Genomic DNA, 48098 nt, shown 5'->3' with positions numbered 1-48098 from the left:
GTCCTCACCGAGGCTCCGGACGGCGTCTTCGACCTGGTCATCTGCGCGGAGACGCTCTACTACGCGGGCCGCGGCCGGCGGCTGCGCCTGGTCCTGTCGCGGCTGCGCTCGTTCATGGCCCCGGGCGCGGTCCTGGTCCTGGTGCACGAATGGCCGGAGGCGCGCCGCCTCTACCGCCACCTCGACGCCGACCCGTCGCTGCGCAAGGTGGGCGAGCACCCGTACGACGACCCGGCGCGCCCGTACGCCGTCACCGTGTACGAACATGTGGGGACCGCCGCCCGCGCGCCAGCTCCTGCAGGCGGGCGAGCACGGAGCCGGAAGCCGTCGGCGTGTGGCCCCGGGGCGCGGCTCGCGCGGACGGTGGCGTTGTCGGCCGCGCTCGCCGCCGGAACGGCCGCCGCCTGCCGGCCGGTGGCGGCCGAGCTGCCCCTGCCCGCGGCCTTCACCGCCCAGGCGCTGCAGGACACCTACGACCGGTACGCCTGGCAGGGCCGCCGGTTCCTGGCGTTGAGCCGCGAGGGCGACGGCCAGGCGATCGAGGTCGTGGGAGATCTGGCCCGCGCGCGCAGGGTCATCGTCTACGTGCCGGGCTCGGGGCAGAGCCTGGCCGCGTTCGACGACTCCCCGGAGAGTCCCGGGCGAGCGGCCCACGCGCTCCACGACGAGGCCGCGACCCTGGGTCCGGGGACCGCGGTGATCGGCTGGCTGGGTTACGACACACCGAGCCTCGCCCACCCGGAGATCGTCACCGTCTGGCCTGCCGACAGGGGCGCCGGACGGCTGCGGCCCCTCATCGACCGGCTGCCGCGGCACCTGCGGATCAGCCTCGTCTGCCACAGCTACGGCTCGGTGGTGTGCGCCCGCGCCGTCGCGGGGGGTTCGCCGGTGCGCGACCTCATCGTCGTCGGCAGCCCGGGCCTGGGCGTCGGGAAGGCGTCGGACCTACGTACGCCGGCGCGGATCTGGGCGATGCTCGGCCGCAACGACGACGTCCTGCGCGCCGGCCTGCTCATCGGGCCGTTCGGGTTCGGCGCCGACCCCGTACAAGCGGGGTTCGGCGCGCGAGTCGTCGACGGCGGCGACACCCGCCACCACGGCTACCTGCGGCCCGGCAGCCGCACCCTGACGGAGATCACCCACATCGCGGTGAGGGGGACCCGGCGGGCGGCGTGACCGGGCCCGCCAGAACGCCGTCGCCCGCGCACCCCGGTCCGTGGACGGGGCATGATGGATGCGCGGCGGGCGGCGGCCGCGGGGGTGCGGTGAAGGAATGATCGTCAAGGCTTGGATGAGCCGTCCCTGGGCGGGCGACGCCGCGACCGCCGCTGTGGTGCTGGCGGCGGAACTGCTCGGTTATCCCTATGCGGGGGTGGGCCCCAAGGTGGTGCTGATCGCGGTGGGGGCCGCGGGGCTCATGGTGGTGCGGCGGCGTTACCCCTTCGTCGTGGCCGGGCTCGTCGGCGTCCTCTACGTGGTGGGCGTCCAGCCGCCCACGTACGACGCGCCGGTCAGCGCCATGCTCATCGCCCCCTGTACGCGGTGGGCCGGCACAGCTCGCCGCCGGTTTCGATCGTCACGGCGGCGCTGGCCGTGGCCGGCGGCCTGGTCGTCCTCCACCCGACGTTCGCGCTCGCCCCGCTGGCGACGGCCCTGCCCCTCGCGCTCGCCCCGGCGTCCGCGGTGGCGGCCGGGTACGCCGTGCGTCTGCGCGCGGAGCTGTCCCAGCGGCGCGCCCAGCAGATCGCCGAGAACGCGGTACGCGAGGAACGCCGGCGCATCGCCCGCGAACTGCACGACGTGATCGCCCACCACGTCAGCGTGGTCGGCCTCTACATGGGCGTGGCCAGGCGGACGATCCCTGCCGACCCCGACCGCGCCCGCTCGGCCTTGCGCACGGGCGAGGAGACCGCGCGCCAGGCGATGACGGAGATGCGCCGCCTGCTGGACGTGCTGCGTACCGACGGCGAGCCGATCGAGAACCAGGCGGGCGTCGGGGTGGCGCGGCTGCCAGAGCTGGTCGAGGCGTCGGGCAACGCGACGCTGGAGGTGCAGGGCCAGGCCGTCGGCCTGCCGACGACCGTCGACCACGCGCTCTACCGCATCGCCCAGGAGGCGCTCACCAACTCGCGCAAGCACGCGGCGGGGGCCCGGTCACGGGTGCGGCTGGCGTACCTGCCCGAACTGGTCGAGCTGGAGATCAACGATGAGGGGCGGTCGCGGTCCGGCGCCGTGAGGCCCGGGTTCGGGCTGGCGGGGATGGCCGAGCGGGTGTCATTGTGCGGCGGCGAGATCCGTGCCGGGCCCTCGCCTGGGGGAGGCTTCACCGTACACGCCCGCATCCCGCTGCCGGAGACGATGTGATCAGAGTACTGCTCGTGGACGACCACGCGGTGGTCCGCGTCGGGCTGCGCCTGCTGCTCGACACCACGCCCGACCTGACCACGGTGGGGGAGGCGGCCGGCGGGCACGACGCGGTACGCCTCAGCCACGACCTGCGTCCCGACGTCGTACTGATGGACCTGCACCTGCCGGACCTCGACGGGGTGGCCGCCACCGAGCGGATCGTGTGCGAGCTGCCGGAGGTCAGGGTGCTGGCGTTGAGCACGTTCGACCTGGAGGAGCACGTGGTCGCGGCGCTGCGGGCAGGGGCGTCCGGCTTCCTGCCCAAGGACGTGTCGCCGGAGGAACTGATCGAGGGCATCAGGATCGTGCACCGGGGCGAGGCGACGGTGGCGCCCCGGCTGCTGCTCGGCCTCATCGGCACGTTCGTGCGCCCGGCCCGCCCGCGTACGGCCGTGACGCCTGCCGAGTTGTCCGTGCTGAGCGCGCGCGAGGTGCAGGTGCTGGAACTGATCGCGCGGGGCCTGTCGAACGCGCAGATCGCCGAGGAGGTGAAGCTGTCGATGTCGACGGTGAAGAACCGGGTGAGCGACCTGTTCGCCAAGCTCGGCGTGCGCGACCGGGCCCAGGCGGTGATCGTCGCGTACGAGGCCGGGCTGGTCACGCCACGCGGCGGGCGTCCATAGGCCGGGCGGGTCACCGATGCGAGGCGTCCCCTGCCCGCCGCAAGCGCGGCGTCCCGGCGTACGACGCGGCAACGCCGGCCCTACCGGCGCATGTCACGCGCCTCCAGGAGCCGCCCTCAGGCGGGCCTTTCGCCGAGTATGTGGGCGAGGCGGAAGGAGCTGTTGTCGGCCTTGTACTCGAACACCCCGATCGGTGCCCTGGCTGGATCGCCCCTGTCGGTGAAGTCGATCGGATGATGGCACACGAATGCGGCCCTGTTCCTGATCGTCTGGCTGAGCCAACCAACGATCATCCTTTGCTGAGCCTGGTCAGGCGTCTGCGTTGGGCGCGCGGCCGGGCCAATCCAGTTGTACGGCCTGCTTGACGAAGACGATTGCGTCGATCGTGTCGAGCTGGTCCTGGGCGAGCGGGAAATAGGCGAAATCACGGGAATCGCGCTGGGCGGCCCCTTTGACGGCCTCGGTCAGGCGGCGGGCGTCGATGAGGGCGTGCTCCCACGGGAGCGTGGACAGGACTCCCTCGACTGTGCCGGGGTGCGGAACGTCGTCGCCGACCACGCCGAAGGCCGAGGCCAGGAAGGCGTACCGGTCGCCCAGCCGGGTCGCCGTGATCGCGCCCGCGCTCCACCACTCCAGCACCTGGTCGCCGAACGACATGAAGCTCTTGTCGCGCCGCAGGTGGAGGTTGCTGGCGAAGACCAGGGCGGGGCCGTGCTCGGCGACGGCGCCCAGGTTGGCCGCCATCATCGCGTCCCGCAGGGCCGACAGGCGGGTCCACCGCGCCGGGGACGCGTCGGCCAGCCAGTGGTGGTAGCGGAGCAGGCCGGTGGCGGTGCGCCCGTACAGTTCCGCCCGCTCCCGCTCCTTCGCGCTCAGCCGCGGCGCCTGCGTGTCGAGCAGCGCCACCAGCTCGTCGGCGATCAGCCGCAGCCGCTGGGCGTCGGCCGACCGGCCGATCGACTGGGACGGATCCATGGCCGTGGCCTCGTTCGACCACCGCTCGTCCGGGCCGAGCAGCGCGTCGAGCGTCTCCCTGGTGCACGGCAACGGGCCGTCGAGGAGGGCGTGGAGGGCGGTGAGCGGCTCACGCGGGCTGGCCGCCCAGTATTCCAGCGGGCCGTCGAACCCGAAGAACCTGACCTTCGCCTCATGCTCCTCGTTGTACGCCCGCATCCAGCGTACGAGCTCGCGGTTGGCCGGGAACACGCCGAAGTCGTGGCTGAAGCCGCGCTCCATGACGTCGTCGAGCGTGCCCGCACCCGTCGTGACGTAGTCGTCGACCAGGAGGCCGCCGAGGCAGTCGCTCTCGATGGCGAACGACCGGTAGCCCTCGTGCTCGACCAGATGCCGGAAGATCTCGTTGCGCACCTCGCCCAGCTCACCCACGAAGTGCCTGGCCTCGCCCAGGCCGAGGAGCAGAGGTTGGGCGGGAAGCGACCGGAGGAAGGCCGAGATACCCGCGCCGTCGACGGGCCGGGCGATGTCCTTGATGTCCATACGTTCAACGGTATCGTTGAACTTTCGGTGTAGACTTTCCCCGAAACACTCCAGCTACAGCTCGGTGGAGCTTCAATCGGTGGTGCATTCATGAGGCCGGTGGACCTGGCGCGCGAGCACGGCCTGTCCACCCAGGCGGTCAGAAACTACGAGGACGCCGGCATCCTGCCCGCCGCCGAGCGCACCGTCCACGGCTACCGCACCTATGCGCCGCTGCACGCCCACGCCCTGCGCGCGTTCGTCGCCCTCGTGCCGGGCCACGGCCACCCGACGGCCACGTCGATCATGCAGGCGGTCAACCGGGGCGCCGTCGACGACGCGCTGCGGCTCATCGACGACAGCCACGGCCAGCTCCTCGACGACCGCCGCACCCTCCAGGCTGTCGAGGCGGCGCTGCGCGACCTGGCGCCCGTGCCGCAGGAGCGCGGCGACACGTTCATCGGTCCCCTGGCCAGTAGGCTCGGCATCCGCCCCGCAACCCTGCGCAAATGGGAGAACGCCGGGCTGGTCCGGCCGCGCCGCGATCCGCGGACCGGCTACCGGGTCTACAGCGCGGCCGACGTACGGGACGCCCGGCTGGCCCACCAGCTGCGCCGGGGCGGCTACCTGCTGGAGCAGATCGCCCCACTGATCGCTCAGGTGCGCTCGGCCGGAGGCGTCGCCCCGCTGGAGTCGACCCTGCGCGAATGGCAGGCCCGGTTGTCCGCCCGGGGCCGGGCCATGCTGCAGGGCGCCGCCGAGCTGGACGCCTACCTCCGGGCCCGCGAACGCTGAGGCCGGCGGCGCTGAGACCTATGATGATCCGATGCGTCAGGCCGACCTGAAGCCCTACTGGAACACCAACGTCGCCCGGCACCCCGGCATCCTCCAGGCCGTCCCCGAGGGATGCGGCGATGCGCTGGACGTGGGCTGCGGCGACGGACTGCTCGTGCGGAAGCTGAGCGAGCGGGCGAAGCGTGTCACCGGCATCGACAACTCGCCGCCGATGATCGCCCGCGCCCGTGAACTCGCCGCCGGCCACCAGGAAGTCACCTTCGTCGAAGGTGACTTCCTCACCGCCGGCCTCCCCGCCGAGGGCTACGATTTCATCTGCTCGGTAACTGCGATCCACCACATGGACTTCGAGGCGGCCCTGACCCGCATGCGCCGGATGTTGCGCCCCGGCGGCACGCTCGTGGTGGTCGGCCTGGCCCGCGAGACGACCCCGTCGGAGTGGGCAGTGAAGATCGCGGCCGCCCCCGTCGTGCGGATCGCCAAAGTACTGCGTCGCGCGCACGGCCCGGAGGGCATGCCGGTCGCCGACCCGCAGATGGGCTACGGGCAGGTGCGGGCCGCGGCGAGGCGACTGCTGCCCGGCGTGCGCTACCGCCGGCACGTGCTCCGCCGATATTCGCTGACCTGGGCAAAACCCGGCCGCTAGCGGCGGCTGTACGGCACCGGCACCCGGACCTGAAATACGGTCGCATCGCCCGTCCCGGGTGGGTTAACGTTGCTGCCGTCACACGCCGGGCGACCCGCCCCGCGGGTCGGAAGACGGGAGACCGCTGATGGTCGCTCAACTCGTCGCGCTCTGCATCGATGCGGGCGACCCGCCCGGGCTCGCGCGGTTCTGGGCCGGGGTGCTGGGCCGGGAGATGGCCGGTGACCCGCGCGACGGCATCGTGCTCCTGCCGGACGAAGACACCGGGTTCCGCATCCGCTGCCTGCCGTCGCAGGAGAAGAAGACCGGCCAGAACCAGATCCACTTCGACCTGACGAGCACGTCCCCGGACCACCAGCGCGAGACGGTGGACAGGGTGCTCGCGCTGGGCGGGCGCCACATCGACATCGGGCAGCGCCCCGAGGAGGGTCACGTGGTGCTCGCCGACCCCGAAGGCAACGAGTTGTGCGTGATCGAGCCGGGCAACCGGTTCCTCGCCGACTGCGGATTCATCGGCGCGCTGTCGTGCGACGGCACGCGGGAGGTCGGCTGCTTCTGGAGCCAGGCGCTGGGTTGGCCGCTGGTCTGGGACCAGGATGAGGAGACGGCGATCCGCTCGCCGCACGGCGGCCCCAAGATCACGTGGGGCGGCCCTCCGGTGGCGCCGAAGACCGGCAGGAACAGGCTGCACTTCGACCTCGCCCCGCCCGCCCACGGGGACCAGCAGGCGGAGGTCGACCGTCTGACCAGCCTCGGAGCGACGCGCATCGGCGCCGGCCCGTGCGAGGCGGGCGGGGTGGCGATGGCCGATCCCGACGGCAACGAGTTCTGCGTGCTGACGCCCCGGTAGGTTCGCCGCGGACGGCGGCGGGAGAGACGTCCTTATCCGGGGACGGGCCGTCCCTGGCTCTGCCACGTCGTCCGCGGCATGGTGAAGGGGTGGACAGAACCGACCTGGCCGATTTCGTGCGACGTTGCCGTACCCGGCTCACCCCTGCCGACGTCGGTCTGGCGCAGGGCACGCGGCGCCGCACCCCGGGGCTGCGCCGCGAGGAGGTGGCGCAGCTGGCGGGCATGTCCACCGACCACTACACGCGGCTGGAGCAGGCGAGAGGTTCGCGCCCGTCCCGCCAGATGCTCGCCGCCGTCGCCCGCGCGCTGCGGCTGACCGGCGACGAGCGGGACCACCTGTTCCACCTGGCCGGCGAGGATCCACCGCGCGGGGACCGGCCGGCCACCGAACACGTCCGCCCCGGCCTGCTCCTCGTCCTCGACCGGCTGGTCGACACCCCCGCCCAGGTGCTGAGCGACCGCGGCGACATCCTCGCCCAGAACGCGATGGCCAAGGCACTGTACGGTGACGCGTCCGTCCTTCCGCAGGCGGACCGCAACGTCGCCTGGCGCTACTTCACCGACCCCGCCGCGCGGGCGCTCTTCCCCGCCGGGGACCACGACCGCACCGCCCGCGCGGCGGTCGGCGACCTGCGCGCCACCCTCGCCCGCCGCCCGGACGACGCGCGGCTGGCCCGGCTCGTACGCCGGCTGCGCGCCCGCAGCGAGGAGTTCTCGCAGCTGTGGGACGCCCACCAGGTCTCCGTACGCCGCAACGACGTCAAACGGTTCGTGCACCCGGTCGTCGGCCTGCTGGAACTGGAGTGCGAGGTGCTGGCCAACCCGGAGCACGACCAGCGCCTGATCATCTACACCGCCCGGCCGGGCAGCGACTCGTACGAACGGCTGGAACTGCTGCGGGTCGTCGGACTGCAGGACCTGACCCGGTGAACATGACATGATCACCGATCATGAGATGGCACACGATACCGGCGCTCGTCCTCGGACTGACCGTCATGCCCGCCCCCGCACACGCCACCGCGGTCGACGTGGTGGGGGCCGTGAAACGACTCCAGAGCCAGCGGGCCGCAATGAAGATCCACCAGAGGGCCAAGGCAGGATGGCCACAGGATCCGCGGGCGGAGGCGTTACCCACCGAACACTGCAATCGACGGGCCGACGCGCCCGTGGTGACCGGCCTGGCCAGGCTCGGCCCCGGCGGCGTGGTGGCCGCCGACGTCAGGCGTAGCGCGAGCATCCGCACGTGCCCGCTGCGCTTCCTGAAGCAGGACGCGGCGAAAGGCGACCGGCGTGCCGCCGACCAGGTCAAGATCGCCTCGGCGGTGCACCGCGTACGCGCGGCCGGCGGCCGCCTCTACGTCTCCGGACCCGCGTACGGCGGTTCCGGATGGCGCGAACGCGGCACGGCGCCCGCCGGATCGGCACTCTACGGCGATCAGATCATCAACGCCTTCGACGTCGGCACCCTGACCTTCCTCCTCGGCACGGCGACCGTCGACCGGGCCGGCGGAGCCGTCCACGACGCCGACGACCGCCAGATCAGGAAGACCTGGTCCTACCGTGGCACGACCACCTTCGCCGCGCTGTTCCGCGCTTCCAAACCGTTCCGCCACATGCTCGGCGGCCGGCTCGACCCGCGCGTCGGCGAGATCTCCTTCATGTGGGGGATCAGCACCGACCGCACGGGCAGGCCGATCACGGTGCAGACCGTCTGGCGGACGGGCTCCGGGCACCGGCTCGAGGGAGCCTCCGTCTCCACCCGGTACAGCTGGGGCGTGAAGGCCGCCATCTCCGCTCCCGCCGCCACCGGAACCGGGCGGGACCCCTACGGCGACGACCTGGTCGACGCCTACCGCACGCGATGAGGGCGGCGGTACGGCATAACCGCCCGGTCTGAGGGGATGGCGCCCAGGAGGCGACGTGACAGGAGGCGGTCGTGGACTGGACGCTGGACGAGGCATTCGAGACGCCTGACGGGGCCGTGCGCTGGGCGGTCATGGGTCGCGGCGACCCGGTGGTGCTCGTGCACGGCACCCCGTACTCCTCCTTCTTGTGGCGGGATGTCGCACCGGCGCTCGCCCTGACCCGCAGGGTCTTCGTCTTCGACCATCTCGGGTTCGGGCGGTCGGACCGCCACGAAGGCCAGGACCTCAGCCTGGTGGCACATGCCAGGACCTTCAGGCGGCTGCTGGACCACTGGGACCTGTCGCGCCCCAGCGTGGTCGCCCACGACATCGGCGGGGCGGTCGCGCTGCGGGCGCTGCTGCTGGAAGGAGCGGACTACGGTGACCTCACCCTCTTCGACGCGGTGAGCGGCGGCCAGTGGGAAAGAGGGCTTTTCCAGCTCATCCTCCAGCAGACGGAGGTCTTCCGGCAGCTGCCCGGCTACGCCCACGAGGCGCTGGTGGCCGCGCACCTGCGCCACGCCACCCATGCCGGCTTGCGGCCAGGAGTGCTCGACGCCTTCCTGGAGCCGTGGCGGGGCGCTGAGGGGCAGGCCGCGTTCTACCGCCAGTACAGCCAGATCAGGCAGGCGGACACGGCCGGGTACGAGCAGCTGCTGGGCGGCATCTCGGTGCCGGTGCGCCTCCTGTGGGGCCGTGAGGACCGTATCCTTCCCCCGGAGCACGCCCGCTGGCTGCACGAGAAGATCCCGCACGCCGAGCTCCACTGGATCGAGGGAGCCGGCCATCTCCTCCAGGAGGACGCGCCGGCCCGCCTGACGGCCCATCTCACCGAGGCGTTCGCGTCGTCCGCACGCCCCGCGAGCCGACCGCGCGGGGGCCGGGCTACCCCGAGGTCATGAGGTCGTCGCGGACGACGGACAGGGCGACCTCCCGGTGCGCGTCGTGTTCGGCGAGGCGCGCCACGAGAGACTTCCGCACGTCGTGGTAGGTGTCGGAGCCGAGCGGCAGCCGCGGAGGCGTCTCACCGCCGTCCACCAGGTCGATCACCTGCGCGGATGATCTTCTCCGGGTCGTTGTCCAGGCGGAAGGTGCCGTCCGCGAGGGCTCGCCTGGTGTCACCCGCCGGTGTCCGGTCGTACTCGGGCATGAGCGGCGGCTCGTGCGCGAGGGGCCGGGCACCGAGACCGAACGCCTCGACATCCTGCGCCGGCACGAGGCCAGAGTGCAGCAGCAGGTGGCCGACCTGCAGGAGGCGCTCGGCGTGATCCAGCAGAAGGTCGCCCTGTACGCCGGCCATCTCGCTGCCGGTACCGCCGCACCCTGTGGCGCGACGGCCCTGACTGCACCCCGCCCCGCCGGACCTCCTGACCGGCGACGCCCGGACCGGAATCATCCGCTCACGTCGCCCGCGCGGCGATGGCCGGCCGCCCGGCACGCCGGCCGCCCCTGAACCACTTGTAGGAGCCGGGCACGCGAGCCTCACGGCGGATCCTGCGCACCGCGAGGTTGCAGGTCATCTCCTTGTACGCCGCGGCCATGCGGCCGTCGAAGTAGACGTTCATCGCGCTGTCGTCCTTGCGGGCGAACTGCCGCACGCCGCCACGCCTGCCGAGACTGACGCACGACCCCGTGAAGGCCAGGGTGATCGCCACCGGATCGGTGCCGGCGATGCGGCTCATCACGGTGTTGGCGGCCTGCGCCCCGAGCGGCCCGGCGGCGTAGCAGCTCATCCGCAGCGGCCGGCCCGACGGCGAAGCGGCGTCCCCGGCCGCGACGATGCGGCCGTCGCCGACGCTGGTCAGCGTTTCGTCGGTGAGCAGCCGGCCCAGCGCGTCGGTACGCAGCCCGCTCGCCGCCGCCAGTTGCGGCACACCGAAACCGGCCGCCCAGACCGTCAGTGCGCTCGCCCCCGTCCCGCCGCCGGCGAAGACGACCTCGTCCGGCCCGACCTCGCTCACCGCGGTCTCCTCCAGCACCGTGACGCCGTGCCGGGACAGCCACCTGGCCACGGACCGGCGGCCCGGCTCGCTCAGCGACGGCGCCAGGGTCCTGCCGCAGACCAGCGTGACCCTGCGTCCCCGCTCGGCCAGCTCGGCGGCCGTCTCGATGCCGGTCAGCCCACCGCCGACCACGGTGACCGGGGCGCCGAGGGGCACGTCGTCCAGACGGGCGCGCAGCCGCCGCGCGGCCTCCAGCTCCGCGATGTCGAACGCGAACTCGGCCGCGCCGGGCACCGACGACGGTATGGCCCCGGTGCTGCCGACCGCGTAGATGACGTAGTCGTACTCGATCGCGCCGCCCGAGGCCAGCCGCACCTCGCGGGCCACGGTGTCGATGTGCTCCGCGCTGTCGACGACCAGCCGGATGTCCGCACCGAGCAGCGTGCCGTAGCCGGCCGTGGCCTCGCCGGTGCCGGCGACGAACTGGTGCAGTCTGATGCGTTCCACGAACTCGGGGCGGGGATTGACCATGGTGACGTCGACGTCGGAACGCATCCGCAGGTGGTTGGCCGCGAGCGTGCCGGCGTAGCCGCCTCCGATGACGACGACCTTGTGACGTGCGTGAAATCCGGACATGGCGACGATTCCCTTCTCGGTCTCGGCAGGTGTTCGGGACACGCGGCCCGGATGGGGCCGGCGATGATCGCTCCCTCACCGGTCCGACAACGCGACACCGCGGAATGTGAGGCGACGCGCCGGCCTCACAGTTCGGCGCGCTGTCTTGTCGGACAGGTAGGACGGCGAGGGAGCCGGCACCACAGAATGGATGGTCAGAAGATGACGCAAGCGCTGGAAGCGCCGCTGTTCATGCGGCGCGACGGGATGGACCCGGTCGAGGAACTGGCCCTGGCCCGCGACCGCGAGGGTGTGGTGCGGGTGGACACGCCGTTCGGCCTGCCCGCGTACCTCGTCTGCCGCCACGAGGACGTCCGGCAGGTGCTGTCGGACCCCGTCCGGTTCAGCAGCGCCCGCACACCGTTCCCGGAAATCGGGCAAATGGACGCCGAGGAGCGGGCCAAGATGCAGGCCGGGCAGCTGATCGGGCTCGACCCGCCCGAGCACACCCGCCTGCGCCGGATGCTCACGCCGGAGTTCACGGTACGCCGGATGCGCCGGCTGGAGCCGCGGATCACCGAGATCGTCCAGGAGGCGCTGGACGATCTGGAGCGGGCGGGAAAGCCGGCCGATCTGGTGAAGCACTTCGCGTTGCCGGTGCCGTCGCTGGTGATCTGCGAGCTGCTGGGTGTGCCGTACGCCGACCGCGCCGAGTTCCACGCCCGTTCCGTGCGCCTGCTGGACACGTCCTTGCCGGCGGAGCAGCGACTCGCGGCGCAGCGGGAGGATCACGCCTACATGGCGGGCCTGGCCGCCCGCGCGCGGGCGAACCCGGGCGAGGACCTGCTCGGCATGCTGGTGCGTGAGCACGGCGACGAGCTCAGCGCCGACGAGCTCACCGGTATCGCGAAGCTGCTGCTGCTGGCCGGGCACGAGACGACTGCGAACATGCTCGGCCTGGGCACCCTGGCCCTGCTGCGGCACCCGGACCAGGTCGCCATGATCCGCGACGACCCCGCGCGGATCGAGCCCGCCGTCGAGGAGCTGATGCGCTGGCTGTCCATCGTGAACGGGCTGCCGCCGCGCACCACCATGGCGGAGGTGGAGATCGCCGGGCAGGTCATTCCCGCCGGCTCGCTCGTGATCCTCTCGATTCCCGCCGCCAACCGCGACCCCGCCCTGACCGGCGATCCCGAGACCCTCGACATCACCAGGGAAGCCGCCGGTCATGTCGGCTTCGGCCACGGCGTGCACCACTGCCTCGGGGCGCCGCTGGCGCGGATGGAGATGCGCATCGCCTTCCCCGCACTGCTGCGGCGTTTCCCCGGCCTCGCCCTGGCCGATCCGCACGAGCGGGTGGACTACCGGGTCTTCAGCATCGTGTACGGCCTGCACGCGCTGCGGGTGACCTGGTAGGCCTCCACCTGTGCTCCCGGCTCCGAGCCTCCGGCATGCCGCTGCCCGCGATCCGGGAGTACGCGGCGCTGGTCCGCCAAGGAGCACAGACGTTTGCGGACCGGTACGTGCCTGACCGGGCAGCACCCGCCGCTCGGCTGAAGGCGGTCCGTGCCCCGGGAACGGACGTCCTGGCCCAAGGGTGGCTCAGATGTCCTTGAGGAACACGATGGCGTCGGTCTGGTCGGTGCTGTCCGGGTCGAGGGGGAAGTATGTGTGGTCGGCCGGGACGCGGGGCGTCGGCTTCCGGTCGAGGACCGTGGCGAGGCGGACGGGATCGACGACCGCGCGAGCATCGGGGAGGGCCGACAGCAGCCCTTCGAGGGTGTCAGGCTTGGGGACGTCGGAGCCGCGGGTGCCGAAGGTGGTGGCCGCGAAGGCGTACTGGTCGCCGAGGCGGGTGCCGATGATGGCCCCGGCGCTCCACCACTCCAGTGTCCGGCCCGCCAGAGGGCCCCAGCCCTCCGGCAACAGCCAGCTGCTCTTGTCCTTCCGCAGGTGGCTGTTCTGGGCGAAGACGAGGGTGGGGCCGCGACGGGCCTCGCGGGCCACAATGGCGTCGAGGTTGTCGGCCATCATCGCATCGCGCAGGCACATCAGCGTGCCGACGCGGGTGGTCGCGGCGTCGGCCATGCCGGCGTGGTAGCGCAAGAGCCCGGCGGCGGTGCGGGCGTACAGGTCGGCGCGCCACCAGCCGTCAGGGGAGATGGCGGCCGTCAGGTGAGGAGTGTGCGCGGTGAGCAGCGCGCGCAGATCATCGGCGATCAGGCGTAGCGCTCCGGCCTCAGGCGTGCGGCCGACGGACTGGGTGGGATCCGTGATGACGGCCGGGTTGGTCCAGCGCCCGTCGGGGCCGAGCAGTTCGCCGAGGGTCTCGCGACTCCAGGCCAGGTCGAGGTGGGCGGAGAGACAGTCGTGCAGCGCGGTCAATGCCGGCCGGGGGCTGGCGGCGCCGGTCATCTCCAGAGGGCCGTCGAAGCCGTAGAAGCGAAGCCGCTCGTGCGGCGGACGCTGCTCGTTGTGGGCGCGCATCCAGCGCAGGAGCTCGCGGTTGGCGGGTGAGGCGCCGAGGCCATGGCTGAAGCCGCGGCTCATCGCGTCGTCGAGGGTGCCGATGCCGTCGGCGACGTACGCGTCCGCGGCCAGGGCCGCCAGGCAGTCGCTCTCGATGACGATGGAGCGGTAGCCCCTGTGTTCGACGAGGTGTCGGAAGAGTTCGTTGCGCAGTTCGGGGAAGGCTTCGACGCCGTGGGTGGGCTCGCCGAGACCTAGCAGGCGGGTGGCCGTGGGCAGGAGCGAGGCGAGGGCACCGCCGGTGAAGGGACGCACGGCATTCCGGATCGAGGCTGTCATTCCTTGAACTGTATCGTTGAACCTTCTGTGTAAGCTCCAACGCTATTTTCCGATGGTGACGGGAGCGTACCTTAAAACTGCGGGTGCCGAACAACCGGGACGACGGAAGCGGGCGCCCGCCCGTAATTGGGATGCCCGCGCCCGCCGGAGTGGTGTTTGATCGGGCGATGGCTGTCGAGATGGGCGGCCCGTCGGCCGACGGGCTCGGTGACGTGGTGCGGGCGTTGGAGAAATGGCAGGACGACACCGTGCCCGTGCAACTGCATCCGGGAGATGTGGGCTGGTACTGGCGCTTCGGCGCGGAGCGTACGGCGCAGGCCACGCGGACCTGGAGCCGGGCCGGGGAGATCCTCGCGGTCGGGCTGCTGGACGGTGCGGACCTGCTGCGGCTGGCGTTCGCGCCGCGGGCGCTGCGCGACGAGGAGCTCGCGCGGCAGGTGGCGCGCGACGTGTCGGGGCGTGGTGTGCTGCCCGAGGGCAAGGTCTCCCTCGAAGCGCCGATGAGTGCGCTGATCCGGGACGTGTTGTCCGAGGACGGCTGGGAGAGTGGCGAGCCGTGGACGCTGCTCCGGCGCGACCTCGGCGCCCCCGTGCCGGATCCCGGCGTCGACATCGAGGTGGTCGGGTCGGAGCAGGCGCGCGAGTGGGTCGCGGCCCTGCGGGCGTCGTTCGGCGGGTCGACGTCCACTGACGAGCGCTGGCACGCGATGGCGGCAGGCGTTCCGTATGCCGGCGCGCGGTGCCTGGCCGTACGCGACGAGCGGGGCGAGATGGTGGCGGTCGTGATCGTGTGGTCGGCGGGTGTGGGCAGAATGGGGCTGATCGAACCGATGGGAGTGCACCGGGAGCACCGCGGCCACGGCTACGGCCGGGCGATCACCATGGCCGGGGCACGCGCGCTGCGGGAGCTGGGTTCGTCCAGCGTGGTCGTGTACACGCCGAGCTCCAACGTCGGCGCCGTCGCCACCTACCGGTCGGCAGGGCTGGAGCAGGTGTCCGAGAGGCGAGACCTGTGCCGCGACGCGCGCCACGCCCCCTGAGAGGTCAGGCGAGCATCCGGACGATGCCCGTGAACAGGCCGGGCAGGCTGCGGGCCGCGGGCACCACCAGCCGGGCCGTGCCGGCGCGGCGCGCGGCCTGCACCAGCGCGCCCGTCAGCAGCCGGTGCGTGCGGGACAACCGCGACCACGCGCCGTCGTAATCCTCCGGCCGCTCCTCGACCAGGCACCTGACCAGCAGTTCGGCCGAGCGCACCGCCAGCGAGACACCCTCGCCGGTGAGCGCGTCCACATAGCCGGCCGCGTCCCCGACCAGCAGGACACGCCCCGCACGGCGGGAACGCGCGGCCTGGCGCAGCGGGCCCGCGCCGCGCACCACGGTGACGGCCGGGCCGCGCAGACGGCGGGTCAGGCCGGGGAAGCCGCGCAGGTGCTCGTCGTAGCCGCGCCGCACCGAGCTGAGTATCGCGACGCCGATCAGGTCGGCGGCGACGGGAGTGACGTACGCCTCGCCCGCGTTCGACCAGTGCACCTCGACGAAGTCGGTCCACGGCTCGATCCTGTAGTGCCGGCGCTGGCCGTACCTGCGGGGACCGCGCGCGGGCAGGTCGAGGCCGAGCGAGCGGCGCAGCGGCGAGTGCAGCCCGTCGGCGGCGACCAGCCAGCGGGCCCGCAGCCCGGCGGCCTCCACGCCGTCCCGGTCCTGCGAGACGTCCGTGATCCTGCCGGTGACGGTCTTGACGCCCAGCTCGGCGGCTCGCCGCGCGAGCGCGGAGTGCAGGTGCGTACGGCGTACGCCCAGGCCGGGCGCAGCGGAGAACGCGGCCCGCACCTCACGCCGGCCGTCGAGGTAGTGAATGCCGCGGAACTCGCGCCCCTCGACCTCCACCCCCATCGCCGCCAGCGCCGCCACACCGCCCGGCATGACGCCCTCGCCGCACGCCTTGTCCACGGGACAGGCCCGCGGCTCGACGACGACCGCCTCCATCCCCGCCAGCGCGGCGTGCACGGCCGTCGCCAGCCCCGCCGGGCCGCCGCCCGCGATCAGCACGTCGATCACGCGGTCACCGCTCCGAAGCGGACGCGAGAGCCGCGTTCTCGCAGCGGATGCGCACCACCATCAGCACGGCGTTGAGCACCGTGAACGCCAGCGCCGTCACCCAGGCCGTGTGCACCAGCGGCAGCGCGAGCCCTTCGACCGCCACAGCCACGTAGTTGGGATGCCGCAGCCACCCGAACCGGTACGGGCCGCGCGTCACCAGCGGCAGGCCCGGCACCACGATCACCTGCGTGTTCCAGCGCGGCCCGAGCGAGGCTATGCACCACCACCGCAACCCCTGGGCCGCCACGACCAGCGCCAGCATCGGCCAGCCGAGCGCGGGCAGGAAGGGCCGATCCGCCAGCGCGACCTCCAGCGGCGCGCAGACGAGCAGCCCGGTGTGCAGGGCCACCATCCACGGATAGTGGCCCTGCCCGCTGACGACGCCGCCGCGCGCCATGCTCCACGCGGCGTTGCGCCGGGCGACGACCAGCTCGGCCACGCGTTCCAGGCCGACCAGGAGGACGAGCACCAGGTACCAGATCATAAGGCAGCCACCAGCGTTCGGGTCATGGGCGCGGTCACCAGCGGATCAAAACGAGTTCCGAGCAGAAGCCCGGCCCCATGGCGATGATCAGGCCCCAGGTTCCAGGTTCGGGCCGCCGGGTGGCGAGGGTGTCGCCCAGCACGTGGAGGACCGAGGCCGAGGACAGGTTGCCGTTGGCCGCCAGCGAACGCCACGTCACGTCGAGCGCTCCCACGGGCAGGCTGAGCACGTCCGACACGGCTTCGAGCACCTTCGGCCCGCCGGGATGACACACCCACGCCGTCACCTCCTCCGCCGTCACGCCGTACTCGGCCAGGAAGCCGTGCACGTCGCCGGGCAGGTAGCGCCGCACGACCTCCGGGACGCTCGCGTCCAGCATCACCTGAAACCCGGTGTCGCGCACCCGCCATCCCATGACGTGCTCGGAGCCCGGATAAAGGTGGCTGCGCGTGGCCACCACGGTGGGGCCGGCAGTGGGACCGGCCGTTCCGCGCCCGCCGCCGCAGGCCACCACGGCCGCCGCGCCGTCGCCGAATAATGCGCTGGCGACCAGGTTCGCGGGGGAGGAGTCGCCCCGCTGCACCGTGAGCGAGCACAACTCCACCGACAGCAGCACGGCCACGTGCTCCGGCCAGCCCCGCAGGTAGTCGTGGACCCTGGCGATGCCCGCCGCCCCCGCCACGCAGCCCAGGCCGAAGACGGGCACCCGCTTGACGTCGGGCCGCAGGCCGAGCGCCGCCGCCAGCCGGGCGTCGATGGAGGGCGCGGCGATGCCCGTCACCGACGTGAACATGATCAGGTCGACTTCGGTCGGCTCCAGCCCGGCCGCGTCCAGGGCGGCCTTCACGCTCTCCAGCCCGAGGTCCACGGCGACCGAGATGAAGGCGTCGTTGGCGGCGCCGAAGCCGTTGAGCTTCTCGTACCGCTCGATGGGCAGGGCGAGATTGCGGTAGTCCACCCGGGCGCTGCGGTGCAGGCGGTCGAGGAGCCGCCGGTCGCCGTTCTCCGGCAGGCACACGCGGGCGGCCATGTCGGTGAGCTCGGACTGCGCGTACCGGTGAGGAGGGAAAGCACAACGGACTGCGGCGATACGGGTCATGCAGCTCTCCCTGGGCGGCCGGCAACTCCTGCTTCGCACGTTTCCCGTCCCACTGGTCATTTAAGCCACACCGGGCGCGGGATTCTCGGCGGCGGCCGCCCGGTCTACGATCGGCTTGTGAGGGACCGCGACCCCGCGGCCGCCGCCGTCGTGCGCGACGGGCCGTGGCGGCCCGCCCGCGGGCTGGTGCGCGCGTGCCATCCCGGCCCGACCGTGGCGGTGACCGCCCTGGTCACCGCGCTGGCCGTGGCCACGGGGCGCGACGCGGCGGGGTGCGTGCTGGCAGGGGCGGCCGTGCTGGCGGGGCAGCTCTCGATCGGCTGGTGCAACGACGCGCTCGACGCCCAGCGGGACGCGGCCGCCGGGCGTGCGGGCAAACCCGTCGCGGACGGCACCGTCAGCGCGCGTGCCGTCCGCATCGCCGCTCTCGTGGCGCTGGCCTGCTGCGTGCCGCTGTCGCTGGCCTCCGGCTGGCGGGCGGGCGCGCTGCACCTCGCCGGGGTGCTGGCGGCCTGGGGGTACGACCTCGGGCTGAAGGCGACACTCCTGTCATGGGCCCCGTACGCGGTCGGGTTCGGCGTGCTGCCGGCCTTCGTGACCCTGGGCCTGCCCGGCGAACCCTGGCCCGCGTGGTGGGCGGTCCTGGCCGCCGCGCTGCTCGGCGTGGGCGCTCATCTGGCCAACGTGCTGCCGGACATCGAGGGCGACCTGGACACCGGCGTACGCGGCTGGCCGCAGCGCATGGGCGCCTCCCGCGTTCGCCTTCTGATCCCCGTACCGCTGCTGGTTGCGACCCTCCTGCTCGTCCTCGGCCCCGAAGGCGCTCCCGGCGTTGCGGGCCTTGCGGCCGTGGCCGCCGCGTTCGTCCTCTCGGCCACGGGGGTGTCGGCGGCGTCCAGGTCCGCGCGGGTGCCGTTCGTCACCGCCGTCGCCGTGGCGGCGGTGGACGTGGTCCTCCTGATCGCCGAGGGCGCCTCCCTCACGGGGTGACCCGCGTCGCGGACCGGCCCGCGCGCAGGGATCCGCGCAGCCACCGCATCCCCACGGCCAGCGCGAGCGGGGCGGGCACCGTCCCGGCCCCGAGCCCCACCTCCACCAGCAGGTCGAACACCTCCTTGCGATGGGCGGCGGTCTCGATCGCCGCGTCGATGAAGCCGGGGGACTGGGCCAGCCGGGCCAGCACGTCCGTGGTCCGCAGATGCCGTCCGAGCGCCCGGCGCACCTTGCTCCGGTACAGCGCCAGCGGATCGTCCGGCGACTCCACCGCGGCCTCGGCCGCCAGCCGCCCGGACAGCAGCGCGTAGTAGATGCCCTCGCCGGTGAGCGGGTTGATCAGCCCCGCCGCGTCACCGGCGAGCAGGACCCGTCCAGCGCCGGGCGCCGGCCGACCGGTCGAGAGCGGCAGGTGGTGGGCACGAAGCTCACGGGGGTGCAGACCGGGCAGCAACTCGGCGAGCCGGCCGTGCAGCACCTGACGTCCGGGTGCCCCCGCCGCGCGCAGCCGGGGGAGCAGCATGCCGAAGCCGATGTTCGCGGTGCCGTCGCCGATGGGGAACGACCACGCGTAGGCCGGCCAGCCCGCCTTCTGCATGGCGATGAGCTGGACATCGTCATCCTCGGGCACGTCGGCGTAGCCGCGCACGGCGATGGCGGTGTGCTCCTCGGCGGCCGGCGCCAGGCCGATCAGGCGGCGCACGACCGAGCCGGCCCCGTCGGCCGCCACCACCGTACGGGCCCGCAGCCGGCCGTCGATCACCACCCCGGATCCGTCGGGGACGAGATCCCTGACACGGTGCCTGCGTACCTCGACGCCCCTGTCCCGCGCGGCGGCCACCAGCCGGGCGTCGAACACCCGGCGCGGCACCACGTGATTGGGCCGCGCGGCCTCGGCGGAGACCCGCACGCCGCCCGGCGAGACCACGGTCAGGCGCGGCGTGGGCCGGTAGTCGTCGATGAGCGCGGGCACCCCCAGCAGAGCCAGCTCGTCGCGCCCGTGGGCGGCGATGCCGTCGCCGCACGGCTTGTCACGGGGGAAGTCCGCCCTGTCGAGCAGGAGCACGCGCGCCCGCGGCCGTAGTTGCGCGGCGCGTAGCGCCGCCGCCGAGCCCGCTGGTCCCGCTCCTACGATCACCACATCCCACATGGGGTCCATGCGAGGTCTGTCCCACCCTGCGCACGACCAGAAACTCATCACTGTCCGCATTCCCGCGCCAGGAGCGGGAACCGGTCGCGACGCCGTCCGTCAGAGCGGCTTGAGGCGTGTCCTGAGCAGGCAGAACTCGTTGCCCTCCGGATCGGCGAGCACGTGCCAGGGCTCCTCCCCGGTCTGACCGACGTCGACCGGTACGGCTCCCGCGGCCAGCAGGCGTTCGAGCTCGGCATCCTGGTCGCGGTCGGTGGCGTTGACGTCGATGTGCAGCCGCAGCACCCCGGTCTGCGGTTCGTCGTCGCGGCTGAGGATGATCGTCGGCTGCGGGCCGCCGAACCCGTCGCGCGGCCCTATCTCGATGCCGTCCTCCTCACTTTGCAGCACTGTGAAGTCCAGGACCTCGCACCAGAAGCGCGCCAGCATCTCGGGGTCGTGGCACTTGAGCACGAGTTCACTGATACGGCATGCCATCGACGTACTCCACTCCCAGCGTGACAACTGCCGGGGGCGGCCGCGCGGATGTCACCGGCTCCCAGCAGTGAGGACTCCGCGCCACCGTACCCGGGGCGGGGGAGGCGAATCCCAGCCCTCGGCCGGCCCTGCGGGCGGCTCAGGCTCCGGCCGGCCGGTACGCCTCGTACCGCCGCAGCCACTCCGCGCGGATCAGCGGCGAATGCGCATCCTGTACGCAGAACTCGTTGCCCTCCGGATCCGCCATCACCGCCCAGGCGCAGTCGCCCTGGCCCACATCGACGCGGGTGGCCCCGGTCGAGGGCCTTCACCCAAGAACCTGGCCCACCGTCCGGGATCGCGGCAGTCCACGATCAGCGCACCGATGCGTGATCCCATGGCAGCACCGTAGGGGACCGCGTTCGCGGCCGTCGAACCCCCGAGGGGCCGTACGGCGTTCGGTACGCGGTCGTCCGGGAGCGTGGCACGATGAGCAACCGGGTGAAGCCTGTCGGCCGGTCGAGTGACCACTTACGAGCATGGGAGTCTGCATGACCACCGCTTCGACCATGGGCAGGCGCCGGCGGACGTTGTGGGGGTTGATGGCCGTCTCCGCGATCGGCATCGCCGCCTTCGCCGTGCCGCCGTACCTGAGTGGTGACCCGGCCAACAGCAACCTTGCCATCAATCCGGACGCGACGCTCCATTTCCTGTCGCTCGTGGTGCACGCCGTTCCGTCCGGCCTGGCGCTGCTCATCGGCCCCCTGCAGTTCCTCACGCCGCTGCGCGACCGCCATCCCCGTCTCCACCGGATCGCGGGCCGGGTCTACATGGTCTCGGTGGTGTGCGGCTCGCTTGCGGCGCTCTTCGCCGCGACGTTCTCGGTCAGCGGGTTCCCCGCCCAGGTCGCGTTCTACGTGCTCACGGCGGCCTGGCTGTACTCACTGGTCCAGGCCTACCGGTGCATCCGCCGCGGTGAGGCGCGGCTGCACCGGATCTGGATGATCCGCAACTACGCCCTGACGTTCGCCGCGGTCACCTTGCGCGTCTATCTGGTCATCGGCATGGTGCTGAGCAAGCAGTACACCTGGCTGACTTTCGAGGACGTCTACACCGCCAGCGTGTGGGCCTCCATCCTGATCAACGTGATCGTGGCCGAATACGTCATCGTCCAGGGCATCGTGGCGTCCACGGCCCGCCGGCGGCGGCGCGAGTCCGCGTCACCCGCGCCAGCCGTCACGCCCGGCCCGGCGGAGCGTGAGGGGTGACGCGGACTTGAGTCAATCAAGCTCTCATCGTCAACGGAGCGCGAGCTGCGCGGCCTGGTCAACGGACTGGCCCAGCACATCGCCGGTCGCGTGCGCGCACCCGACCGACCGTCGCGCCACCGGGCCCAAGCGCTGACATCCGCACGCCCCGATGGTGGCGTGCCCACGTCCCGCGTGTCACACTCACTGTTATAGAACTCTTCCATGAGTTATAGAACAAAAGGAGCACGGTATGCGAGACGTGGCGCTGCGGCGCGAGCCGGTCCCGCCGGACGGGACGATGGGCGGGCCCCGGGTCGGGGGCCGGTTCGGCGAGTACGGCGGCCGGTACGCGCCGGAGTCCCTGGTGGAAGCGTGCCGCGAGGTCGACGAGGCGTTCCGGGAGGCCTGGGCGGATCCCGGATTCCGCGACGCCCTGGCGGGGCTGCTCGCCGCGCACGCCGGGCGGCCCACCCCGCTCACTCCGGCCGAACGGCTGTCGGAGGCGCTGGGCGTGCGGCTGTACCTCAAGCGCGAGGACCTCGCCCACACCGGGTCCCACAAGATCAACAATGTGCTGGGCCAGGCCCTGCTGGCCACCCGGATGGGACGGCGCAGGCTGATCGCCGAGACCGGCGCGGGCCAGCATGGTGTGGCCACCGCGACCGCCGCCGCCCTGCTCGGGCTGGAGGCGACGGTGTTCATGGGGGAGCGCGACATCGAGCGGCAGGAGCTGAACGTCTTCCGCATGCGCATGCTGGGCGCCGAGGTGATCCCGGTGACCGCGGGCAGCCGTACGCTCAAGGACGCCACCAGCGAGGCCATGCGGCACTGGGTGGGCGCGACCGGTGACTCCCACTACTGCATCGGCTCGGTCATCGGGCCGGATCCCTACCCGTGGATGGTCAGGGAGTTCCAGCGGGTCATCGGCGACGAGGCCCGCGGGCAGTGCGCGGCCGAGCTGCGTACCGGCGTGCCCGACCACGTGGTCGCGTGCGTCGGCGGCGGTTCCAACGCGGCCGGCACCTTCGCCGGATTCGCCGACACCCCGGCGCGGCTGGTCGGCGTCGAGGCGGAGGGCGGCGCCGGCGCCGCCCGCGGTCGGCTCGGCGTCCTGCACGGCTGCCGCTCGCTTTTCCTGCAGGACGGCGACGGGCAGATCACGGAGGCGCACTCCATCGCCCCCGGGCTCGACTACCCGGGGGTCGGCCCCGAGCACGCCCACCTGCGCGACCTGGGCCGCGCCCGCTACGTCACGGTCACCGACGACGAGGCGATCAGCGCGGCGGTACGGCTGGCGCGGACCGAGGGCATCGTCCCGGCACTCGAATCGGCGCACGCGCTCGCCTGGGTGATCCGGGCGGCGGACGAGGGTGACCTGCCCGCCGGATCGGCGGTGCTCATGACGTTGTCCGGCCGCGGCGACAAGGACGTCTCGACCCTGAAGGAGCTGCTGTGACGAACCCGACCATGACCGCGGGCGCGGTCGAACGCCACCTGCGCGCCCGCAGGGACGCCGGCCGCGGCCTGCTCATGCCGTACGTCACCGGCGGTATCACGCCCGGCTGGACCGACTACCTACGGGCGTTCGCCGACGCCGGGGCCGACGCGATCGAGGTGGGCCTGCCCTTCTCCGACCCCACACTGGACGGCGTCACCATCCAGCAGGCCGGCCAGACGGCGCTGGTCCGGGGCGCGAGCACCCGACGCATCCTCGCCGACCTGTCCGGCATGGCGGACCTGGGCGTGCCGCTGGTGGCGAGCACCTACTACAACCTGGTGCTGCACGACGGCCCCGAGGCGTTCTGCGCCGCGCTGCGCCGGGCCGGCGTCGGCGGCCTGATCGTGCCCGACCTGCCGGTGCACGAGGCGGACGAGCTGACGGACGTGGCCGCCGCCGCCGGGATCGAGCCGGCCCTGCTGGCCTCGCCGGCGACGCCCCAGCCCCGGCTGGCGGAGATCGTGTCCCGCAGCCGCGGATTCGTCTATGCCGTGTCGCTGATGGGCACCACCGGCGAGCGCGCCGCCCTCGCCGTCTCCGCGGCGCAGCTCACCGAGCGGATCAGGCGCGTCACCGACCGGCCGGTCTTGCTAGGATTCGGCATCTCCACCCCGGACCAGGCACGCGAAGCCCGCCGTCACGCCGACGGCGTGGTGGTCGGCGCCGCGGTCATGCGGCGCGTGCTCGACGGGGCCGGGCCGGACGACCTCCGGGCCTTCCTCGCGACCCTGCGTAAAGCCCTCGACCAGGAGTGTGACCGACCACGATGACCGCCGACGCCGGGCACGAGGCGAGATATCGCGCCATCGCCGCCGACCTCGCCGCGAAGATCCGGTCAGGCGACTACGCCCCGGGGGAGGCGCTGCCGCCGCAGCGGGAGCTGAGCGCCTCCTACGGAGTGACCCTCATGACCCTGCGCCAGGCGTTGCGTCAGCTCAGCGACGAGAGGTTGATCGTGCAGCGGCCCGGCAAGGGCACGTTCGTCGCCCCGCCCCACCTGGCGTATCAGCTCGACTCACTCCGCAGCCTGGTCGACGACCTGCGCCAACAGGGTCACGACGTACGCACCGCGGTGGCCGGGCGGGCGGTGCGCCGGGCTCCCGCCCGGATAGCCGCGGAGCTGCGGCTGCGTCCCGGCGACACCGCCCTGCGGCTGGAGCGGGTCCGCGAGTTCGCCGGACGTCCCGCCGTGCACCAGGTGTCGTGGGTACGCCGGCCGGTGGCCGACCGGATCCGCGACCGCGACTTCACCGCCGTCAGCCTCTACACGGCACTCGCCGACGCGGGCGTGACGGTCGCCAGGGCGTCCGAGGTGGTCAGGCCCGGCCTGCTCGACGACGCCGCCGCCCGCCACCTTGACGAGCCCCAGGGCAGCCCGGTGCTGGTCAGCACCCGGATCACCTACACGCTCGACGCCACGCCCGTGGTGTCCGACCATGCCACCATCCTCGGCAGCATGATGGAGATCCGCACCGAACGCGCCGCCACCGGCCTCTCACTCACCTGGGGCGCCGCCACCGGCTGAGCTCAGATCGTACGCCGGAGCGCGCTCTCCACGGCGTCGGTCAGCGGGTCGCCCTCGGTTCGCGGATGCCGCGCGAGACCGAGCTCGACGTCCGGCAGGGCGGGCAGGGCGTCCGCGTCGTGACAGGCCATGCCCGGCTCGAGGTTGGCGGGCATGAGCGCCGCGACGCCCAGCCCGGCGCGTACGGCGGCGAGCACGCCGACCAGGCTGTTGCTCTCGAACGCCACCCGCCAGGGCCGGTCGGCGCGATCCATCGCTTCCAGCACCGACGTACGCCAGAAGCACGGGTTGGAGAACAGCACCACCGGCAGCGGTTGGGCGGCCGGGTCCACGCCCGTGCCGACGGCCCACACCAGCGGGCGGCGCACGGTCCAGCGCGGCGGTCCGGGAAGGGCCGGCACCTCGTTGAGCACCAGGTGCACCCGGCCGGTGTCGTACGCCTCCCGCATCGCGACGTCGGCGACGCTGAGCACCTCCAGCGTCGCGCCGGGGTGGAGCCGGGCCAGGTCGGCGAGGACCTGCGACAGCTGGGACGCGGCCAGGTCCTCGAGCAGCCCGACGCCGCAGTGGCCGGTGAGCGCGCGCCCGGTCTCGGTGAGCGCCTGCGCGGACAGCGAGAGGATACGTTCGGCGTACGGCAGGAGCTCCTCGCCGGCCCGGGTCGGCGAGACGCCCGACGGCGAACGGTGGAGCAGCGGGTGGCCGACGGCGCTCTCCAGCTTGCGCACCTGCTGGCTCAGCGCGGGCTGCGTGTGCCCGAGCGCGGTCGCGGCGCGGCTGATGCTGCCCGCCCGCACGGCGGTGACGAACGAGCGCAACAACGCGATCTCAAGATCCTTGGCCATAAGCATTCATTATGACAGCCCCAACGAATTAAGTACTTCCTATGGCGTGCCGGGCGTTCTAGCGTCACGCGGGTGACCGGATACCGACAGGTGCTCGCCGTCCCGGGGATGGCGTCGCTGCTGGGCGTCTCGATGCTCGGCCGCACCGCGATCACGGCTGCCGTGATGGCGTTGACGATGTACGTCGTGCTGGGCCTGGACATGAGCTACGCCGCAGCCGGGGGTGTCGCGGCGGCCCTGACCGCCGGGCTGGCGCTGGGCGGGCCGCTGCTCGGGCGCATGATCGACCGTCGTGGCCTGCGCGCCGTGCTGCCGGTGACCGTCGTCCTGCAGGCCGTGTTCTGGCTGAGCGTGCCGATCCTGCCGTACGGGCCCCTGCTGGGCGCCGCCTTCGCGGCGGGGCTGGCGATGGTGCCGGTCCTGCCGGTGACCAGGCAGGCGATCGCCGCGATGACGCCGGCGGGGCAGCGCAGGGCCGCGTTCGCGCTGGAGTCGGTGCAGGGCGAACTGTCGTACGTCGTGGGCCCGGCGGTGGTGATCCTTTGCGCCGCGAACATGTCCCCGGGCGTGGTGGCGTGGGGGATCGGCGCCGCGATCGTGGCGGGCGGAACCGGGATCGCCCTGCTCAACCCGCCGATGCGGGCCGGGAGCGAGCCGGACGCCGGCGGCCCGGCCGGACGGCCCCCGCGCCGGGAGTGGCTGGGCGCCGGCATGATCGCCGTACTGGCGATGGGGTTCGGCACCACGACGCTGCTCAGCGGCATCGACCTCGCCATCGTCGCCACGCTCGAAGAAGAGGGCCAGGTGTCCTGGGCCGCCGTGGTCATCGCCGTGCTCGGCGTGGCCTCCGTCGCCGGCGGGCTGACGTACGGGGCGCTGCCCCGGCCGCTGCCCACCTGGGTGCTGCTCGGCCTGCTCGGGCTCGTGACGATTCCCGCCGGGCTCGCCCATGACTGGCGCTGGTTGTGCGTGGCCGTGACCGTCGCCGGCTTCCTCACCGCGCCGACCCTGTCCACGATGGCCGACGCGGTGAGCCGGCTGGCGCCGGCCGGCGTGCAGGGTGAGGCGACAGGGTTGCAGTCGTCGGCGCAGAGCGCGGGTTTCGCGCTCGGGTCACCGATCGTCGGGCTGGCGATCGACGTCTCCGCCCCGGCGGGCGGCTTCGCGGCGGCCGGGCTGGCGGGGCTCGCCGCCGCGCTGACCGGCTGCTTGCTGTCCCGCCGTACGTCGCATCGGCCGCCCGACCCGGCTCGTCGTGAGCCGGCCGCAACCCGGTCAGACTGACCGCGGACACGGCCTCCCGCTCCGTGTGTCAGGCGGGGGCGCCAAGAACGCAGAACTCGTTGCCCTCCGGGTCGGCCAGCACCTTCCACGAGACATCGCCCTGGCCCACGTCGGCAGGCGTCGCACCGAGGCCCCGCAGCCGGGTCACCTCGGCCGCTTGGTCGCCGCCGGGGTAGGGCAGCACGTCGAGATGGACGCGGGTCCACACGTCGTGGTCGTTGGGCCGGCGGACGAACTCAAGATATGGCCCGACGTTGCCGGCGGAGCGCAGCCGCGCGTGATCGTCGCTCACCTCGAGGAGGGTCCAGTCGATCGCCTCGCCCCAGAACCGGGCCATAGCCCGCGGGTCGTCGCAGTCGACGACCACCGCGGCGACCGGCCCGGTGTCCCGGTAGCGCTCTCGAGGCTCCAGCACGCAGAACACGTTGCCCTCCGGGTCGGCCAGCACCGTCCACGGCACGTCGCCCTGGCCCACGTCGGCAGGCGTCGCACCGAGCTCCCTTAGGCGCGCGACCCATTCGGCCTGGTGGTCCGCGGAGGTGGTGGCAAGATCGAGGTGCACGCGGTATTTCACAGTCTCGGGGTCGGGAACGGCGACGAAATCGACGCACACGGCGGCCGGGTCCGGCCAGACGGACTTCACAGGCAGGACGTTGGTCACCCCAGGCCCTTCGCTGTCGATGTCCCAGCCGAGTGCCTCCGCCCAGAACCTGCCGAGCGCCGAGTCGTCCCGAGCCTTGACGTTCACCTGTACGAGTCGCAATGCCATGCCGCCCACACTATGACGGTTGAGCCGCGCCGCCGACGGGGCGGGCACGACCCGTCGTTAGGGTAGAGTCCCCCGTTGGCCGGACCGCGGGAGTGCATCGTGAGCGCCGACTCGAAGTGCGCCTCGGCTTCGTCGCGCGGCGCGAGCAGGGCGTGGCAACGCTCGCCGTGGACGGCCTCGACATCCACGTGCGCGGGCTGGACGCCATCGACGGCACCCCGGTGCTGGACATCAGGCCCGACATGACCGAGTTCGGTCCGCAGGGCGAGACCGTACAGCCGGCGTGGGCGACCGAACCGATGCGCGATCACTACTGAGGCAAGGAAGCTGACATGGCGCACGACGGGCGCATGACCTATTTTGCGCGAAATGTGTCCGGGAATGACCGTGTGACTCCGGTAGCAACCGAACTACGTTAGAGGTCGGTTCTGAGGAGAGTCCAATGCAGGTCACCTCTCGGCCGGCCGTTCGACTTTGATGAAAGCGCCCTGGAAGAGCGGGGCGAAAACCGGCTTTCCATTGAGGAACGCCGGAGCCGGGGCACCTGCCAGTGTGAATGCGTTGAGCACATCATTGATGGCCAGCCTACGTTGAGTTGTGTGTATTCCTGCAGGAGTCGACCAACGAGCTGGCTTTCCATTCGAGGAGGCCGTCATGGTTGACATCCCAAACTCCGAAGGCGCGCACCCAACGGACGCACTGGTCGTGGGCGCGGGCCCCACGGGGCTGCTGCTCGCCGGGGACCTCGCCGAAGCAGGCCTGTCGGTGACCGTTGTCGAGGCTCGCCCTCACAAGATCAGCAACCTGTCCCGCGCCCTGGTCGTGCACGCCCGTGTCCTGGAACAGTTCGACGCCCGCGGGATCGCGGACGAGGTGATCAAGCTGGGACACCCCATCGACCGGCTGGCGCTGTTCGAACGGGGTGAACTCAACCCCGCTCGGCTGCCCAGCCGCTACCCGTTCGTCCTGTTCCTGCCGCAATACGAAGTGGAGCGCGTACTGGAACGGCGGGCCCGCGAAGCCGGGGTCACCTTCGTCCACGACACCAAGGTCGTCGCCGTCGAGCAGGACGCGAACGGCGTCACGGCCCGCGCGGTCGCCGGCAAGGACGCGGATCCGGGCGGTCCGTCGACCACCTTCCGCGCTTCCTACCTGGTCGGGACCGACGGAGTGCACAGCACCATCCGCTCAGCGCTCGGACTGCCCTTCCCCGGCAAGTCCATTCTCAAGTCGTTGATCCTTGCCGACCTCAAGCTCGGCAGGAAACCGAATCGGCCTTTCACGGTCAACGCCGTGCCGGACGGATTCGCGCTGCTCACCGAGATGGGCGAGGACACGTACCGATTGACCGGCTGGAACCGGCACCATCAGCTGGACGACAAGGCACCACTCCATGCCGAGGAGATCAAGGAACTGCTGCGGCTCAACTTCGGCACCGACTACGGCATCACCGACATCCGCTGGAAGTCCCGCTTCCACAGCGACGAAAGGCAGGCCCCCGCCTACCGCGTCGGCCGGGTCTTCCTGGCCGGTGACGCCGCGCATGTGCACTCGCCCGCAGGAGCCATGGGCATGAACACCGGCCTGCAGGACGCCGCCAACCTCAGCTGGAAACTCGTGGCCGTACACCGCGACGGAGCCGACGACCACCTCCTGGACACCTACCAAACCGAACGGCACGCCGTCGGCAAGATCGTCCTGCGGATGAGCGGGACCCTCGTCCGCGCCGCGCTGCTCCACGGGACCACCGCCCGGCTGCTGCGCGCCACAGCGGGAACCATCCTCAGCAACGTGCGCCCGCTGGCCGACAAGGCGGCCTCCATGATCTCCGGCATCGGCATCTCCTACCAGGCCCCACGCGGCACACACAAGCTGGCCGGGAAACGCGCCCCGGACGTCCAGTTGGCAGAGGGACGCCTGAACGAGCTGCAACGCGGCGGCAACTTCGTGCTGATCACCCCCGCCGGCCGGAACACCGACGTGCCCCTTCCCGGCCACGTGGTCCAAGCACACTGGACCGACGACCGCCGTACCACCGCTCTCATCCGCCCCGACGGCTACTTCTGCTGGGCGACAGAGAAAATCGACGACGCGGACGCTCTCCGTGCCGCACTGACCACCTGGGCAGGCCCACTCCGCGAGCACGCGTGAGTATCACACGTCATACCGCTATCGGTGGGGAACGTTCTAGCGGGCCGAGCCCCTGTCAGGTGGGCGTGTCGTCGGGCAGTCGGTGATCGCGGCCGAGCGCGCCGACGTACCCGTAGAAGAGGAAGCGGATGAACCACTCCGCCGTCTGGCGCGGCGAGCAAGGCAGGCTCCGATCCAGCCACCACGCGATCACGCTCGGAAAAAGTTCTGTGGCGAACACCGGTATGAGCGGTATGGGCATGCGGACCTGGCCAGGGTCCGGCTCGGCGGTGTCGATCCGCTCCGGGATCCCCCCGCTCAGCGACTCACGTGCCCTGATCACGAACCGGCGGTCGCGCGGGTAGCCGAGCAGCGGCTGGTACATCCAGCGGTGTTCGGCTAAGTGCTCGAACAGCCGTTGCGCGCCCGCGATCCTCGAGTCCAACTCGGCGAGTTCGTCTCCGCCCGCCCAGCCCGGGCGCACAGTCGTCGTGTTCCACGGCTCCGGGCAGCGCGGGCTCCAGCTCAGCCACCCCCACCTCACGTTCCGCCCCGACTAAGAGGTGCCGCTCGGCGCGGTCGTGGACCACGTCGTCGGCCGGCCGGACGTGGACGCCGAGCGGATCGTACGGAGTGAGCTGTGGCGGCTACCTGGCTCCCCGGTGGCAGCACATGACCGGCGCGTCAGAGCGCTGGTGGCCAACTCGCCGATGCGCGCGTCACTCGGGCGCGCGGCCCGCGCAGGCCGGGGTCCTCGGCGTGGCGGGCGATGTGCTCGATCACGACCCGTACGGTGTCATCCGCCGGTCGCCCGCCGATGAAGAACGACGCCCGCGAGATCCCGTGGAACAGGCGGAGCCGGACGACCCGCTGCGCCGGTCGTTCGCCGGTGGCCTGAGCGACCTCATCGACGCGTTGCGGCGGCTCGACGGGGCGGACGAGGAAGACGTGATGGTCGAGCTGTCGACCATCGTCGGCGCGATGATGTTGTCGCGGGCCTGCGCCGGCGACGACCTGTCGGACCGGGTTCTCACCGCGGTCCGTGACCACCTGTTGGACGGCCCGCGGCAGTGATCTCAAGCTTCTCCTAAGGCTGCGCTGCCCATTGGCGGAGCTTGTCGGGATTGCGTATCGCCCAGATGTGCTTGATCCGGTCGCCCACCACCTCGAACGCCAGCACCGACACGACCCGGCCGTCCTGCAGGGCGATCAGCCCGGGCTGGCCGTTGACCGTACGTTCCAGGAAGGTCATGGTGCGGAACCTGTCCTCGAGGAGGGTCAGGGAGCGCACGACGTGATCGGCGCCCCTGATCGGGTGCAGCGCGGTGCTGACCAGGCCGCCGCCGTCGCCGGTCGCGGTGACGCCGGGGTCGAGGAGGGCGATGAGGGCGTCGATGTCGCGCGCCTCCCACGCCAGTTTGAAGGTTCTGACGACCCGGGCCTGCCGGGACGGCGGTGTCGCGGGTGTGTGCGCGGTGCGGATGCGGCGGCGGGCCGAGGAGGCCAGCTGGCGGCAGGCCGCGGGGCTGCGGCCGACGATTTCGGCCACTTCGGCGAAGGGATAGCGGAAGACGTCGTGCAGGACGAACGCGACGCGCTCGGCCGGCGTCATGGACTCGAGCACGACCAGGAAGGCCATGTTGACCGACTCGTCGAGGGTGACGCGGTCGGCCGGGTCGACGGCGATGCCGTCCGACTGCCCGCCGGACCATTCGGTGGGATCGGGGAGCGGCTCGGGAATCCATTCGCCCACATAGGTCTCGCGGCGGGCCCGTGCCGAGGTGAGGAGGTTGAGGCAGATGCGGCCGGCGACCTTGGTCAGCCAGGCACCGGGGGAGTCGATGGCGTCCTGTTGCTGCCGGGACATGGTGTACCAGCGGGCGTAGGTCTCTTGCACGACGTCTTCGGCGTCGGACAGGGAGCCGAGGAGCCGGTAGGCGAGGTTCATGAGTTGCCGTCGTTCGCTCATGATGACGTCCAGACCCGGGTCGGGTCTGGCGCCTGCCGGTTCGGGTTGGCTGCGCATGGTGGTGTCGGCTCCCTTGGTTCGCCTTCTGTTCTTGTTCTTCTCTTAGCGGTTCGACAGGACAGCGCGGTGAACTGTGAGGTCGTCACGGTCAAGGACGGTGCGTTGTCGCACACCTGTGCCGAGCACGTCACGATGGCTCAGGGCCGGCGGTCGTGAAAGGTGCGGCGCAGGTCGTTCACCCAGCCTGGTTCGGCACACCCGCCGGCTGGCAACCGATCGGCCGGCGCGGGGATCGCTCGTTTCACCACGCGCGGACTGACGCGTCAACGACGGGCGGGCACCGGGAGGGAGCCTGAGCTCCCGAGCCGCGAAGCGCACACGGACTCACCGACCTGTGGCGACACGGTCTTTCCCGGAGCCCGACCCGGCCGAACTCAAGCGGAGGGCACAACCGGGGACCGCAGGCCGAGCCATTGCTCGACACCCCAGTCCTGGAACCGCTCCACCTCGGTGAACCCCAGTTTAGCCGCGAGGCGTATCGAGCCGACGTTGGCGGTCTGGGTGGTGAGCACCACCGACTCGCCGGGAAGGACCTCGTCCAACCAGCCGAGTGCCGCGGCGCACGCCTCGGCGGCGTACCCGAATCCCCACGCTCGCGGCAGGAACAGGTAACCAAGATCGACTCTCCCAACGGCAGCCGGGTGGCGGTGCTCCGTTGCCCTCCTGAGCTGGACCAGGCCGATCATCGCCCCTTCGAGCTCGACGACGAAACTCCCGGGCGGCCGCTCGGGCACCCCGGGCATCTCGCGCTCAAGCTCGTCACGCGGCCGGGGGCCGCCGAGGTAGGTATGCACCTCTGGCGACGCCAGCAGTTCGATGAATTCCGTACGGTCCCGGGCCTCGGAGTCACGGAGCACGAGACGCTCGGTACTGATCGGGACAGGCGGCCAGGCGACGGGTCCGAGCTCGGTCATGGGGGCAACCTATCGCGGGTTCGAGAGCGTGATCAGAAAGGGAGCGCCTGGGACCGAGAGGCTTCGGCGGCCTCACTGCGGCCGGACGACGATCGATTCGGCGGAGAGCGTGAACTCGATGGTGATGTGCGGGTTGTCCGGCTGCGGGATCTGCAGCCCACGCTTGAACTCCGCGGTGCGGCGGAGGCCGAGCTGGGGACAGGATCCGGCGACCGCCTGTGTCGCAGATGATCCACCTTCTGTGTCACATCTTTCGGCCCGCCGTTTCTCCTGCAGGGTGCACTCCGGTGAGCGCAAGGGTGAGCAGTCGGTCGGCCTGGGCCGCGCCGTCGGGTTCCCGCTCAACGGCCAGGCAGATGGCGTTGACAAGTTTGAGCAGGTCCGCGATCGAGACATCGGGCCGTGCGGCGTTCGCCCGGCATGCGCGGGCCAGCAAGTCCGCTCCGGCATTGGTGATCACCGTGTGGCAGGTGGCACCCAGGGTCGGATCGCCGTCGTGGGCTCCCCGCATCAGCGAGGCGGCCAGGCCCCGGTTGGACACGGCGTGCCTGGCGACGGCTCCCAGCCAGGTCGCCAACGCCTGTCCGGGGTCGGGGCCGGCGGCCAGGTCGGCGGCAGTGGCGCACAGGGCCTCGACCTTGTCCCGGAAGACGGCCTCCAGCAGTCGCTGCCGGGAGGGGAAGTGGCGGTGCAGCGTGGCCGAGCCGACGTCGGCGCGCCGGGCGATCTCCTCCAGGGACGCCTCGGCTCCGTGCTCGGCGATGGCCTCGGCGGCCACGGCCAGGATGCGGTCGTAGTTGCGGCGTGCGTCCGCGCGCATCGGACGCGTGGGCGAGGTCGTACGACTGTCGGGCGGCATGTGTTCTCCGGCTGGCGGCGGTGAGGGCGCCGGTCAGCGGTCGCCACCTGCGGCGTGCTCCCGGCGGTCGAGAGCGGCCCGCAGTTGGGCGAGCCACTCCCGGCCCCTTTCGCGCCCGTCGGGGAGTTGGTCGTCGCGGTCCCACCGCCAGGAGACCACGAGGGCGAGGCTGAGGATCCGGCAGTCGGCGAGCAGTTCGGAGTCGGCGCCCGGGTAATGCGCGGCGACGTCCTCCGGAGCATGCGCGAGATCGAACTCGACGGGTCCGTGGCAGGCGGTCTCCAGGTCGATGAAGAGCGGTCCGTCCGCGGTGGCGAGCAGGTTGCCGGGGTGCGGTTCGCCGTGCAGGAGCTGTTGCCGCGTGCCGCGGTCCAGAATCGCGCGGCTGATTCCGTGGAGGGTGTCGGTCAGCAGGGCGCGTTCGGCGGCGCCGAGGTCCGGGCTGACGGCGGGGTCCTCGACCACCCGGAGGGCGTCGGCGACGCGGTCGGTGAAGTGCGGTGCGGTGAGGTCGATGCGGCGCAGGCCGGCGTGCAGCCGGGCCAGGGCGTCGGCGTAGGCGGCGGACGGGTGGTTCTCGGGTGCGGCGGTGGGCTCGTAGTAGGTCCACAAGGTGACGGCGAAGCCGTCGCGGACATGGACGCGGGGCTCGGCCCTCGGATCGGGACCCGCCACCGGGCTGCCGGTCCCGGCGAGGCGCCGGGCGATCTCGACCTCGTAGTCCAGGCGGTGCGTGAGGGGCGCGACCCGGGCGAGCACGCCGCTGGGCCGCAGCCGGACGGCGATCCGGTTCGAGTTGTGCAGCACAGTGGCGTCGTCGGCGCCCAGACCGTACTCGGCGGCCGTGTCGACGGCCGCGGCCACCGCCCGCGGGATCTCGGTGTCCTTCATGTGTTCGGCGCCTCTCCCTGCCTGAGTCGATGTGTACGGTGCAGGCCCTTGCGCCGGCCGAGTCTCTGATGCGAAGGCACGCGAACATCGCGATCCGGGTATCGATCGACCGAGACTGCGCTCTCGCCCTCGATCACGCGGACTCGCAGATGCAGAGTTGAAGCGGCGTGTCCACGGCGAATGGCCGGCCGGACCAGTCGCCGGAGCGCTCGACGAGACGAAGGCCGCCGAGAGAGACGAGCAGCGGCAGTTCCTGCGGGAAAATGCTCCTGATGTCGAGCGGCGCGACGACGAAGTCGGGCTCGGAGTCGGTTGAGAGGTACCACGTCCCGCGTGTGACTTGCGCGGCCGCATCGTAGATCTCGGCGACATCGACGCTGACGTTGCCACGGTCAGGATCCATGAACGACTCCCGGGTGCGCCGCACGCCATCGGCTTCGGCAAGCAGGCGCACGCTCGGGTTGAACACATCGAACACGAACCGTGCTCCAGGCGCCAGGTGTCTTCGGACCGACCGGAAGCAGCTCACCAGATCCTCAGCCTCATGCAGATGCAGCAGGGAATTGGCGGTGATGAACACGAAGTCGAATGTGCGCCCCAGATCGAAGGCCCGCATGTCGCCCTGCGTCCATTCCACCGCCACACCGCGCTCGTTCGCCTTACGCTGAGCCTCAGCCAGCATGTCCGACGAGAAGTCCAGGCCGACGCACGGATGCCCGCCGGACGCGATGGGGATCAGCTTGTGCCCGGTGCCGCACCCGAGTTCCAACACGCTCCCGCCTTGCCGATCGGCGTCGGCCCGGTAGAAGTCGACCGCGGGCCCGCCACCCGGAAACATCAGGTCGTACAGCCTCGCGTTCGAGTAGAACGCTTCACTCATCAAGCGCCTCCTCCTTCCGGCTCATCCGCCGCCGGCCATGGTGACCTGCTGATCCAAGCGTGTGTGCGACAGCCGCGACAACAGGTTTACCGTCCACCAAGAGCAAAAGCTTCGGGCGTCACCCGGCCCGATGGCCGGGTGACGCCGCCAGGTCACTCGACGACGATCTGGTGGATGGCCTTGGCCGGCCCGGCGGTGGGCGTCCCCGACCACAACGCGAGGTAGCTGTATCTGCCGGCGGTGGCGGGCGTGTCGGTGAACGTGTACGTGCCGTCGGCGTTCACGCTCACCGGCGGGAGCTTGACGCTTCCGCCGCTGACGTTGTCGACGTACACGCTGCGCTGCACGGTGAGCGTGGCCCCCGGCGAGGGCGGTTTGCCGCCCTCGGTCAGCACGCCGGTCAGCTCCATGGCCGTGCCGACGACGCCGGACTGCGGCCCGTCCAGGGTGAGGGTGGATCTCTGCCTGACCAGCACGGTGACGGAGGCACTGCTCCGGCGGTAGCGGTCATCGCCGCCCCAGAACACCCAGTAGGTCACCTCGCCACTGCCCGGCGGCGTGTCCTGGAAAGTGAACGTGCCGTTCTTCCGCGTCGTCACGCCGGCGATCGACTTTTTCGTCCCGTCGTCGCTCAGGCGCCGGGTCACCGCCAGCGGCTTGAGCCCGAGCGCCTTACCGTCGGCGCGGGTGAGCCTCCCTTCGACGGTGACCGGCGAGCCGGCATACGCGCGCGCCGGGGCCGCCACCGTCAGATCGGATGCCGGCAGCGCGACGCCCGTCACCCGCCACAGCAGCAGCCGGTCCGCGGAGCTCCGTAGCAGTACGAAGACATCCGTCCCGGAGAACGCGACGCCGTCCGGGAGAAGTTCGGCGTCCGGCTGGTCGGCCGCGAACATCGCCGAGCCGGTCGCGGCATCGTAGAGCGTGAGGTCGGTGCTGCCCCATTGGCGTCCCGCGGCGAGGTAGGTGCCGCCCGAGCCGAGCGCCACGGCCGACGGATAGCCGTCCCAGCCGTCGCCGTAGGTGCCGGTCGCTGCCAGGGTTCTGGTGTCGTACGCGGTGAAGTGACCGGGAGTGTCGGCCGCGGAGAACAGGGCGGCGCCGTCGGAGGCGAGGGTGAGGTCGCGCAGATAGTCCATGCGCCACTCCTCGCCGTCGATGGTGCCGCGTAGCTCCGTGGTGCCGTCGCCGACATCGTAGACCAGCATGTCGGCGTGGTGCAGACTGGTCCGGCCGACCACGAGCGTGTCGCCGGCGGCCGCGAGTTCGGGCGCGCGCAGATGTTCGCCCCCGACCGTCGCCGGCGCCGGTGTGGCCGCGCTCAGATCCAGATCGACGACGCCGCCATGGCCCGTCTCGCATCCGTGGCCCACCCACAACCGCTCGCCCAGCAAGGCCAGGGTGGACGGGCACGGGTGGGCCGACAGGTCGATTCGCCGGACGATGGCGAGGCTCGCGGTGTCGATCTCGGCCACCTCGTTCGAGCCGGTGAGTGCTGCGTACAGGCGGGTGTCGTCCGCGTTCATGACCAGCTCACGGACGCCGGACAGGCCGGTGACGACGCCGCCGGTGAGGTTGCCGCCGGTGTCGGCCACGATGATCCGGTCGTCGGCGGAGACGAACACCCGGTCGCCGCCAACGGCCAGGTCGGCGGTGTAGGAGTCGAAGGTCACCCCGAGGTCGGTCGTGGTCTCGGCCGCCGAAGTGGCGGGGGCCACGCCAGTGACCAGGCTGGTGATCAGCCCGGCGGCACCGCAGTGAGCGGCTAATCGGCGAACCAGCGGATGGCGCACGGGGACCTCCTGGCATGTGGGAACAGATGTTCTAATAACGTCTTATGGGTGCTCCCACGTCAAGATCGGCCGGTCGCGCGACACCAAACCGTGATCAAGCACGCCTGTACTGTGTCCGCCATGTCAGAGCGTGAGACGTCCGTGGGGTCAGCTCCGTTCGGTGACGCGAAGGGGTGGAGCCTGCGATGGTTCCAGCGACGGCTTGTTACGGTTGTGGGATCTCTCCACCGATCAGCAGATCGGCAGCCCGCTCACCGGCATTCGCAGCGGCCTCGCCGTGTTGGTGGTCGAGTAGGAGCCGCCCAGAGGTTCGCGGACCTTCGATCTCACGCGCCGGGCCGTATCAAACCGCTCTCGTAGGCCAAAATGACGAGCTGGACCCTGTCCCGCACATCCAGTTTGGCGATGGCCCTGGTGATGTGGGTCTTGGCAGTGAGCGGACTGATGACGAGGCGCTCGGCGATCTCGCTGTTGGACAGGCCGAGCGCCACGAGCTTGACCGTCTCCAGTTCCCGGGCGGTGAGGGTGGCCAGCCGCTGCCCCGCGCTGGGCGTGGTGTCCTGCCGGTGGGCGAACTGCTCGATGACGCGGCGGGTCACCCCCGGGGACAGGAGCGCGTCTCCACCGGCGACGGCGGCGACCGCCCGGCGCAGTTCGGCGGGTTCGACCTCTTTGGTGAGGAAGCCGCTGGCTCCGGCGCGCAGGGCGGCGAAGACGTGTTGGTCGGTGTCGAACGTGGTAAGGATGATGACGCGACAGCCCAGAGCGGTCGGGCTGGTGACGATGCGACGCGTGGCGGTGATCCCATCGGTGCCCGGCATACGGATGTCCATGAGGATCACGTCGGGGCGGGTGCTCGCTGCCAGCCGTACCGCTTCGTCGCCGTCCTCGGCTTCGCCGACGACCGTGATGTCCCGGGAACGGGCCAGCAGGCTGCGGAAGCCGGCCCGTACGAGTGCCTGGTCGTCGGCGAGGAGCACCTTGATCGTCATGCCGTCGAGCCTGCCACAGGGATGTCGGCCCGCACGGCGAAGCCGCCGTCGGGGACGGGTCCTGCGGTGAGCGCGCCCCCGAGTGCGCTCACCCGCTCGCGCATGCCGGCCAGGCCATGGCCTTCAGTGACTTCGCCGCCGCCCGGGACGCCGCGGCCGTTGTCTGTGATCTCGACGGTGATCGAGCGAGGCTGGTAGCCGATCGTCACCTCGACCTTGCTCGCTCCCGCGTGCTTGAGCGTGTTGGCGAGGGACTCCTGTACGACGCGGTAGATGGCGATGGCGGTAATGGCGGGGACGGCCGCGCGGTCGCCGTGCTCGTCGAGGGTCACTTCAAGTCCGGCGGTGCGGGCGTCGGCGATGAGAGTGTCCAAGGAGGCCAGATCCGCCTGGGGTGCGGTGTCGCTGGGATTGTCACGCAAGGTCGTGATGAGGGTACGGAGGTCGGTCATCGCCCGGTTCCTGACGTCCTTCGCCAGGCGCAGCGCGGCGGCGGCCGCTGGCGGGTCTTCCTCCAGAGCGTCGGCGGCGACATTGAGCTGCACGCCGACGACGGCCAGAGTGTGGGCGATGACGTCGTGAACCTCGTGCGAGACGCGCAGCCGTTCCTCGGCGGCGTGCGCACGGTGGTCGGTTTCGCGCAGCTGCTTGCGCCAGCGCATCGCGGCGGCGTAGGTGAGCCCCGCTGCGATGAGAATCGCCAGGAGCAGTCCTTCCCCCGCGACGTGGACCAGGTAGCGGGTCGGGTTCGTGTCCAGGATCCAGCGGGCGTCGACCGCGGAGTAGACCAGTTGGGCCAGACCGATGGCGGGCACCCAGCGCACGCGTGGTGTGGTGGCGGCGGTGAAGTAGGCGACCGCGGCCGGCCAGATCCAACCGGCGGGAGACCAATGTCCGGTGAGGTGATAGACGAAGATCCCGCCGACCGACAGCAGCAGCACGGTCATCGGCCAGCGGCGTCTGACCAGCAGGAGCGCTCCGAGAAGCAACCCGAGCTGGATCGTGCCCTGCCAGGGGCCACGCACCCCGGTGGCGAGGGCTACGGCGACGAAGAAGACCAGCGTGAGGACAGCGAGCGTGATATCGGTGATCCGGACGAGGTGCCGGACCGGCGCGGGTTCGCGTCGTGGGGAGGGCTCGGCCATGCGGAGGCCCTTTCTCGAGGGGTGACGGGTGTAGGGCCGGGCCGGGGCGTACCGAACCGCGTCGCCCAGGTGGTCACCTGGGCGACGCCGTCGGCATGCGCGGCTTCCGCGACCGCGTGGACCGCGGACTCGAGGACTGCGGAAGCTCTCGGATCTGTTCACCAGCCCGGGGTGGGAGGTTCGGATCAGACGTGGGTGACCAGGAGGGTCACGCCCGCCTCACCGCCACAGTCGACGAAAACGGGACCGACGCCGTTACCGATCTTGGGGGCGAGGGTTGCCTTCGCCACGAATCCCTTCGGGTTGTCCTCGACGATGCGGATGTTCCGTAGCACCGGGTGCTTGCTGTCGAGCCCCGCGAGCACGGCCTTGAGCCCTTCGCCGCCGCCGCAGTGGCCGGTGATCGTCACCTCCTGGCCTCGCTTGGTGGTGGGATTGGGGCTGACCCGGACCACCGCCCTGGCACCTTTCGGCGGCTTCGGCGCGGTCATCGCAGCGCTGGCAGCTTCGCCGGCCCTGCCGGCCTGAGCACCAGCCGGCGCGCCGGCCCATCCCAGCAAACCCGCCGTCAAGCTCAGCCCGGCGACCGCAGTCATCACTTTCTTGCTCATGGCGATTCCTCCCGTACTCATCCGGCTTTCTCGAGGAGAAACGCTAGGCCGGGCCGCAGTGGAGCGCGTCGTCCGTTGATCGTCACTTGACCTTGCACCGTTCGCCGTACGCACTACACCGAAGGGAGCACGCATCCGGCGACGAGCGACCGCACAGGGCCGAGAGCTGTCGCCGGTCTCCAGCCGCCGCCGGGCCGTGACGTGCTTGCACCGCGAGTGCTCGGATCAGCCCGGCGTCGGTCTGTACGACCAACCCTGATCTCGGTAAGGGCGGCGGCCGATCATCCGCAGAGGCGCGGTGTTCGAGCTGATCGGGGCGGGTTCGGGCATAGTGGCCTTGTGAAGTACGTGTTGCTGATCTGTGACGATGAGAAGGTGTCACCGTCCATGGAGGAGATCGCGGCGGACCCGGCGTATCAGGCGTACGAGGCGGAGGTGAATCGGCGAGGAGCCATTCTCGGTGGTGCGCGGTTGCGTCCGGTGGCGGCTGCGACGACGGTCCGCGTCCGTGACGGGGAGACGCTGGTGTCCGATGGCCCGTTCGCGGAGACGAAGGACTTCATCGGCGGTATCGACATCATCGAATGCGACGATCTGGACGAGGCGATCGCGATCGCGGCACGGCACCCCTACGCGAACCGGGGTTGTGTCGAGGTCCGCCCCGTGTGGGAATGAACGCGCCGGAGGCGGTTCGTGCCGCGGTCGATGCGGCCTTCCGGGAAGAGTGGGGCCAAGTGGTCGCCACGCTGATCGGGCTGACCGGGAACTGGGACCTGGCGGAGGACTGCGCACAGGACGCGTTCGCCGCTGCGCTGGCGACGTGGGGGCGTGATGGCGTTCCGGCTCGTCCGGGTGCGTGGCTGACGACGACGGCACGTCACCGGGCGACCGATCGGCTGCGGCGGGATGCAACGGGGGCGGCGAAGTTGCGGCAGCTCGCCGTGCTGGAGCGGACTCCGATTGAGTCGTTGGCTGAGGAGATTCCTGACGAGCGGTTGCGGCTGATTTTCACGTGCTGCCATCCCGCGCTGCCGTTCCCTGCTCGGGTTGCCCTGACGCTGCGCACGCTGACGGGACTGAGTACGGGTGAGATCGCCAAGGCGTTCCTGACTGCCGAGCCGACGATGGCGCAACGCCTGGTGCGCGCCAAGCGCAAGATCGTCGAGGCCGGAATACCCTATCGGGTGCCACCGGCGGAGCTCCTGCCGCAGCGGCTGACAGCCGTCCTCGCGGTGCTGTACCTGATCTTCAACCAGGGCTACGACGAGGAAGACGGGCGCAGGGCGCTGGCCGCTGAGGGGATCCACCTCGCCCGGACGCTGGTCCGTCTGACCCCGACCGAGCCTGAGGCGCGGGGCCTGTTGGCGTTGATGTTGCTGCTCGAGGCCCGCCGTGCGAACCGCATCGACGACGGCGTACTGATCCCGCTGGAGGACCAGGACCGATCCCGGTGGGATCGCGCGCTGATCGCCGAAGGCCTTACAACGCTTGACGAAGCGTTGGCCGTGCGACGCTGCGGGCCGTATCAGGTGCAGGCCGCGATTGCCGCCTGTCATGCGACAGCGCCCGACGCCGCGGCTACCGACTGGCCGCAGATCGCCGCCCTCTATGCGGAGCTCACGCGGATGGCGCCATCTCCCGTGGTGGAGCTCAACCGCGCCGTGGCGGTCGCGATGGCCGACGGCATCCCCGCCGGACTTGCCCTCGTCGACGAGCTCGCCGAGTCCGGCGAGCTCGATGGCTACTACCTGCTGCCGGCGACGAGGGCCGATCTTCTCCGCCGGGACGGCCGCCTCGCCGAGGCCGCGACGTTCTACGAGGAGGCGCTGAGACTGGCTCCGACCGACGCCGAACGTCGTTATCTGACGGGTCGTCTTTCCAAGCTCTGACCAGCACAAAGGCCATCGCGGCCGAATTTCTCGAAGGTTCTTCCTCGGTGATGTCGATCCCGGGCTGCCTCCTTCGTCGGTGAGGCGAAACCACCCAAGAGAGGCGAAGACAATGTCGAACACCGAGTACCTGACCGCCACCATGACCGTCGACCGGACGCCGGAGCAGGTCTTCGAGGCCATTACCAACGTCCGCGGCTGGTGGAGCGAGAACCTCATCGGCCACTCTGCCGCCCTGCACGACGAGTTCGTCTTCACCGACGACAGCGAATACGCCGGTGAAACCATCCGGGCCAAGGAAGGCCTCCGGTTCGCCCGGTTCCAGATCACCGAGTTCGAGCCCGGCCGACGGGTGGTCTGGCACGTGGTGGACTCCGACTTCATCAACGAGCCTAACGAGTGGACCGACACCGACGTCATCTTCGACATCACCACCAACGCGCAGGGCACGACGGTGCATTTCACGCACGAAGGCCTCACCGCGGCCGAATCCGCCTGCTTCGAAGCGTGCTCGCGCGCCTGGACCTTCTTCATCACCGAGAGCCTGCCGCAGCTGATCACCACCGGCGCAGGCCGGCCCATTGCGGGCTACCGCCGGTGAACCGCCGCGAGCTGAAAGACACCGAACGCATGTCGGAGCCGTTCCTGAAACGGGTGTCGAAGTGCGGCGGAACCGGACCGTACGCTCAGCCCGTTCGCGCAGGCCGGCCTCCGAGGAGGGCCGGTTGCCCACCGCTGGGCAGCCGCTGCGCGTAGCCGAGTTCGACGCCTTGTTCGCCGACGCCGTGCAGGGCCTGGCGCGACCGGAGCCCAGCCGGCTGCGCCCGGATCTCGTCCTCAGCCCGCAAGCTGGTCATCCCAACGGGCAAGAACAAGGGCAGGCGTCCTTGGGTGTCCGGCGTCTGCCGGGTGCTGGTCGACGCCGACACGTCGGAGCTCAAGTAGCGGCCTCGGTGGAGGAGGGCTGGGCGGCGGCCATGACGCCGTGGACGGCTGCCGCGATGCGGTCGGCGGCCTGGTCGGGGTCGGGCTGGCCGGCGTCGAGCCAGGCGATGACGGCCTCCAGGGTGAAGGCGGGGATCAGGTTGGCGGCCCAGTAAAGCCACGGCCCCGCGGGGATGCGGCGGGCGAGGTTGCGGTGGGCGACGTCGCGGGAGGCGGCGGTGATGGAGTCGATCAGCTCGCGGAAGTCGCTTTCGCGGGCGGCGTAGCGGAACAGCAGCCGGAACCCGTCGGGATCGGCGGCCGCGGCGCGCAACAGCGCGGGGATGGCGTCTTCGTCGAAGTCGTCGCCTCCCGTGGCCTCGGCCAGCCGCACGCACGCCCGATCCAGCACGGCACGGTACAGGTCGGCCTTGGAGTCGAAGTGCCGATACAGCATCGCCCTGGTCAGGGCCGCCTCGGCGGCGATGTCGTCGAGGCCGGTGGCGACGTACCCGGCGCGGGCGAAGGCACGGGTGGCCGCGTCCAGGATCTGCTCACGCCGCTCCGCACGGCGCAGCCGCCGCACCGGCCGCGCGGCAACGACCTGGTTGCCTGCTTCGGGATTGCTCATCAGCCCTCCACTTGTAGAAGGCAAAGTGTACATGTAGCGTTATGGACGTCGAAGTATACAAACCTTCGTCTACTTTTGGAGAGGCCATGCCGTCCATCCCCGTTCAGCTGCCGTACGAGCAGCCAGACCGGATGCGGCCTTCGCCGCTGCTGCGGGAGCTGCAGGCCCGCAGTCCCATTCACGCCATCCGCACCGCTGTCGGCGATCCCGGCTGGCATGTGACCGGATACGAACATGTGCGCCGGCTGCTGGACGACGACCGGCTCGGCCGCGCCCACCGCGAACCCGAGAAGGCGTCCCGCACCGGGGAGTCGGCCCTGTTCGGCGGCCCGATGGGCGACATCGACACCGAGCAGGCAGACCACCGCAGGATGCGTTCGCTGCTGCAGCCGCACTTCTCGCCCAAGCGGATGCGCGCCCTGGCCGGCCGGGTCGAGACGCTCGCCACGCAGCTGCTGAACGAGCTGGCCGCGGCCGGTCCGCCGGCCGACCTGCATGCGGCGCTGGCGCTGCCGCTGCCGATCGCGGTCATCTGCGAGCTGCTCGGCGTGCCGTATGAGGACCGGGCGCAGTTTCGCGCCTGGACACAGGCCGCCGCTGACATCACGGACCGGGCCCGCTCCGAGCAGGGGCTGGCCGAGCTGTTCAGCTACGGCCGGCAGTTGGTGGCACGCAAACGCGCCGACGGCCGGCTCGGTGACGACCCGGACGCCGATGTGATCTCCCGGCTGGCCGCCACCGAGGGGGTCAGCGACGACGAGGCCGCCGCGATGGGCATGCTCCTGCTGTTCGCCGGACACGAGACGACGGTGACCGCGATCGGCCTGGGCGCGCTGTGGCTGCTGGCCACCCCCGGCCAGTGGCCGGCGCTGGTGGCCGACCCGTCCCGAACCGACGCCGCGGTGGAGGAGATCCTGCGCGCGCCCGGCCTGGGTGGCGGCGGCATCCCCCGCTACGCCCGAGCAGACCTGGAGGTCGCCGGTGTACACGTGCGGGAGGGTGATCTGGTGCTGCTGGACACCGGGGCCGCCAACCACGACGCGTCGGTGTTCGCCGACCCGGACCGGTTCGACCTCGACCGGCCGGCCGCGCCGCATCTGACCTTCGGCCACGGCGCCCGCTACTGCATCGGCGCGCCGCTGGCCCGGATCGAGCTGAAAGCGGTCTTCTCCCAGCTCGCCGCCCGCTTCCCCGCCCTGAAGCTGGGCTGCGCGGTCGAGGAGCTGATCTTCAACCCACACGTGCTGACCGGCGGCCTGACCGCGTTGCCGGTCACCTGGTGACCGCCATGCCCGAGACGGCACTGCGGCGGCCGATCTTCGGACGGACATATCCGAAGATCCTGTTTCCGCAGACGCGCACCCCGTTCTCCTTCCGCATCCGCGGCACCGCCCTGAACCCTCTGATCGCAACGGCGTGCATGTCTCCAGCGTTGACGGCTGACCGCTCAGCGGTCGGCAGGCGCGGCGTGGCCGGCGTGGCCGGGTGGGTCAGCGGTAGGCCCGCCTGCTTCCACGCCCGGAAGCCGCCGATCACGTCGGTGGCCTTGGCCAGGCCGATCGTGCGCAGTGAGGCAGCTGCCAGGGACGAGGAGTATCCCTCGTCGCAGATCACGATCCAGGCGATGTCGTGGCCGGTTGCTTCGGGGATTCTGGCCGGGCTGGTGGGATCGAGACGCCATTCCAGATGGTTGCGTTCGATGACGATCGCGCCGGGGATCTCGCCGTCGGCCGCTCGCTGGAACTGTGGGCGGGTATCCACCAGCCGGGCTCCCTCCGCGATCGCTGCGGCGGCTTGGCCCGCCAGTAGGAGTGGAACGGTGAACCGGGTTTGGTGTCACATCTGTTGACGCTGTGCGGGATGATGATCGACGGCGGCCCCGTCGTGATCTGTGGCGGGAGTCGCTGACCAGCCGATCTCTACAGGAGAGGTGCCTGATGGCCCTGCCGGCGATGACGGCGGAGCAGCGTGCGAAGGCGTTGGCGAGTGCGGCCGTGGCGCGTACGGCGCGGCGTGCGCTGTTGGCGGCGGTGGCTGGCGGCGCGGTGAGTGTGGCGGAGGTGTTCGAGCGCCGCGGGCAGGATCTGGTCGCCAGGACCCGGGTGGTCCAGGTCCTGCGGGCCGTTCCCGGCTATGGGCCGGCCAGGGTCGCGGCGTTGATGGCCACCTGCGGAGTGGCGGAGAAACAGCGCGTTGGCGCGCTGAACGAGCAGCAGCGCGAGCGACTCTTGCGTTCTTTGATCAGCTGACCGCGCCGGGACCGATCGTGCGCTATCGGAGCTCCGCGTTCGGGTGAGGTTGGCTCTGCAGGCGATGACGAAGTTCGGCCTCCTGCGCCGTCAGAGCCTGGCCCGGGCGTCGGATGTGGGCCGGCCGGGGGCGGGGGACGTCTTCGCCGTGCAGGAGGGCGAAGTCGGCGTGGGCCATCTCGACGGCTTCGGGGTAGGCCTGTGTCTTGTCATGCTCGGCGAGGGCCCGGTAGATGCTGGCCAGGGACGGATTTTGGCCTTTGCGTTTCCCGGTGGGGATGATCAGGTCCTGGCGGATGTCCTCGACGCGTTCCCCGGCGGCCTTGCGGCGCAGCACGGTGTGCAGCATGTCATCGGTGATCACGACGGGGCGGCCGCCGTACTTGCCCTTGCGGGCGGCGGCGTCCAGGCCCTCAAGCGTGGCCTCGCGGATGGCTTCGCGTTCGGTCTCGGCCATCGCGGCGAAGAAGGCGAACAGCATCCGGCCCGGCCCGGCCGGGTCGTAGATGCCGGCGAGCGGCCCGGCGAGCATCTCCAGGACCAGGCCGTGCGCGGTCAGGTGGTCGGCCAGCGCGGTCAGTTCGGCGGCGTCGCGGCCCAGGCGTTTCATCTCATAGACGGTCAGGATGACCCTGCAGTGTGGGGCGTGTGCCTTGATCTGGCGGGCCAGCGCGAGCGCCGCCTCGAACTGGGGGCGCACCTTGACCCGGGTGGAGATCTTCTCGGAGAAGATCTTTTCGCGGCCGATGCCGTGCGCGGCCAGCGCGTCCAGTTGGGACTGCAGTTCCTGGGTGAGCGCGGAGCAGCGGGCGTAGCCGATCCGGATGTCGGCCGATGGCCCATCGTCATGGATCGGGGCGGGCGGCGGTGTGCCCGGCCGCCACGGCTGGCCCGGGTTCCGGTCGGTGGGGGTCGGCACGCGCAGCAGCTTGGCCAGCCGGGGCACCTTGGTGAAGCGGCCGGTGTGGTAGGTGCCGGCCACCGCGCCCGAACGCGACCGGCACGGCGAACCGGGCGCGACAGCGCATCGCGGACACGGGTGACGCTCGACCTCATCAGCCTCACAGGCGCGTTCTGGGCTGATGACGGACAACGGGGCGGATTCGGGGTGTTCGCGGGGTTCCGGGGCCTCGGCCATGCCTCAGATGTTCTCACAAACATTTCCCAGAATCCGGCGATCGGCCGACTTGCATGAGAACGAGTTCTGAGAAGAAATCAGCCCATCCGGCGGTCGAAACCGGCGCTCTGACGCCGACTGGTGATCTTCTCTGGGAATCGAGCGTTTCCGAGAACCCGAGGTACACCGCTTCTGCGCTACCAACACGCTGAAACTTCTTTTCAAAATGGGTTGGCCGAAGGCGCCTTGGCCGTGGTCGGCGAAGACGGTCATGGGGTGGGAGGCGCGAGGCCGGCGGACCTGCTCAGCACGCTGAGGTGAAGTCTGCTTCGGTGCCGCGGTGCAGCCGGAAACGCGTCGGTTCGGTGGGCTGCTTGTCGCTGGTCCACGAACCGTCAGCATTCGTGACCTCCAGTTTGCCGGTGAGGCTGATCTCGTCACCGCCTGCCCACGTGCCGTCGAGACTGTTCAGGTGGGTACCTGGCGCGCGGGGGTCGGGGTAGGCGAACAGAGACAGAGTGAAGTGGGTTGCGTTGCGGTCGGCCACCTCGCCCGAGAACTCATAGTGGATGGAGCGTCCCGCCGCGCACACCGTGGCCTCGCCCTCGACGTCGTTCGTGCATCTGCGACACTCCACCGCGCGCAGGTTCATCGCCACCCGCCGCTGGGCGTCACGCCCGAACGGCATCTGGCCGTGCCAGTACCCGGGGAGCGTAGACCGACCGGTCAGCGACCAGGCCCATGGACTGAACAGCGCGTTGCTGACAGGCTGCACAGCGATGCCGGCGATGATCAGGAGACCGAACAACAGCAAGGCCCGTATCTTCGACTTCCTGCGCCTGGGTGGCGTCGGACCCTCACTTCTCTTGCCGGCTCCCCATCCGCTTAAGCCGGCACGGCTCTTGATCATGGCAGGACTCCTTTCGGCCGCCGATCGACGACGGTGCTGACAGTCGGGCCGTATTCGCTTGGAGACTTCGAATCACCCAGGGCCGCTCCCTCGGGGGCATGTGCCTGGCGAGAGATAGATGCTCTTCCAGGCGGAGTTGCCCGCGGTGCACTGGATGGACGGCTCGCCCGACGCTCGGCCCACACCTTCAGCTCGACCTGGCACGCCCGGCGGTTGGTGAAGGAGAACTTCTTCGGCGTGTCGTAGGCGCAGGTGCGGGACGTGGTGCCACGCGGTTGATCCGGTTCGCGGCCTGCGGGGCGGGGATCGTGGGGCAGCTCAGTGATCAGCCAGACCATCCTTCGCCGATCTGTACCGGCGCTTGGCTGCTGTAGCCGCGCTTGCTCTCGCCGGTCGGGTCGCCCCGGGCATCTCAGCCCGGGGCTCCCACAGAACCGTGCGTAACAATCTCTCGTTACACGGCTCTTGTCGTTCTGGTCACCAGATGATCGGGACCGTGTTCACCCAGATCCAGTGGGCGAAGAACTTCGGTCGCGTCTTCACGACCGTGTCCCACTGGGCTTGGGCTTTCCTGCGGCCTCGGAGTCGTTTGTACTTGTTGCGCGACCACCGC

Annotated in this window: 52 protein-coding genes and 1 pseudogene; 25 read left to right on the top strand and 28 right to left on the bottom strand. The window is 71.2% G+C overall.

Annotated elements, in window-relative coordinates; all coding sequences use genetic code 11:
- The 3 genes from GUY59_RS21165 to GUY59_RS21155 all read left to right on the top strand — a co-directional run.
- The coding region (locus GUY59_RS21165) for an alpha/beta hydrolase (RefSeq protein WP_161714640.1) at positions 1-1176 on the top strand (1176 nt) is incomplete at its 5' end.
- 366 nt (positions 1177-1542) lie between these two features.
- Entirely contained in the window at positions 1543-2364 is an 822-nt protein-coding gene (locus tag GUY59_RS21160; protein WP_161714639.1) for a sensor histidine kinase, read from the top strand.
- Positions 2361-3029, top strand: coding sequence for a response regulator (locus tag GUY59_RS21155; RefSeq protein WP_138201527.1), 669 nt, complete (start codon positions 2361-2363; stop codon positions 3027-3029). The genes GUY59_RS21160 and GUY59_RS21155 overlap by 4 nt, the downstream gene beginning before the upstream one ends.
- 116 nt (positions 3030-3145) lie before the next feature.
- On the opposite strand, the gene GUY59_RS21150 is transcribed toward GUY59_RS21155, so the two are convergent.
- Both GUY59_RS21150 and GUY59_RS21145 read right to left on the bottom strand, forming a co-directional pair.
- Complete coding sequence (locus tag GUY59_RS21150; RefSeq protein WP_161714638.1) at positions 3146-3322, bottom strand: hypothetical protein; 177 nt, start codon at positions 3320-3322, stop codon at positions 3146-3148.
- 16 nt (positions 3323-3338) lie between these two features.
- On the bottom strand, positions 3339-4526 hold the full coding sequence (locus GUY59_RS21145; protein WP_138201526.1) for an erythromycin esterase family protein: 1188 nt from the start codon (positions 4524-4526) through the stop codon (positions 3339-3341).
- Positions 4527-4616: 90 nt separating this feature from the next.
- On the opposite strand from GUY59_RS21145, the gene GUY59_RS21140 reads away from it, so the two are divergent.
- The 6 genes from GUY59_RS21140 to GUY59_RS21115 all read left to right on the top strand — a co-directional run bounded on the left by GUY59_RS21140 (position 4617) and on the right by GUY59_RS21115 (position 9604).
- Complete coding sequence (locus GUY59_RS21140) at positions 4617-5300, top strand: TioE family transcriptional regulator (protein WP_138201525.1); 684 nt, start codon at positions 4617-4619, stop codon at positions 5298-5300.
- Positions 5301-5331: 31 nt separating this feature from the next.
- A complete protein-coding gene (locus GUY59_RS21135) occupies positions 5332-5946 on the top strand; it encodes a class I SAM-dependent methyltransferase (RefSeq protein WP_138201524.1) in 615 nt (204 codons plus the stop codon).
- 127 nt (positions 5947-6073) lie between these two features.
- Positions 6074-6796: a VOC family protein gene (locus GUY59_RS21130; protein WP_138201523.1), complete on the top strand. Its 723-nt coding sequence runs from the start codon at positions 6074-6076 to the stop codon at positions 6794-6796.
- A gap of 89 nt (positions 6797-6885) precedes the next feature.
- Entirely contained in the window at positions 6886-7728 is an 843-nt protein-coding gene (locus GUY59_RS21125) for a helix-turn-helix transcriptional regulator (protein ID WP_138201522.1), read from the top strand.
- 20 nt (positions 7729-7748) lie between these two features.
- Positions 7749-8663 (top strand): hypothetical protein, encoded by a 915-nt coding sequence (locus GUY59_RS21120; protein WP_138201521.1) that lies wholly within the window; start codon positions 7749-7751, stop codon positions 8661-8663.
- Positions 8664-8734: 71 nt separating this feature from the next.
- Complete coding sequence (locus tag GUY59_RS21115; protein WP_171055406.1) at positions 8735-9604, top strand: alpha/beta fold hydrolase; 870 nt, start codon at positions 8735-8737, stop codon at positions 9602-9604.
- Here GUY59_RS21115 and GUY59_RS47585 read toward each other — a convergent pair.
- The 3 genes from GUY59_RS47585 to GUY59_RS21105 form a co-directional block, all read right to left on the bottom strand.
- Positions 9588-9752, bottom strand: a complete 165-nt coding sequence (locus tag GUY59_RS47585; protein ID WP_201761139.1) for a hypothetical protein — start codon at positions 9750-9752, stop codon at positions 9588-9590. The two genes, GUY59_RS21115 and GUY59_RS47585, sit on opposite strands and share 17 nt — an antisense overlap.
- Positions 9727-10002 carry a hypothetical protein gene (locus GUY59_RS47580; protein WP_201761138.1) on the bottom strand — a complete coding sequence of 92 codons (276 nt, stop codon included), beginning with the start codon at positions 10000-10002 and terminating at the stop codon, positions 9727-9729. The genes GUY59_RS47585 and GUY59_RS47580 overlap by 26 nt, the downstream gene beginning before the upstream one ends.
- Before the next feature lie 100 nt (positions 10003-10102).
- A complete protein-coding gene (locus GUY59_RS21105) occupies positions 10103-11281 on the bottom strand; it encodes an NAD(P)/FAD-dependent oxidoreductase (RefSeq protein WP_132337774.1) in 1179 nt (392 codons plus the stop codon).
- Positions 11282-11482: 201 nt separating this feature from the next.
- Here GUY59_RS21105 and GUY59_RS21100 point away from each other — a divergent pair, with 201 nt between their 5' ends.
- Positions 11483-12676, top strand: coding sequence for a cytochrome P450 (locus GUY59_RS21100; RefSeq protein WP_138201520.1), 1194 nt, complete (start codon positions 11483-11485; stop codon positions 12674-12676).
- 186 nt (positions 12677-12862) lie between these two features.
- Here the strand turns inward: GUY59_RS21100 and GUY59_RS21095 are convergent, their stop codons facing one another.
- Entirely contained in the window at positions 12863-14068 is a 1206-nt protein-coding gene (locus GUY59_RS21095) for an erythromycin esterase family protein (RefSeq protein WP_138201519.1), read from the bottom strand.
- 167 nt (positions 14069-14235) lie between these two features.
- Between GUY59_RS21095 and GUY59_RS21090 the strand changes: the two genes are divergently transcribed.
- On the top strand, positions 14236-15108 hold the full coding sequence (locus GUY59_RS21090) for a GNAT family N-acetyltransferase (RefSeq protein WP_138201518.1): 873 nt from the start codon (positions 14236-14238) through the stop codon (positions 15106-15108).
- A gap of 4 nt (positions 15109-15112) precedes the next feature.
- Here the strand turns inward: GUY59_RS21090 and GUY59_RS21085 are convergent, their stop codons facing one another.
- From GUY59_RS21085 to GUY59_RS21075, 3 genes are read right to left on the bottom strand one after another with little or no spacing between them, the layout of a single operon-like run.
- Positions 15113-16126, bottom strand: coding sequence for an NAD(P)/FAD-dependent oxidoreductase (locus GUY59_RS21085; RefSeq protein ID WP_138201517.1), 1014 nt, complete (start codon positions 16124-16126; stop codon positions 15113-15115).
- Positions 16127-16130: 4 nt separating this feature from the next.
- Entirely contained in the window at positions 16131-16652 is a 522-nt protein-coding gene (locus GUY59_RS21080; RefSeq protein ID WP_138201516.1) for an isoprenylcysteine carboxyl methyltransferase family protein, read from the bottom strand.
- Between the two features lie 34 nt (positions 16653-16686).
- Positions 16687-17751, bottom strand: coding sequence for a type III polyketide synthase (locus GUY59_RS21075; protein ID WP_138201515.1), 1065 nt, complete (start codon positions 17749-17751; stop codon positions 16687-16689).
- A 117-nt stretch (positions 17752-17868) separates the two neighbouring features.
- Here GUY59_RS21075 and GUY59_RS21070 point away from each other — a divergent pair, with 117 nt between their 5' ends.
- Positions 17869-18741 carry a UbiA family prenyltransferase gene (locus tag GUY59_RS21070; RefSeq protein ID WP_138201514.1) on the top strand — a complete coding sequence of 291 codons (873 nt, stop codon included), beginning with the start codon at positions 17869-17871 and terminating at the stop codon, positions 18739-18741.
- On the opposite strand, the gene GUY59_RS21065 is transcribed toward GUY59_RS21070, so the two are convergent.
- From GUY59_RS21065 to GUY59_RS21055, 3 genes and pseudogenes are all read right to left on the bottom strand, one after another.
- Entirely contained in the window at positions 18731-19894 is a 1164-nt protein-coding gene (locus GUY59_RS21065) for an NAD(P)/FAD-dependent oxidoreductase (protein ID WP_236667355.1), read from the bottom strand. The two genes, GUY59_RS21070 and GUY59_RS21065, sit on opposite strands and share 11 nt — an antisense overlap.
- 99 nt (positions 19895-19993) lie before the next feature.
- On the bottom strand, positions 19994-20371 hold the full coding sequence (locus tag GUY59_RS21060) for a VOC family protein (protein WP_138201512.1): 378 nt from the start codon (positions 20369-20371) through the stop codon (positions 19994-19996).
- 139 nt (positions 20372-20510) lie between these two features.
- A pseudogene (locus GUY59_RS21055) lies at positions 20511-20657 on the bottom strand (hypothetical protein); the annotation flags it as partial.
- 244 nt (positions 20658-20901) lie between these two features.
- Here GUY59_RS21055 and GUY59_RS21050 point away from each other — a divergent pair.
- From GUY59_RS21050 to GUY59_RS21035, 4 genes are all read left to right on the top strand, one after another.
- Positions 20902-21618, top strand: coding sequence for a DUF2306 domain-containing protein (locus tag GUY59_RS21050; protein ID WP_201761137.1), 717 nt, complete (start codon positions 20902-20904; stop codon positions 21616-21618).
- Between the two features lie 232 nt (positions 21619-21850).
- Complete coding sequence (gene trpB, locus GUY59_RS21045; protein ID WP_236667354.1) at positions 21851-23056, top strand: tryptophan synthase subunit beta; 1206 nt, start codon at positions 21851-21853, stop codon at positions 23054-23056.
- Positions 23053-23868, top strand: a complete 816-nt coding sequence (gene trpA, locus GUY59_RS21040) for a tryptophan synthase subunit alpha (protein WP_138201510.1) — start codon at positions 23053-23055, stop codon at positions 23866-23868. The genes trpB and trpA overlap by 4 nt, the downstream gene beginning before the upstream one ends.
- Positions 23865-24623, top strand: coding sequence for a GntR family transcriptional regulator (locus GUY59_RS21035; RefSeq protein WP_138201509.1), 759 nt, complete (start codon positions 23865-23867; stop codon positions 24621-24623). Before trpA ends, GUY59_RS21035 begins: the two co-directional genes overlap by 4 nt.
- Positions 24624-24625: 2 nt before the next feature.
- On the opposite strand, the gene GUY59_RS21030 is transcribed toward GUY59_RS21035, so the two are convergent.
- Positions 24626-25468 (bottom strand): LysR family transcriptional regulator, encoded by an 843-nt coding sequence (locus GUY59_RS21030; protein ID WP_138201508.1) that lies wholly within the window; start codon positions 25466-25468, stop codon positions 24626-24628.
- A gap of 72 nt (positions 25469-25540) precedes the next feature.
- On the opposite strand from GUY59_RS21030, the gene GUY59_RS21025 reads away from it, so the two are divergent.
- Positions 25541-26752 (top strand): MFS transporter, encoded by a 1212-nt coding sequence (locus tag GUY59_RS21025; protein ID WP_212746202.1) that lies wholly within the window; start codon positions 25541-25543, stop codon positions 26750-26752.
- Positions 26753-26780: 28 nt separating this feature from the next.
- On the opposite strand, the gene GUY59_RS21020 is transcribed toward GUY59_RS21025, so the two are convergent.
- On the bottom strand, positions 26781-27521 hold the full coding sequence (locus tag GUY59_RS21020) for a VOC family protein (protein ID WP_138201507.1): 741 nt from the start codon (positions 27519-27521) through the stop codon (positions 26781-26783).
- Between the two features lie 92 nt (positions 27522-27613).
- Between GUY59_RS21020 and GUY59_RS21015 the strand changes: the two genes are divergently transcribed.
- The gene (locus GUY59_RS21015) at positions 27614-27838 is read left to right on the top strand and encodes a TrmO family methyltransferase domain-containing protein (RefSeq protein WP_138201506.1); all 225 of its coding nucleotides are present in this window, start codon (positions 27614-27616) and stop codon (positions 27836-27838) included.
- Positions 27839-28175: 337 nt separating this feature from the next.
- Positions 28176-29672, top strand: coding sequence for an FAD-dependent monooxygenase (locus tag GUY59_RS21010; protein WP_138201505.1), 1497 nt, complete (start codon positions 28176-28178; stop codon positions 29670-29672).
- Between the two features lie 55 nt (positions 29673-29727).
- Here GUY59_RS21010 and GUY59_RS21005 read toward each other — a convergent pair whose 3' ends face one another.
- Entirely contained in the window at positions 29728-30096 is a 369-nt protein-coding gene (locus GUY59_RS21005) for a hypothetical protein (RefSeq protein ID WP_138201504.1), read from the bottom strand.
- 227 nt (positions 30097-30323) lie between these two features.
- On the opposite strand from GUY59_RS21005, the gene GUY59_RS21000 reads away from it, so the two are divergent.
- Positions 30324-30725 (top strand): hypothetical protein, encoded by a 402-nt coding sequence (locus tag GUY59_RS21000; protein WP_138201503.1) that lies wholly within the window; start codon positions 30324-30326, stop codon positions 30723-30725.
- A gap of 13 nt (positions 30726-30738) precedes the next feature.
- Here GUY59_RS21000 and sigJ read toward each other — a convergent pair whose 3' ends face one another.
- From sigJ to GUY59_RS20955, 9 genes are all read right to left on the bottom strand, one after another.
- The gene (gene sigJ, locus GUY59_RS20995) at positions 30739-31677 is read right to left on the bottom strand and encodes an RNA polymerase sigma factor SigJ (RefSeq protein ID WP_138201502.1); all 939 of its coding nucleotides are present in this window, start codon (positions 31675-31677) and stop codon (positions 30739-30741) included.
- 377 nt (positions 31678-32054) lie between these two features.
- Positions 32055-32594 (bottom strand): GNAT family N-acetyltransferase, encoded by a 540-nt coding sequence (locus tag GUY59_RS20990; RefSeq protein ID WP_138201501.1) that lies wholly within the window; start codon positions 32592-32594, stop codon positions 32055-32057.
- A gap of 244 nt (positions 32595-32838) precedes the next feature.
- The gene (locus tag GUY59_RS20985; RefSeq protein WP_236667353.1) at positions 32839-33453 is read right to left on the bottom strand and encodes a TetR/AcrR family transcriptional regulator; all 615 of its coding nucleotides are present in this window, start codon (positions 33451-33453) and stop codon (positions 32839-32841) included.
- A gap of 33 nt (positions 33454-33486) precedes the next feature.
- Positions 33487-34344, bottom strand: coding sequence for a phosphotransferase (locus GUY59_RS20980; RefSeq protein ID WP_138201500.1), 858 nt, complete (start codon positions 34342-34344; stop codon positions 33487-33489).
- 133 nt (positions 34345-34477) lie between these two features.
- Entirely contained in the window at positions 34478-35224 is a 747-nt protein-coding gene (locus GUY59_RS20975) for a class I SAM-dependent methyltransferase (RefSeq protein WP_138201499.1), read from the bottom strand.
- Positions 35225-35376: 152 nt separating this feature from the next.
- Positions 35377-37017, bottom strand: coding sequence for a YncE family protein (locus GUY59_RS20970; RefSeq protein WP_138201498.1), 1641 nt, complete (start codon positions 37015-37017; stop codon positions 35377-35379).
- 326 nt (positions 37018-37343) lie between these two features.
- Positions 37344-38009, bottom strand: coding sequence for a response regulator transcription factor (locus GUY59_RS20965; RefSeq protein ID WP_138201497.1), 666 nt, complete (start codon positions 38007-38009; stop codon positions 37344-37346).
- Complete coding sequence (locus GUY59_RS20960; protein WP_138201496.1) at positions 38006-39154, bottom strand: sensor histidine kinase; 1149 nt, start codon at positions 39152-39154, stop codon at positions 38006-38008. The genes GUY59_RS20965 and GUY59_RS20960 overlap by 4 nt, the downstream gene beginning before the upstream one ends.
- A gap of 185 nt (positions 39155-39339) precedes the next feature.
- The gene (locus tag GUY59_RS20955; protein WP_138201495.1) at positions 39340-39765 is read right to left on the bottom strand and encodes a hypothetical protein; all 426 of its coding nucleotides are present in this window, start codon (positions 39763-39765) and stop codon (positions 39340-39342) included.
- A gap of 339 nt (positions 39766-40104) precedes the next feature.
- Between GUY59_RS20955 and GUY59_RS20950 the strand changes: the two genes are divergently transcribed.
- The 3 genes from GUY59_RS20950 to GUY59_RS20940 all read left to right on the top strand — a co-directional run bounded on the left by GUY59_RS20950 (position 40105) and on the right by GUY59_RS20940 (position 42255).
- Positions 40105-40440: a YciI family protein gene (locus GUY59_RS20950; protein WP_132329005.1), complete on the top strand. Its 336-nt coding sequence runs from the start codon at positions 40105-40107 to the stop codon at positions 40438-40440.
- Positions 40437-41654: an RNA polymerase sigma factor gene (locus tag GUY59_RS20945; RefSeq protein ID WP_138201494.1), complete on the top strand. Its 1218-nt coding sequence runs from the start codon at positions 40437-40439 to the stop codon at positions 41652-41654. Before GUY59_RS20950 ends, GUY59_RS20945 begins: the two co-directional genes overlap by 4 nt.
- 112 nt (positions 41655-41766) lie before the next feature.
- The gene (locus GUY59_RS20940; protein WP_138201493.1) at positions 41767-42255 is read left to right on the top strand and encodes an SRPBCC family protein; all 489 of its coding nucleotides are present in this window, start codon (positions 41767-41769) and stop codon (positions 42253-42255) included.
- A 336-nt stretch (positions 42256-42591) separates the two neighbouring features.
- Here GUY59_RS20940 and GUY59_RS20935 read toward each other — a convergent pair whose 3' ends face one another.
- The gene (locus GUY59_RS20935; RefSeq protein WP_138201492.1) at positions 42592-43209 is read right to left on the bottom strand and encodes a TetR/AcrR family transcriptional regulator; all 618 of its coding nucleotides are present in this window, start codon (positions 43207-43209) and stop codon (positions 42592-42594) included.
- Positions 43210-43295: 86 nt separating this feature from the next.
- Here GUY59_RS20935 and GUY59_RS20930 point away from each other — a divergent pair, with 86 nt between their 5' ends.
- Complete coding sequence (locus tag GUY59_RS20930; RefSeq protein ID WP_138201491.1) at positions 43296-44492, top strand: cytochrome P450; 1197 nt, start codon at positions 43296-43298, stop codon at positions 44490-44492.
- Here GUY59_RS20930 and GUY59_RS20925 read toward each other — a convergent pair.
- Positions 44482-45015, bottom strand: a complete 534-nt coding sequence (locus GUY59_RS20925; RefSeq protein ID WP_138201490.1) for a rhodanese-like domain-containing protein — start codon at positions 45013-45015, stop codon at positions 44482-44484. The genes GUY59_RS20930 and GUY59_RS20925 overlap by 11 nt on opposite strands.
- Before the next feature lie 131 nt (positions 45016-45146).
- On the opposite strand from GUY59_RS20925, the gene mihF reads away from it, so the two are divergent.
- A complete protein-coding gene (gene mihF / locus GUY59_RS20920; RefSeq protein ID WP_138201489.1) occupies positions 45147-45458 on the top strand; it encodes an integration host factor, actinobacterial type in 312 nt (103 codons plus the stop codon).
- Positions 45459-45480: 22 nt separating this feature from the next.
- On the opposite strand, the gene GUY59_RS20915 is transcribed toward mihF, so the two are convergent.
- Together GUY59_RS20915 and GUY59_RS20910 are read right to left on the bottom strand one after the other, a co-directional pair.
- Positions 45481-46596 carry a recombinase family protein gene (locus GUY59_RS20915; RefSeq protein ID WP_138201488.1) on the bottom strand — a complete coding sequence of 372 codons (1116 nt, stop codon included), beginning with the start codon at positions 46594-46596 and terminating at the stop codon, positions 45481-45483.
- A 283-nt stretch (positions 46597-46879) separates the two neighbouring features.
- Positions 46880-47389: a hypothetical protein gene (locus tag GUY59_RS20910; protein ID WP_161714637.1), complete on the bottom strand. Its 510-nt coding sequence runs from the start codon at positions 47387-47389 to the stop codon at positions 46880-46882.
- Between the last annotated feature and the right edge of the window lie 709 nt (positions 47390-48098).

Origin of the sequence: Nonomuraea sp. K271 (assembly GCF_009908215.1) — a bacterium.
GTDB classification, from domain to species: domain Bacteria; phylum Actinomycetota; class Actinomycetes; order Streptosporangiales; family Streptosporangiaceae; genus Nonomuraea; species Nonomuraea longispora.
Note: the sequence above shows the minus strand (reverse complement) of the source record. Positions and strands in the feature narration are given on the sequence as shown.

What these genes read in the sequence shown, in the direction of transcription:
- GUY59_RS21150 (WP_161714638.1), bottom strand. Translation starts at nt 3,322, where the DNA reads ATGATCGTTGGTTGGCTCAGCCAGACGATCAGGAACAGGGCCGCATTC.
- GUY59_RS21145 (WP_138201526.1), bottom strand. Translation starts at nt 4,526, where the DNA reads ATGGACATCAAGGACATCGCCCGGCCCGTCGACGGCGCGGGTATCTCG.
- GUY59_RS21140 (WP_138201525.1), top strand. Translation starts at nt 4,617, where the DNA reads ATGAGGCCGGTGGACCTGGCGCGCGAGCACGGCCTGTCCACCCAGGCG.
- GUY59_RS21135 (WP_138201524.1), top strand. Translation starts at nt 5,332, where the DNA reads ATGCGTCAGGCCGACCTGAAGCCCTACTGGAACACCAACGTCGCCCGG.
- GUY59_RS21130 (WP_138201523.1), top strand. Translation starts at nt 6,074, where the DNA reads ATGGTCGCTCAACTCGTCGCGCTCTGCATCGATGCGGGCGACCCGCCC.
- GUY59_RS21120 (WP_138201521.1), top strand. Translation starts at nt 7,749, where the DNA reads ATGAGATGGCACACGATACCGGCGCTCGTCCTCGGACTGACCGTCATG.
- GUY59_RS47580 (WP_201761138.1), bottom strand. Translation starts at nt 10,002, where the DNA reads ATGGCCGGCGTACAGGGCGACCTTCTGCTGGATCACGCCGAGCGCCTC.
- GUY59_RS21105 (WP_132337774.1), bottom strand. Translation starts at nt 11,281, where the DNA reads ATGTCCGGATTTCACGCACGTCACAAGGTCGTCGTCATCGGAGGCGGC.
- GUY59_RS21100 (WP_138201520.1), top strand. Translation starts at nt 11,483, where the DNA reads ATGACGCAAGCGCTGGAAGCGCCGCTGTTCATGCGGCGCGACGGGATG.
- GUY59_RS21095 (WP_138201519.1), bottom strand. Translation starts at nt 14,068, where the DNA reads ATGACAGCCTCGATCCGGAATGCCGTGCGTCCCTTCACCGGCGGTGCC.
- GUY59_RS21090 (WP_138201518.1), top strand. Translation starts at nt 14,236, where the DNA reads ATGGCTGTCGAGATGGGCGGCCCGTCGGCCGACGGGCTCGGTGACGTG.
- GUY59_RS21080 (WP_138201516.1), bottom strand. Translation starts at nt 16,652, where the DNA reads ATGATCTGGTACCTGGTGCTCGTCCTCCTGGTCGGCCTGGAACGCGTG.
- GUY59_RS21075 (WP_138201515.1), bottom strand. Translation starts at nt 17,751, where the DNA reads ATGACCCGTATCGCCGCAGTCCGTTGTGCTTTCCCTCCTCACCGGTAC.
- GUY59_RS21065 (WP_236667355.1), bottom strand. Translation starts at nt 19,894, where the DNA reads ATGTGGGATGTGGTGATCGTAGGAGCGGGACCAGCGGGCTCGGCGGCG.
- GUY59_RS21060 (WP_138201512.1), bottom strand. Translation starts at nt 20,371, where the DNA reads ATGGCATGCCGTATCAGTGAACTCGTGCTCAAGTGCCACGACCCCGAG.
- GUY59_RS21050 (WP_201761137.1), top strand. Translation starts at nt 20,902, where the DNA reads ATGACCACCGCTTCGACCATGGGCAGGCGCCGGCGGACGTTGTGGGGG.
- trpB (WP_236667354.1), top strand. Translation starts at nt 21,851, where the DNA reads ATGCGAGACGTGGCGCTGCGGCGCGAGCCGGTCCCGCCGGACGGGACG.
- GUY59_RS21035 (WP_138201509.1), top strand. Translation starts at nt 23,865, where the DNA reads ATGACCGCCGACGCCGGGCACGAGGCGAGATATCGCGCCATCGCCGCC.
- GUY59_RS21030 (WP_138201508.1), bottom strand. Translation starts at nt 25,468, where the DNA reads ATGGCCAAGGATCTTGAGATCGCGTTGTTGCGCTCGTTCGTCACCGCC.
- GUY59_RS21020 (WP_138201507.1), bottom strand. Translation starts at nt 27,521, where the DNA reads ATGGCATTGCGACTCGTACAGGTGAACGTCAAGGCTCGGGACGACTCG.
- GUY59_RS21010 (WP_138201505.1), top strand. Translation starts at nt 28,176, where the DNA reads ATGGTTGACATCCCAAACTCCGAAGGCGCGCACCCAACGGACGCACTG.
- GUY59_RS21000 (WP_138201503.1), top strand. Translation starts at nt 30,324, where the DNA reads ATGACCGGCGCGTCAGAGCGCTGGTGGCCAACTCGCCGATGCGCGCGT.
- sigJ (WP_138201502.1), bottom strand. Translation starts at nt 31,677, where the DNA reads ATGCGCAGCCAACCCGAACCGGCAGGCGCCAGACCCGACCCGGGTCTG.
- GUY59_RS20990 (WP_138201501.1), bottom strand. Translation starts at nt 32,594, where the DNA reads ATGACCGAGCTCGGACCCGTCGCCTGGCCGCCTGTCCCGATCAGTACC.
- GUY59_RS20985 (WP_236667353.1), bottom strand. Translation starts at nt 33,453, where the DNA reads ATGCCGCCCGACAGTCGTACGACCTCGCCCACGCGTCCGATGCGCGCG.
- GUY59_RS20980 (WP_138201500.1), bottom strand. Translation starts at nt 34,344, where the DNA reads ATGAAGGACACCGAGATCCCGCGGGCGGTGGCCGCGGCCGTCGACACG.
- GUY59_RS20975 (WP_138201499.1), bottom strand. Translation starts at nt 35,224, where the DNA reads ATGAGTGAAGCGTTCTACTCGAACGCGAGGCTGTACGACCTGATGTTT.
- GUY59_RS20965 (WP_138201497.1), bottom strand. Translation starts at nt 38,009, where the DNA reads ATGACGATCAAGGTGCTCCTCGCCGACGACCAGGCACTCGTACGGGCC.
- GUY59_RS20960 (WP_138201496.1), bottom strand. Translation starts at nt 39,154, where the DNA reads ATGGCCGAGCCCTCCCCACGACGCGAACCCGCGCCGGTCCGGCACCTC.
- GUY59_RS20955 (WP_138201495.1), bottom strand. Translation starts at nt 39,765, where the DNA reads ATGAGCAAGAAAGTGATGACTGCGGTCGCCGGGCTGAGCTTGACGGCG.
- GUY59_RS20945 (WP_138201494.1), top strand. Translation starts at nt 40,437, where the DNA reads ATGAACGCGCCGGAGGCGGTTCGTGCCGCGGTCGATGCGGCCTTCCGG.
- GUY59_RS20940 (WP_138201493.1), top strand. Translation starts at nt 41,767, where the DNA reads ATGTCGAACACCGAGTACCTGACCGCCACCATGACCGTCGACCGGACG.
- GUY59_RS20935 (WP_138201492.1), bottom strand. Translation starts at nt 43,209, where the DNA reads ATGAGCAATCCCGAAGCAGGCAACCAGGTCGTTGCCGCGCGGCCGGTG.
- GUY59_RS20930 (WP_138201491.1), top strand. Translation starts at nt 43,296, where the DNA reads ATGCCGTCCATCCCCGTTCAGCTGCCGTACGAGCAGCCAGACCGGATG.
- mihF (WP_138201489.1), top strand. Translation starts at nt 45,147, where the DNA reads ATGGCCCTGCCGGCGATGACGGCGGAGCAGCGTGCGAAGGCGTTGGCG.
- GUY59_RS20915 (WP_138201488.1), bottom strand. Translation starts at nt 46,596, where the DNA reads ATGGCCGAGGCCCCGGAACCCCGCGAACACCCCGAATCCGCCCCGTTG.